The sequence below is a fragment of the Micromonospora sp. FIMYZ51 genome (genome assembly GCF_038246755.1).
Lineage (GTDB): Bacteria > Actinomycetota > Actinomycetes > Mycobacteriales > Micromonosporaceae > Micromonospora.
Map to the genome: position 1 here is coordinate 2323392 of NZ_CP134706.1, position 54764 is coordinate 2378155.

Sequence of the window (54764 nt, forward strand, 5' to 3'; positions counted from 1 at the left end):
CAAACGACCGGCAGACCGCCAGGGCGCGCGGCGACTGACCCGCCGTCGGCGACGGGCCCCTGATCCGAGCGTACGGCTCGGGCCAGGGGCCCACGTGGTGCCGGCCGGTGGCGTCGCGGCTCACCAGTGGCCGCCGCCGGGTGCCTCGATGTGCACCGCCTTCACGGCGGTGAACTCGTCAAGCAACTCCGGGCCGTAACCGAAACCCTGGCCACTGGCTCGGCGCGGATGGGCGGCACCGGCCGGGGCACCGCCGAAGACGGCGTTCACCTTGACCGTGCCCGCCGGAAGTTCCCGCCAGGCCCGCTGGGCGTGACTCATCGAACCGGTGAGCACCGTGGCTGCCAGCCCGTACGGCGAATCGGCCGCGCAGCGCAGCGCCTCGCTGAACGAGTCGACCACCACCACCGGCGCGACCGGACCGAAGGTCTCCTCCCGGACCAGTGCCATGTCGTGCCGGCAGTTGTCCACCACCGTGGCGGGATAGAAGGCACCGGGGCCGTCCGGCAGCGTGCCGCCGACGCGGATCCGGGCGCCCTCGGCCACCGCCGCGGTGACCTGCCCGTGCACCTGGTCGCGGTGGCGCCTGTCGACGAGCGGACCCAACTCGGTGCCCGGGTCCCGACCGGGTCCGACCCGCAGCGCGGCGGCCCGGTCGACAAGCGCCGCCACGAAGTCCTCGGCGAGGTCCCGGTGGACGTAGATCCGTTCCACCGCCACGCAGATCTGCCCCGCGTTGGCGAAGGCGCCCTGGGCCGCCTGGGTCGCCGCCCAGATCGGATCGACGTCGGCGTCGACGACAAGCGGGTCGCTGCCGCCGTTCTCCAGCAGCGCCTTCGCGCCGGTCGTGGCGGCGGCGGTGGCGATGGCCCGGCCGGTGGCGGTGGAGCCGACATGCGCCACCACGTCCACCTCGGCGGCGGCCAGCGCCGCGCCGGTCTGCGGGCCGCCGGTCAGCAGCGACAGCACTCCCGCCGGCAGCGCGGCGTCGAACGCCCGGGCCAGCAGCCAGCCGGTGGCGGGGGTTCGCTCGCTCGGCTTGTGCAACACCACGTTTCCGGTGACCAGAGCCGCGCCGAGCAGTCCGCAGGAAACGGCGACCGGGTCGTTCCAGGGGGTGATGGCGGCGACCACGCCGCGCGGTTGCGGTGTCATGAAGTCGAGCGCGGCGGGGGAGCCGTGCAGCGTACGCCCGCCCCGGGCCGGGGCGAGTTCGGCGTACTGCCGCAGGGTGGCGATGCCGGCCTCGACGCCGCCGCGGGCATCCGCGAGCGGCTTGCCCATCTCGGCGGTGGTGGCCTGGGCCAGTTCGTCGGCGGCAGCAGCGACCGCGTCGGCGGCCCGGTGCAACGCGGCGGCCCGCTCGGCCGGAGCCGTGTCCGCCCACTCCGCCGCCACCCCCCGGGCCGCCGCCACCGCCTTGCCCACCTCGTCGGCGGTGGCCATCGGCGCACTTGTCACCCGGCTGCCGTCGGCCGGGTCGTGCACCACCAGTTCACCGGCCTCGCCGCCGGCCCCCCACACGCCACCGATCAGCTGCGCAACCGTGTACATGGGCGCAGGATGCCCCGGCCCGGAGCGGACAAACGTTTCAGCCGGCCGGGTCTGGGGTAGCGCCGATGGATGATCTCGCGGGGTTTCTCCGGTGCCGAACCCGCCGACGCCGTGGTTATCGGTGCCGGCCACAACGGGCTGGTCGCGGCGAACCTGCTCGTCGACGCGGGCTGGGACGTGGTGGTGCTGGAGGCGACCGAGGTGCCGGGTGGCGCGGTCCGCTCGGCCGAGGTCACCGCGCCCGGCTACCTCAGCGATCTCTACAGCTCCTTCTACCCGCTCGGCTACATCTCGCCGGTGCTGCGCGGGCTGGGCCTCGACCGGTACGGGCTCGCCTGGCGGCACGCCCCGGACGTGCTGGCCCACCTCTTCCCCGACGACCGGGCGGCACTGCTCAATCTCGACCCGATGGTCACCGCAGCCTCGCTTGAGACGTTCGCGCCCGGCGACGGCGAGCGCTGGCTGGCCGCGTACGCGCAGTGGCGGCAGATCTCCGGGCCGCTGACGGAACTGATCACCACACCGTTCCCGCCGGTCCGTGGCGGCCTGCGGCTGCTGCGCCGGCTGCGGACCGGCGGCGCGTTGCGGCTGGCCCGGCGGATGGTGCTGCCGGTACGCCGGCTCGGCGCGGAGATGTTCGCCGGGGCGGGCGGTCCGGCGCTGCTGGCCGGTTCCGCCCTGCACACCGACCTGTCGCCAGAGGAGGCCGGCTCCGGCCTGTACGGGTGGCTGCTGGTGATGCTCGGCCAGCAGGTCGGCTGGCCGGTGCCGGCCGGCGGGGCGCAGCGGATCACCGACGCGCTGGTGGCCCGGCTGACCGAGCGGGGCGGTCGCATCCACTACGGCGCCCGGGTGGAGCGGGTGCTGCTCGCCCGGGGCCGGGCGATGGGCGTACGCACGGCCGGGGGAGAGCTGTGGCGGGCCCGCCGGGCGGTGCTGGCCGACGTGCCCGCGCCCGCGCTCTACCTGGATCTGGTGGGTGCGGCGGCGCTACCACCCCGGCTGGTGGCCGACCTGGAGCACTTCCGCTGGGACGGCTCGACGGTGAAGGTCGACTGGGCCCTCTCCGCGCCGGTGCCGTGGACCAACCGGCAACTGGCCACCGCCGGCACCGTGCACCTCGGCGCGGATCTCGACGGGCTCACCGACTACGCCGCCACACTGGCCCGCGGCGAGCGACCGCGCGATCCGTTCCTGCTGGTCGGACAGATGTCGGTGGCCGATCCGAGTCACTCCCCGCCGGGTACCGAGTCGCTCTGGTCGTACACCCATCTGCCGTTCCGCCGGCACTGGCGGGCCGAGGAGGTCGTCGAGCACGTCGAGCGGATGGAGGCGGTGCTGGAGGCCGCCGCCCCCGGGTTCCGGAGCCTGATCGTGGGCCGGCACGTGGCCGGCCCGGCCGACCTGGAGCAGGCCAATCCCAGCCTGGTCGGCGGTGCCCTCGGTGCTGGCACCGCCGCGCCCTACCAGCAGTTGTTCCTGCGCCCGATTCCCGGTCTGGGGCGTGCCGACACGCCTGTGGACCGACTCTTCCTGGCCAGCGCATCGGCGCACCCTGGCGGTGGGGTGCACGGCGCGCCGGGCGCGAACGCGGCCCGGGCCGCCCTGGCCCGGGACCGGGCGGTCACCGGCGAGGTCTACCACCGGGCGGTGGCCACCGCCCAGCACGCCATCTACCGCTGACGCCGGGCGGTCGGCTGATCGCGTCAGCCGTCGAGGTTGCGGTGGCGGGTCCGGAGCTTGAACGGCATCAACGCGCTTTCGATCTTGGTGGCGGTGGTCATCTTCGAGGCACCGTCGCGGCGCTCCTCGAACCGGATCGGCACCTCAAGGATGGTGTGCCCCAACTTGGTGGCGAGGTAGTGCATCTCGACCTGGAAGCTGTAGCCGTTGGACTGGACCCGCTCCAGCCCGATGTCGCGCAGCGCGTCGGCCCGCCAGATCTTGAAACCGGCGGTCAGGTCCCGGATCCGCACCCGCAGCAGCGTGTGCACGTAGAGGTTCGCCCAACCGCTGAGCGCCCGCCGGTACAGCGGCCAGTTCTCGTCCAGCTCGCCGCCCGGCACGTAACGCGAGCCGATGACCACCCCGGCCTGGGTGGAGAGCAGGGCGCCGAGCATGCCCGGCAGCGCCTCCGGCGGGTGGGACAGGTCGGCGTCCATCTGGGCCACGTACTCGGCCCCGCCGTCCAGCGCCCGGCCGATCCCGTCCACGTACGCCCGACCGAGGCCCTCCTTGCCCGGCCGGTGCACCACCTCGATCCGCTCGGGATGCTCGATCGCGAGCTTGTCGGCGACCTCGCCGGTGCCGTCCGGGGAGTTGTCGTCGGCGACCAGCACCTTCAGGCCGGGCAGCGGCAGGGCGAGCAGCCGCTCGACAAGCGTTGGCAGGTTGCCCGCCTCGTTGTAGGTCGGCACCACGACGGTCAGCCGTACGTCCCGCCACGGCGAGGGCAACTGGACGGGTTCGATCATGGGGGACATCCTCGGTCGGCGGACGGGGTCCCCCAGAGCGTAGCCAGTTGTCCCTTCCGGGGGGAAATACGCTCCCCGGCCTGCTCGTCGCGGCTGGTCAGTCCGGCGTTTTCTGCCGTCGGGCGATGTCGGAGAGCCGGCTCAGCGTCTCCTTGTTACGCAGGTGCAGCACCAGGTCGTTGAGCTTGGTGCGCACCCAGCGCAGGGGGCCGGCGGCGAAGTCCTCGCCCAACAGCACCCGGGTGGAGGTGGGGCCGACCGGTTCGAGGGTGAAGACCACGACCGCCTCGCCGGCCGGCCAGAGCTTGACCCGCAGCACGAGCCGACGCTCCGGTTCGCAGGCCAGCACGGTGGAGGAGTCCTCCAGGGAGAACGGCCACGGTCCGGCACGGTGGTGCAGCTGGGATCCGACCCGGGGCCAGTCCTCGTCCACGTCGCGCATGTGCGCCGTGCCAACCACCCAGTCGCTGTAGGTCCAGCCGTCCGCGAGGACTGCCCAGACCTGCTTGACGGGGGCCTCGATCACTCTCTCCACGATCGCCACCGCCTAGCCGTACCCAGCCGGTAACGCTGGCTAACCGGGCTGATGGGTTAGCTTCTCGGGGGCCGTGGGTAAGGCCACCGCGGGCGGCGAGCGAGCGCTGCCGACGCGCGTACCGTGCACCGCGCCGCGACCGACGTTTACTCCCCGGGGCGCCGGGAACCCGCCGCCCGTGCGACAGGACCATGGGGAGCCGGATCAGCGTAGGTCAGCCGGGGTGCTGGCCGCTGCCGGCCGGGCCGCGCCGGGGCCGGTCCTGTCCGATGCCGGGCCGGTGCTGTCCGATGGGCCGGTGCTGTTCGACGCGGTCCTGCTGGACCGGGACGGCACCCTGGTCGAGGACGTGCCGTACAACGGCGATCCGGACAAGGTACGCCCGATGCCGGGCGCCCGCGCCGCGCTGGACCGGTTGCGCGCGGCCGGGCTCAAGCTCGCCGTGGTGACAAACCAGTCCGGGCTCGCCCGGGGCCTGTTCACCGAGCGGCAACTGGACCGGGTGCACCGCCGGATCGAGACCCTGCTCGGCCCCTTCGACTCCTGGCTGGTGTGCCCGCACGACGACGGGGACGGCTGCGCCTGCCGCAAGCCGGCACCGGGTCTGGTGCACGCCGCCGCCGAAGCGCTGGGCACCGTGCCCGCCCGCTGCGTCCTGATCGGCGACATCGGTCGCGACGTCACGGCCGCGCTTGCCGCCGGTGCCACCGGCCTGCTGGTGCCGACGCCGGTGACCCGGACCGAGGAGATCGCCGCGGCACCCTGGGTGGCCAGCGACCTGCCCTCGGCGGTCGCGGAACTGCTGCGTCGCCAGGCGGCGCTGCGACCGACGCCGTCCGCCGCCGCACCGGCCGACCCCGCTGGGCCGGTCGGCACCACGCCGTGCGCCGCCGCGCCGGCCGACCCGGCTGTCGGTGGTACGTCGGTGCGTACCGCTGCCCGGCGCACGGTGCTGGTGGTGCGGTCGGACTCGGCGGGAGACGTCTTGGTGACCGGGCCGGGCATCCGGGCGGTCGCCGCCGGTGCGGACCGGGTGGTGCTGCTCTGCGGTCCCCGTGGCCGGGCCGCGGCCGAGTTGCTGCCCGGCGTCGACGAGGTGGTCGAGCACGCGCTGCCGTGGATCGACCCGGCGCCCGCGCCGGTCGATTCGGCTGCACTGGCCGCACTCGTCAACCGGCTGACCGCCGTCGCCGCCGACGAGGCGGTCATCTTCACCTCGTTCCACCAGTCGCCGCTGCCGCTGGCGCTGCTGCTGCGAATGGCCGGCGTCGGGCGGATCGCGGCGATCAGCGACGACTATCCGGGCAGCCTGCTGGACGTTCGGCACCGGGTGCCGGTCGGCGTGCCCGAGGCCGAGCGCGCCCTGTCGCTGGCCGCCGCGGCCGGCTACCCGCTGCCCGCCGGTGACCAGCCGTACCTTCGACTGCGTCCGGTGGCGCCGCCGCCGCCCGAGGCCGGTGCTCCGGGGTACGTGGTGCTGCATCCCGGGTCGGCCGCGCCGGCCGGGGCTGCCCGCCGGAGGTGGCCGAGCGGATCGCCCGGCGACTGGCCGCGGCCGGGCACCGCGTGGTGGTCACCGGCGGCCCGACGGAGCGCGAGCTCACCGCCCGGGTCGCCGGCCGGCACGCCGTGGACCTGGGCGGCGGCACCGGGCTGGCCGAGCTGTCCGCGGTGGTGGCCGCCGCCGGTGCGGTGGTGGTCGGCAACACCGGCCCGGCCCACCTGGCCGCCGCGCACGGCGTGCCGGTGGTCAGCCTCTTCGCCCCGACCGTCCCGTTCGGCCAGTGGGGCCCTGGCGGGTGCCGACGGTACGCCTCGGCGACGCCACCGCCGCCTGCCGCGACACCCGCGCCGCGCACTGCCCGGTGCCCGGGCACCCTGCCTCAGCGGTGTCGAGCCGGACACCGTGCTCGACGCCCTGCGGCTGCTTGGCGTGGCACCGCACCGCAGCGCGGCGAGCCCCCGGCGGCCCTGCTCAGCCCGGTGTCGCGGGCCGCGCCGCCGGTGCCCGCCGGCGGTGGGAGGACACGATGAACATCCTGCTCTGGCACGTGCACGGCTCCTGGACCACCTCGTTCGTGCACGGCAAGCACCGCTACCTGGTACCGGCCACCCCGGACCGGGGCCCGTACGGTCTCGGCCGGGCGCGCACCTACACCTGGCCGGAGAGCGCGGCCGAGGTGAGCCCCGAGCAGCTGCGCGACGCCGAGGTCGACGTGGTCATCCTGCAACGGCCGGAGGAGATCGACCTGGCGGCCGAGTGGCTCGGCCGCCGACCGGGTCGGGACCTGCCGGCGATCTACGTGGAGCACAACACCCCGAAGGACGGGCAGGTCCCGCAGAGCCGCCATCCCATGGCCGACCGGGACGACCTGCTCGTCGCGCACGTGACCGCGTTCAACGAACTCTTCTGGGACACCGGCTCGACCCGGACCACCGTCGTCGACCACGGCATCGTGCCGCCGACCGTGGAGTACACCGGCGAGCTGGACCGGCTGGCCGTGGTGATCAACGAGCCGGTGCGTCGCTGGCGGGTCACCGGCACGGACCTGCTGCCCCGCTTCGCCGAGATCGCCCCGCTGGACGTGTTCGGCCTGAAGGTGGCCGGGCTGGCGGAGCAGCTGGGTCTGCCCGCCGACCGGCTGACCAGCCACGACGACGTGCCGCAGCACCGGATGCACGCCGAGTTGGCCAGGCGGCGGGCGTACCTGCACCTGTGCCGATGGACCTCGCTCGGGTTGAGCCTGATCGAGGCGATGAGCATCGGCATGCCGGTGGTGGCGCTGGCCACCACCGAGGCGGTGATGGCGGTACCGCCGGGCGCCGGTGCCCTCGCCACCCGGGTCGACGCCCTGCTGGTGGCCGCCGAGCGGCTCGTCGCCGAACCGGACCGGGCGCGCCGGGCGGGAGCCGAGGCGCGGGCCGCCGCCCGCGAACGCTACGGCCTCGACCGTTTCCTCGCCGACTGGGACCGGCTCCTGGAGGAGGAAGTATGCGGATAGCGATGATCTCGGAGCACGCCAGCCCGCTCGCCATCCTCGGCGGCGAGGACGCCGGCGGCCAGAACACACACGTCGCGGAGCTCTCCGCCGCGCTCGTCGCCGCCGGGCACGACGTACGCGTCTACACCCGCCGCGACGCGGTGGACCTGCCGGTGACCGTACGCGCCCCGGACGGCTACGACGTGGTGCACGTACCGGCCGGTCCCGCCGAGCCGGTGGCGAAGGACGCGCTGCTGCCGCACATGCAGCCGTTCAGCGCCTGGCTGGTGGAACGCTGGCGGGGCGGGGACTGGGCACCCGAGGTGATCCACGCGCACTTCTGGATGAGCGGGCTGGCGGCGCTTCAGGCCAGCCGGCAGACCGGGATACCGGTGGTGCAGACGTACCACGCGCTCGGCACGGTCAAGCGCCGCCACCAGGGGGTTCAGGACACCAGCCCGGCGCGGCGGATCGGCTCCGAACTCCAGTTGGGCCGCACCGTCGACCGGGTGATCGCCCAGTGCCGCGACGAGGTCGGTGAGCTGGTCCGGATGGGGGTGCCCCGGTCCCGGATCACGGTCATCCCGTCCGGGGTCAACCTGGCCACCTTCGCCCCGCTGGGACCGGCCGCCGAGCAGGAGCCCGGCCGGGCCCGGATCCTCACCGTCGGCCGGCTTGTGGAACGCAAGGGCTTCCAGACCGTGGTGCGGGCGATGACCCACGTACCCGACGCGGAGTGCGTGGTGGTCGGCGGTCCGCCGGCCGGCCTGCTGGAGACCGACCCGTACGCGCGTCGACTGCGCGCCCTGGCCCGCAGCTGTGGCGTGGCCGACCGGGTCCGGCTGGTCGGCGCGGTGCCCCGCGAGGAGATGGGCCGCTGGTACCGGTCGGCGGACATCCTGGTCGCCGCGCCCTGGTACGAGCCGTTCGGCCTGACCCCGCTGGAGGCGATGGCGTGCGGGGTGCCCGTGGTGGCCACCGCAGTCGGTGGGCTGCGGGACACGGTGGTCGACGGGGTGACCGGCGATCTGGTGCCGGCCCGGGACCCGAGGGCGTTGGGCCAGGCGTTGCGGCGGCTGCTCGACGACCGGATCCGCCGGTTCGCCTACGCGGGCGCGGCGCGTGCCCGGGCCCGGCAGCACTACTCCTGGTCGGTCACTGCCGAGCGGCTCGCCGAGGTCTACGCCGAGGTGGCCGCCGTGCACCGGCCGAGTCGGGTGGTGGCCTGATGCCGACGGGGAACCCACTGGAGGAGCACCTGACGCAGCTGGCGGCGGCGCTGGCCCCGTACCGGCGGTGCGAGCCGCTGCTCGCCCGTTGGGGTGCCACGCTGGCGCGCCGGCTCACCGCGGGCGGCCGGCTGTTGGTGGCCGGCAACGGCGGCAGCGCCGCCGAGGCGCAGCACCTCACCGCCGAACTGGTCGGCAAGCTGCGCGAGGACCGTCAGCCGCTGTCGGCGATCGCGCTGCACGCCGAGACCTCGGCGCTTACCGCGATCGGCAACGACTACGGCTACGACGAGGTCTTCGCCCGCCAGGTCCGCGCCCACGGCCGCCCCGACGACGTGCTGCTGCTGCTGTCCACAAGCGGCGGCAGCGGCAACCTGCTCGCCGCCGCGCGGGCCGGGCGGGACGCCGGACTGCGCTGCTGGGCCTTGACCGGCCCGGCGCCGAACCCGCTCGCCGACGCCTGTCACGAGGTGCTGGCCGTGGACTCGCCGGACAGTCAGGTGGTCCAGGAGCTGCATCTGGTCTCCAGTCACCTGCTCTGCGAGTACGTCGAACGGGCGATGCGGGAGTACCTGGCACCGTCCGTTCCCGCCGCGCCGGCCGCCGGCCCGGTGCGGGCCGGGGTCGAGGTGGTGTTGGACGGCGGTGTCGGACGGGCGGTCGAGGCGTGAGGAGACAATCGTGACGGGACCCGTGGTGGTGGTCGGCGACACCCTGCTCGACCGGGACGTCGAGGGCATCGTCAACCGGCTCTGCCCGGACTCGCCGGCACCGGTGCTCGACGAGATGGTGCACGTCGACCGGCCGGGGGGCGCGGGGCTCGCCGCCCTCTTCGCCGCGCTGCACCACACCGAGGTGGTGCTGGTCACCGCGCTTGCCGATGATGCGGGCGGGGCCCGGCTCGGTGTGCTGTTGGCCGCTGCCGGGGTGCAGGTGTTCCCGCTGCCGCTGGCCGGTGCCACTCCGGAGAAGATCCGGCTGCGCGCCGGGGGACGGGTGCTGCTGCGGCACGACCGGGGTGGCGGCACCGGGGAGCCGGGTGAGCCCGCCGAGGCGGTGCTGCGCGCGATCGAGCGGGCCTCGGTGGTGTTGGTGAGCGACTACGGCCGGGGGGTGGCCCGGCAGCCGGCGCTGCGGGCGGCGCTGGCGGCGACCCGGGCCCCGCTGGTCTGGGATCCGCATCCGCGCGGGCCGGCGGCGGTGCCGGGGGTGCACCTGGTCACCCCGAACGAGACGGAGGTACGGGAACTGGTGGAGGTGCCGGCCGCCGCCACCCGGCTGGCCAGTGCCGCCGAGGGGCCGACCGGCTGCGGCAGCGGTGGCGGGCGGGGGCGGTCGCGGTCACGCTTGGCGCCGACGGCGCGCTGCTCAGCCACGCCGGCTCGACGCCGTTGATGGTGCCCGCGCCGCTCGCCGCCGAGGGGACACCTGCGGCGCCGGGGACCGCTTCGCCGCCACCGCCGGGCTCGCCCTGGCCCGTGGCGCGGTGGTGTCCGAGGCGGTGCAGGAGGCGGTGGCCGAGGCCTCCGCGTACGTGGCGGGCGGTGGCGTGGCCACCGCGTTGCCGGCACCGGTACGCCGGGCGCCGCAGGCGGTGCACGCGGCGGTCGCCGGTGACCGGGTCGGGGTGGCCGCCGCCGCCGCCGTGGTGTCCCGGGTCCGGGCCGCCGGTGGGACGGTGGTCGCCACCGGCGGCTGCTTCGACCTGCTGCACGCCGGTCACGTGGCGACCCTCCAGGCGGCGCGGCAGCTCGGCGACTGCCTGGTGGTGTGTCTCAACTCCGACGCCAGCGTCAGCGGGCTGAAGGGGCCGGACCGTCCGGTGATGCGGCAGGACGACCGCAGCCGGCTGCTGGCCGCGTTGAGCTGCGTCGACGCGGTCATGATCTTTGACGAGTCGACCCCGGCGGCGGCGCTGTCCTGGCTGCGGCCGGACATCTGGGTCAAGGGTGGGGACTACGCCACCGGCGACGACGACGCGCTGCCCGAGGCGGAGATCCTGCACCGCTGGGGCGGGCACACCGTCGTGGTGCCCTATCTGGACGGGCGGTCGACCAGCCAGATGATCGCCGCCGCCCGCGCCGCCGGAGTGCCGGCATGAGCGAGCGTCAGCGAGCGAATCATCGGCTCAGTGCGTTGGTGCCTCATGGCGGCGCGGAGCGAAGCGGAGTGCCGGCATGAGCGGTGTCGGAAAAACGGTGCTGGTCACCGGTGGGTCCAGCGGGCTGGGTGCGGCGGTGGTCGCGGCGGTGGCCGGTGCCGGCGGCCGGCCGCTGGTGCTGGACCGGCGGGCTCCCGCCGACGGGGTGCCGTGGATCGAGTGCGACCTGGCCGACACCCGGGGTGCGGAGGAGGCCACCCGGCGGCTCGTCGAGCGGGTGGGTGGGCTGGACGCGGTGGTCACCGCGGCCGGCATCGACGTGCCCGGCCGGCTCGCCGACGTACCGGGCGAGACGTGGGACCGGATCGTCGCGGTGGACCTGCTCGCCACCGCGGCGGTGATCCGGGCCGCCCTGCCGTTCCTGGAGGCGTCCCGGGGCAGCGTCGTCACGGTCGCGTCCACGCTCGGGCTGAAGGCGGTAAGTGACGCGACGGCGTACTGCGCGGCCAAGTTCGGGGTGGTCGGGTTCACCCGGGCACTCGCCGCCGAGTTGGCCGGCCGGGTCGGCGTCACCCTGCTGGTGCCGGGCGGCATGCGTACCGCGTTCTTCGACGAGCGGGATCCGCAGTACCGCCCGGGGCCGGACGCGAAGCTCAACGAGCCGGCGGACACCGCCGCCGCGGTGCTGTTCGCGCTCTCCCAGCCTGCCGGCTGCGCGGTTCGTGAGCTGGTGGTCTGTGCCGAGCAGGAGACGTCGTACCCGTGATTCTGGCGTTGCGTGCCCTGGGCGTCGGTGACCTCGCCACCGGGGTCCCGGCGTTGCGGGCGCTGCGCGCGGCCCATCCCGACCGGGAGTTGGTGCTCGCCGCGCCGGCCTGGCTGGGGCCGCTTGTCGAGTTGGTCGGCGGCGTCGACCGGCTGCTGCCGACCGGCGGTCTGGACCGGCTGGACCGCCCCGCCGGTACGGTCGAGGTCGCGGTCAACCTGCACGGCCGGGGACCGGACTCGCACCGGCTGCTGGCCACCACCCGGCCCGAGCGCCTGCTCGCCTTCGCCAACCCCGACGCGGGGCACGTCGACGGGCCGGCGTGGGACGACGACGAGCACGAGGTGGCGCGCTGGTGCCGGCTGCTGGCGGCGTACGGCATCCCGGCCGACCCGGGCGACCTGGAGCTGCGCCGTCCGGCGCGGCCCGGCGTGCCCACCGGCCGTACCGTGCTGCATCCCGGGTCCAAGATCGCCGCCAAGCGCTGGCCGGCGGGCCGGTACGCGGCCCTGGCCCGGGAGCTGACCCGCCGGGGGCATCGGGTGGTGCTCACCGGCAGCGCGGGGAGCGGACGGCCGCTGCCCGGGTGGCGGCCGACGCCGGGCTGCCGCCGGACGCGGTGCTGGCCGGCCGGACCGACCTCGGTGAGTTGGCGGCCCTGGTCGCCGGTGCCCGCCTGGTGGTCAGCGGGGACACCGGGGTGGCGCACCTGGCCACCGGCTACCGGGTCGCCTCGGTGGTGCTCTTCGGCCCGGTCCCGCCGAGCCGGTGGGGGCCACCACCGGGGCGTCGGCGGCACCGGGCGCTCTGGGCCGGTCCGGCGGCATGGCCGGGCTGGAACGGGGTAGGAAGCCATCCCGCGATGGCCGCACTCGGCGTGGACGAGGTGCTGGCCGCGGTGGACGAGGTGGAACGGGTGGTGCGTGCCGACCGTGCGGTTGCGGCGTAGCGATCCGGGCCGGCCGGGGTACGCGCGGCGTCGGCGGGGTGCGGGCTGGTCGTTTCTGGACCCGCGCGGTGTGCCGGTGCGCGACCCGGACCAGCTGGCCCGGTTGCGGGCGCTGGTGATTCCGCCCGCGTGGCGGGAGGTCTGGATCTCGCCGTACCCGAACGGGCACATCCAGGCCACCGGGATCGACGCCGCCGGCCGCAAGCAGTACCTCTACCACCCGGTCTGGCGGCAGCGGCAGGACGAGGCGAAGTTCGACCACGTGCTGGAGGTGGCGCGCCGGCTGCCGGTGCTGCGCGAGCGGGTCGGTCACCACCTGGCCGGGCGGGGGCTGCGCCGGGAGCGGGTGCTGGCGACGGTGACCCGGCTGCTGGACACCGGCATCTTCCGGGTCGGCAGTGACCAGTACGCAGCCGGCGACGACCCGACGTTCGGGGTGGCCACCCTGCGCCCCGAACACGCCCGGGCCCGGAGCGGCTGCGTGCTCTTCGAGTTCCCGGCCAAGGGCGGCATCGAGCAGGTACGGCTGGTCGAGGATCCGCAGCTGTGCCGGGTGCTGCTCGACCTGCGCCGCCGACGCCGGGCGGCCGAGCGGCTCTTCGGTTACTGGGACGGCACCACCTGGCGGGACGTCCGCGCCGACGAGATCAACGATTATCTGCGTACCGCAAGCGGTGGCGAGATGACCGCGAAGGACTTCCGCACCTGGCACGCCACGGTGCGGGCCGCCACCGAACTGGCCGGGTGGACCTCGGCCCGGTCGGCGACCGCGCGGCGGCGGGCGGTGGCGGGGGTGATGCGGGAGGTGGCGGAGCTGCTGGGCAACACCCCGACGGTGGCCCGTACGTCATACGTCGATCCCCGGGTGGTGGACCTGTTCCACGACGGCGTGGTCGCGCCGGTCACCCGGGACACCCCACGCGAGCAGGCCGAACAGGCGGTGCTGACCCTGCTTGAGCGGTCCTGAGCCGGGAGCCGGCGGGTCCTATCTGAGATACCGCTCCACTTCGGCGATCCACTCCGGCATACCCTTGTAGACCTTCCGGTATAAATCAAGAATCTCTTTCTTGGTCAGATGCTCCAGTTCGTCCTTGGGGATCTTCCTGGCCAGTGCGGTAGAAATCGGCGAATGCTGGCCGGCGGTCAGAATGATCGACGGGGCCTTTTGGACGTCGTGCCCAAGATGCTTGAGCACGGACTGTTCAATGATGTGATGGGCCTGGTACGCGCCGCCGTGGCCTCTGGTGAACACCGAGAAGGAATCAAAAGGCCCGATGATGCCGCGTTTGTTCAATTCTGACGCGACGATAGGCGCGCCCTTGTCGAATTTCTTCGTGAGAGACTCGGCCGCCTCGACGGACAATGTGCGGCTGACCCGTTGCCCGGATCGTACCGCCTGAATGAAAGCCTTTCCTTCCGCGTTGGGTGAAATCGCTTTCTTGGCGACCGCCTTGGCGACACTCCGCATTTTCAGGATGACACCCAACGTCACCTTGCCGCCGGTGGCTGTGCCCTTCTTCAGCGCGCCCTTGACAAGCAGCTTCGCGGCGACGCCAGCGGCGCCCTTGCCGACTCCGGACGGCGTCGGAACGTAGTCCAGCGGACCGAGTCCTTCGGATTCGACGCCGATCGCAACCCCGGCATCGACGACAAAATTTCCCTCGCGATCGACGAGCCGGGAGATTCCGTCAGCATGAAACGTCCGGTAACCGATGATCTCTCTGGTTTCCGGGTCCAGCACCACACCGCTGATGCGGTTACGGTTCTCGGGCAGGTCTTCTTCGAAGTCGCTGATGCCTTGCGGGCCGGACTCGTCGTCCACGACGATGCCGCCGTCGCCAGCGTGCGCCGGCTCGCCCGGGAGTCGGACGCTGGCCGGTGGCGCGATTATCGGCTCCATCTCCAAATCCGTGTTCACGAGCGCGATGCTCGTGCCGACGCTCGGCCCCCACAGGAAGTTGACAATGTCCGCGATCTGATCCCGGGGAAGTGTCTCGACCCGATTTTTCTCGCGGAGCAGAAATTCCAGATCCCGCTGCATTTTGGCGCGCACGGTCTGCATGGCGAGCACGAGCCTCGGTCCGCCGACCAACCCGCCGGCCTCCTCGTCCCTGAGAACCTGCTCGCCGAGCCTGGCCAATCGCGGCAACAGGTCGTACATCGGCAGACCCTGGATCTCCGCGAGCGGGGCGTTGTTCTCCTCTCTGCGCTGCACCACGAACCCGGTGCCCGGTGCCTTTGTCGCACCCGTCAGCAGAGCATCGACGGCACGATTTCCCGCGAGACGCTGGAGTCCGAGCAGGGCCACTGGCGCCGCGGCGGTTCGCTGCGGCAACCTGTCCGCCGCGCACGCTGTTTCGCGACGCTCGCGTCTGCTACCCACTCACAGAGCAAGCCCGTCGGACGTAGTCGGGCGCAAGCGAACCGTGTGCATCCCACAGGGCAGAGATCGTTGCCCGAGAGGGCTCATGTCCAGAAGTGGGCTGGCGCCGCCCGCCGGCACGCCCGGCCGGATGCACCTCCGTGAACCGGCGTGATTTTCCCGGTGAGTTGTTGATTCCACCGGGATGTCGCCGTCCTGACGACCATCGCCCCCCGGCCGCCGAGCCTGAGGGGCGACCTCACGGCTGCGTCCGGCCGGCCGCGCGGGCCTTGATCAGGGTCTCGACGCCGTCGAGCACCCGGTCGAGCCCGAACCGCCACTCGGCCTCGTTCTCCTCCTCGTCCGCGCCTGCCTCGGCGATCAGCTCGTGGATGGCCGGGTACGGGCCGGGGGCGGTGACCATGGCCAGGTGCTGCCAGTACCGCCGGCCCACCTCCTCCGGCGTCTGCCCGCTGCGGGCGGCTGCCTCGGCAAGGTCGGCGCTGGTCACGGCCCAGCTGCGGGCGTACCCGCTGACCAGCAGGATGGTGGAGATCCGCTCGGCGGCCCGTAGCCCGGTGCCACGGAGGGCGACGAGCCCGTACTCCATCCAGCGCACCGAGTTCGGGTGGATCGGCGGACCGCTGATCGGCACGTGCCGGATCCACGGCTGGCGACGGAGCGCGGCGAGGTTCCCCTCGCCCCAGCGGGCCAGCGCCGGCCGCCAGCCCTCGCCCGGGGCACGCGGTGGCGGCGGCGGCCCGTACGCGGTGTCGGCCATGAGATCGAGCAGATCGTGCTTGGTCGGTACGTACCGGTAGAGCGACATGGTGCCCACGCCCAGTTCGCTGGCGACCCGGCTCATCGAGACGGCGGAGAGCCCTTCGGCCTGCGCCACCCGGATCCCGGTGGCGACCACCTGCGCCAGGCTGAGGCTGCGCTTCGGGCCTCGGGCGGGGCGGTCGCGCAGCCCCCAGGCGAGCGCCATGTTCTCGGGCAGGACGTCGTCGTTCTCAGACCGGACGTCGTCGGGATCGCCCACTCCACCTCCCAGGCCGGGGTCTTGACGATCATCCTAACTTCTGCGTACGGTCTACGCATTAAAGCGTATGCCATACGCAGATTATGGAGAGTGACCATGCCTGAACCCCCCGCGGTCGAACTGGTCGACCTGCGTAAATCCTTCGCCGGTCTGGTCGTGCTCGACGGGCTCTCGATGCGGGTGCCGAGGGGCGGGGTGCACGCCCTGCTCGGTGCCAACGGCGCCGGCAAGACCACCACCGTGCGGATCCTGGCCACCCTGACCCGACCGGACTCGGGCACGGTCCGGGTCGCCGGCCACGACGTGCTGCGCGAGCGGCGGCGGGTACGGCGGACGATCAGCCTCGCCGGCCAGCACGCCGCCCTCGACGACGGGCAGACCGGTCAGGAGAACCTCACCATGCTGGCCCGGCTCGCCGGGCTGTCCCGGCCGGCGGCCCGCCAACGCGCCACCGCGCTGCTGGAGCGCTTCGACCTGACCGCCGCCGCCGGTCGCCGGGTGCTGACGTACTCCGGTGGCATGCGACGTCGCCTCGACCTGGCGGCCAGCCTGGTCGGCACGCCCTCGGTGATCTTCCTCGACGAGCCCACCACCGGCCTTGACCCGCGCAGCCGGATCGGGCTGTGGGAGCTGATCGGTGAGCTGGCCGGGGCCGGGGTCACGGTGCTGCTCACCACGCAGTACCTGGAGGAGGCCGACCGCCTCGCCGACCGGATCGCGGTGCTGCACGGCGGGCGGCTCGCCGCCGAGGGGACGGCGGCCGACCTCAAGCGCCGGTTCGGTGCCCAGCGGCTGGAGCTGACCTGGCGGGACACGGCCGGCTACGCCGACGCGCAGCAGCGGCTGGGCGACCGGGTCAGCCACCGCGACCCGGCCCGCCGGCAGTTGGCCGTGGCCACCGACGGCAGCGCGCCGCAGGTGCGCCGCCTGCTCGACGAGGTCGACCCGGACCGGCACGGGGTGGTCCGGTTCACCGTCCGGGAGGCGACCCTGGACGACGTCTTCTTCACCCTGACCGGCCCCGAGGTACGCACCGAACGGGAGGTGGCCGGTGTCTGAGCTGAGTCTGCGACCGGGGCACGCCGCCGTGCTGATCGGCCGCTGCGTACGGCTGTCCCGGCGCAACGTCGACGCGCTGCTCACCTCGCTGCTGTTGCCGGTGCTGATGATGCTGCTCTTCGTCTACCTCTTCGGCGGGGCGATCCAGACCGGTTCGGCGTACGTGACCTATGTGGTCCCCGGCGTACTGCTGCTCTGCGCCGGCTACGGTGCCGCGGGCACCGCGATCAGCGTGACCACGGACCTGACCACCGGCATGGTCGAACGGCTGCGCACGATGGACGTGGGGGCCACGTCGATCCTCGGCGGGCACGTGATGGCGAGCGTGGTGCGCAACAGCGTCTCCACCGTGCTGGTGTTGGGGGTGGCGGTCGCCATCGGCTTCCGCCCGGCCGTCGCACCGCTGCGCTGGCTGGCCGCCGCCGGGGTGCTGCTGCTGTTCCTGCTGGCGGTCTCCTGGCTCTCGGCGGCGTTCGGGTTGCTCGCCCGTACCCCCGAGGCGGCCAGCGGCTACACCTTCCTGGTGATGTTCCTGCCCTACCCCAGCAGCGCCTTCGTGCCGGTGGAGACGATGCCGAGCTGGCTGCGCGGTTTCGCCCAGCACCAGCCCGTCACGCCGGTCATCGAGTCGCTGCGCGGGCTGTTGCTGGACACCCCGGTCGGCTCCGCGCCGGCCCGGGCGGCGGCCTGGTGCCTCGGCTTCCTGGCCCTGGCCGTCCTGCTCGCCACCCTCCTCTTCCACCGCCGCACCACCTAACCCCCACCCCACCCCACCCCACCCTCCACCCCCACCCCATCCCCACCCCCACCCCCACCCCACCCTCACCCGTGTTGATCATGAGGTTGGCGGCACTTTGAAGATCGACCAGTGCCGCCAACCTCATGATCAACGGGGAGAAAAGGGGGAGGGGGAGGGGGAGGGGGAGGGGAGGAGGGTAAGGGGGTTAGTCGTTGAGGATTTCGGCTAGGCGGTCGCGGAAGCGGCGTTCGGAGGCGGTGACCGTGCTGCCGCCCAGGCCGAGGATGCCGCCGGTGCTGGCCGCGCCGACCACGTGCTCGGCGATCTCCACCAGCCAGTGCCGGTACGCGCCGGCCTCACCCTCGTCCACCTTGGCCGCCAGCAGCGCCGCGGCCTGCTTGGCCCGGCCCAGCACCTCCTCGGCGTAGCCGCGAGGGTCGTCGGGGGCGATGACCGGCAGTTCCTCGCCGGCCTCCGGGTCGCCCACCCGGGTGACGATCTCGCCGGCCACGGCCGCCACCAGTGGGCTGGCCGACTCCCGGCCGGCCGAGATGCTCTCCAGGCCGGCGGCGCCCTCGGCCATCGTCGCCCGGGTGCCGTCGGACTCGGCGGCGCTCGCCGCAGTGAGTACCGACTGCGGCAGGCCGACCAGCAGCCCCCATTCCTCGTCCGAGAAACCAAAACCGGTGTACGCCGGTTCTTCGATCACGGCTGTGTCCCTCCCGCTCGTCGTCCACCTTCTCGCCGGTCCGTGCCGATGCGATGCGTCGGCGGCCGGCTGGTTGAGCCGCCGCAGGCGGCCGGCTCAGGTTAGTTCAGCGTCAGTAGTCCTTGTTCGGACACCACGCTTACCGACAGGGTCTTGTACCCGACCTCGTCGAAGAGGACCGTCATCCGGCCCTCCTCGTAGCTGAGCACCAGACCCGAACCCCACTCCGGATGGCGGACCTGGCTGTGCACCGGGAACGGTCCGACCGCGCCGTTGTCGGCGACGCTGGTGCCGGCGTGGCAGTTGTCGCAGTGCCCGCAGATCTGGGTCATCTGCTCGCCGAAGTAGGCAAGCAGCGTCTGTCCCCGGCAGGTGTTGGTCTCGGCGAAGGCGCGCATCATGTCGGTGCGCGACCGGGTCAGGCTCTGCTGGCGCTCGGCCTCGGCCACGGCGGCTGCGGCGGCGTCGACCGGAGCGGGCGAGTAGCGCGGTGCGCCGACCCGCTGTCGGGCGCGGGGCTCGGCGGCGCCGACCTGTTCCAGCAGGGCGAGGTACTGGCCGAGCTTGCGCGGCCCGAGTCCGGTCAGCTCGCGCAGCTTCTTGCGGGTGACCGGGGCGCGGCGCAGCAGCGCGGCCAGGTCCCGCAGCTCGGTGGCGTCCGGCAGCCCGCCGCTGAAGTAGCGTTGCAGGCCGACATCCTCGGCCTGCCAGAGCAGCAGTACGCGGGCCGGCTGGCCGTCGCGTCCGGCGCGGCCGATCTCCTGGAAGTAGCTGTCCGGCGAGTCGGGCAGCGCCATGTGCACCACCCAGGCGATGTTCGGCTTGTCGATGCCCATGCCGAAGGCCGAGGTCGCCACCATGATCGGCACCTGGTCGGCGAGGAACTCCTCGTGCAGCCGGACGCGGGCGCCGCTGGACATCCCACCGTGGTAGTGCTGGGCGGGGAAGCCGGCCTCGGTGAGCCGGACGGCCAACTCCTCGGCCGCCCGACGGGTGGGCACGTAGATGATTCCCGGCCGCTCGTCGTCGCGCAGCAACGCGACCAGCCGCCGCCACCGGTAGTCCTCGGTGGGGCAGTGCGCCACCTCCAGGAAGAGGTTGGGCCGGTCCAGCCCGGACACCACGATCTCCGGCTGGCGCAGGCGCAGCCGGGCGACGATGTCGTCGCGTACCGGCGGGGAGGCGGTGGCGGTCAGCGCGACCACCGGCGGGCGGCCGATGCCGTCGATGAGCTGACCGAGGGCCAGGTAGTCCGGGCGGAAGTCGTGTCCCCAGGCGGAGATGCAGTGCGCCTCGTCGATCGCGACCAGGGCCGGTTTGAGGGCGCGTACCTCGGCCAGCCGGTCCGGATTGGCCAGTTGCTCCGGGGTGATGAAGAGGAACTCGGCCCGGCCGTCGCGGATCTCGGCGATCGCCTCGGCCTGCTGGGTCGGGCTCTCGTCCGAGGAGATCCGGACCGCCCGCAGCTCCGGTCGCTGCCGTTCGTTGAGCGCGGCGATCTGGTCCTGCTGAAGGGCGAGCAGCGGCGAGATCACCACGGTCGGGCCGGGGATCAGGCTGGCCGGGATCTGGTAGATCGCCGACTTGCCGGCACCGGTGGGAAGCACCACCAGGGCGTCGCGCCGCTTCATCACCGCCCGCATGGCGGCCAGTTGGTTGGGGCGCAGGGCGGTCCAGCCGAACAGGCTGCGTGCCGCGCGGCGCAACGACATCGAGTGCGTGGTCAGCTTCATCGAGGGCCGCAGGTACCCGGGTGCTCCGACGGCGAAACCCGTCGGCCGGGCGAGCGTGCGTCCCTGGTGAGATTCAACGCAGCCGGGGCAGCACCTCGCGCTGGTACAGGTCGAGCAGCCCCTGCCAGTTCGGCCCGGTGTTGGCCACGTAGACCTCGTCGAAGCCGGCTTTCGCGTACGTGTCGATCTTCGCCAGGTGCGCGTCGGCGTCGTTGCCGCAGACGAACGTTTCGCGCATCGCCGCCGGGTCGACAAGTTGGGCGGCCTGCTCGAAGTGGCGTGGCGAGGGCAACACCTGCAACAGCTCACCCGGGATCGCCTCGGTCGGCCAACGCTCGTACGCCAGCCGTACGCCCTCCTCCTCGGTCGGCGCGTAGGCGGCTTTGAAGCCGGCCTGGCACGGCTTGTCGCCCCCGCCCTCCTCCCGGAACCGGCGGACCAGGTCGGCGTCGGGCATGGTGTTGATGAAGCCGTCGCCGATGCGGGCGGCGAGCCGTACCGCCTTGGGGCCGAACGCCGAGACGTAGACCGGCGGGGGCGTCTCCGGCCGGGTGTAGATCCGCGCGTGCTCCACCCGGTAGTGGCGGCCGTAGTGGTTGACGAAACCGCCGTCCCACAGTTTCCGCATCACCTCGACCGCCTCCTCCAGCATCTCCAACCGGACGCCGGCCTGCGGCCACGGGTCACCCAGAATGTGCTCGTTGAGCGCCTCGCCGGAACCCACCCCGAGGACGAACCGGCCGCCGTGCAGCACCGCGCTGGTGGCCGCCGCCTGGGCCAGCACCGCCGGGTGGATCCGGGTGGTCGGGCAGGTCACCGCAGTGGTGACGGGCAGCGTGACGGCCTGGCTCAACGCGCCGATCATCGACCAGACGAAGGGGCTCTGCCCTTGCGCGTCGATCCACGGATGGTAGTGATCCGAGATCCACAGCGCCTCGAACCCGGCCCGCTCGGCGGCGCGTGCCTGCGCCAGCAACTCGGCGGGCGCGTACTCCTCTGTGGACAGGAAATAGCCGATCCTCATCTCTTCCCCCTCACCGTGGTGGTGCCTGCGGCGGTACCCAGGCGGGGGCCGGTCACACCCCGGTCGCGGTCAGCGCCGGAACATCGCCCGGATCGCGATGAGCAGCAGCAGGCCGCCCACGACCAGGCCGAGCAGGCGTACGCCGGGGATGTCGGCCGGGCTCGTCGCGTCGGCAAGTAGCAGCGGATCCATAGCCGCACTTTCCCGGCGGAGCGCTCCCAAGACAACTGTAAGGTTTATTGACTAATTGGGTGGCGCAATGTGACCATGTCTGCACCGCCGGGTGGCGGAGAGAATCCACGGCGCAGAAGGCGGGGGGCGACGCTCGCATGGGCGAGAGCAATCTGGCGGGGCTGGCCGCCGCGGTCCTGCAACCGGGCTTCGTCGGCACCGCCCCGCCGCCCTGGATCTGTCGCTGGCTCGGCGCGGGCCTCGGCTCGGTCGTGTTGTTCAGCCGCAACGTCGTCGACCCGGCACAGGTGGCCGCGCTCACCGCCGCGCTGCGCGCCGAGCGGCCCGACGTGATCGTCGCGATCGACGAGGAGGCCGGGGACGTCACCCGCATCGAGTCGGGCCGGGGCAGTTCCCGGCCGGGCAACCTGGCCCTCGGCGCGGTGGACGATCCGGTGCTGACCGAGGAGGTCGCCCGTGATCTCGGCGGTGAACTCGCCGCCGCCGGCATCACGCTGAACTACGCGCCCGACGTCGACGTCAACTCGAACCCGGACAACCCGGTGATCGGCGTCCGCTCGTTCGGCGCCGACCCCGCGCTGGTCGCCCGGCACACCACCGCATGGGTACGCGGCCTTCAGGCGGCCGGCGTCGCGGCCTGCGCGAAACACTTCCCCGGCCACGGCGACACCCGGGTCGACTCGCACCACGACCTGCCTCGGATCACTGCGGACCGGCAGCGGCTGCACGCCGTCGAACTGGGCCCGTTCCGGGCCGCCGTGGCGGCCGGCGTACAGGCGGTGATGACCGGGCACCTGCTGGTGCCGGCGCTGGATCCCGGGCTGCCGGCCACGCTCAGCGAACGGATCCTGGGCGGCCTGCTCCGCGAGGAGATGGGCTTCAACGGCGTGGTGGTGACCGACGCGGTGGAGATGCGCGCGGTCGCGGGCCGGTACGGCCTGGCCGGCGCGGCGGTGCGGGCCCTGGCCGCCGGGGCGGACGCGATCTGCGTCGGCGGTGAGCACGCCGACGAGCAGACGGCGCGGCACCTGCGCGACGCGATCGTGGCGGCGGTGATCGCCGGGCAGTTGCCTGAGGAACGGCTGGCCGAGGCGGCGAAGCGGGTCGGCCAACTGGCGGCGTGGACGGTGGCCGCCCGCGCGGAGCGGGCCGGTCCCGATGTGCTCAAGGCCGGTCCCGATGTGCTCAAGGCCGGTCCCGATGTGCTCAAGGCCGGTCCGGGTGCTGCCCAGGGCGGTCCGGGTGCTGCCCAGGCCGACGGCTCGGCGGTCGGGTTGCTGGCCGCCCGACGCGCCGTCCGGATCACCACCGGCGCGGCGGCCACCCCGCTGCCGCTGGCCGCCGCGCCGCACGTGGTGGAGTTCGAGCCGCCGCCAAACATCGCGATCGGGACCGCGACCCCCTGGGGGGTGGCGGCTCCGCTTGCCGAACTGGTGCCGGGCACCACCAGCGCCCGTTGGAGCGAGGCCACGGTCCCCACCGACCCGACCGCCGGTGCCGCCGGCCGCCCGCTGGTCCTGGTCGTCCGCGACCTGCACCGGCACGGCTGGATGCGCGCCGCCGTCGACCGGGCGCTTACCGGCCGGCCCGATGCGGTGGTGGTGGAGCTGGGGGTGCCGGCGCTTGTCGTCGGCAGCGTGCACGTGGCCACCCACGGCGCCACCCGGGCGGCCGGCCGGGCCGTGGCCGAGTTGCTCGGCGGCGGCGCACTCAGCCCAGGCTGGTGACCAGGTCCGCGTACTCGGGATGACGTTCGATGAAGGCCGTCATGAACGGGCAGCGCGGCACCACCCGCTGCCCCCGCTCGCGCACCTGATCCAGCGTGCCGCGGATCAGCGCCGAGCCGACGCCCTTGTGCTGGAAGCCCGGATCCACCTCGGTGTGCGTGAAGACGAGCACCCCGTCTCGCGGCAGGTACGCGGTGAAGCCGGCCAGCGCGTCGTCGACCAGGATCTCGTAGCGGCGTTTTGCGGGATCGTCCTCGATCAGCATGCTCACCTGCCCATTGTCACCGGCCGGCAGCGGCGCGGTAACTTTTCGCGGGTGCGACGTACCCTTGGCGGCGTGACGATGAAGCCCCTCGCCGGCAATCCCCTCCGTATCCCCCTCCGCAAGACCGCCGGGCTGCTGGCCGGCCTCGCGCTCGGCGCGGCCGTGCTGGCCGGGTGCAGCAGCGAGGGCGCCCGCACCGACTGCCGCCTGGATGCCTGCACGGTCACCTTCGACCGGGGCGTGGACGCCCGGGCCAGCATCTTCGGGGTGGAGGCCCGACTGGTCGAGGCGCAGGACGACGTGGTCACCATCGAGGTGGCCGGCCAGCAGCTGTCGCTGACGGTCGGCCAGCAGGCCACCGAGGTCGGTGGGCTCGCGGTCACCCTGGACAGCGTCACCGACTCCGAGGTGAAGGTGGATATCTCGCGCAACCCGGGCTGACCTCGACCGGGCGGCGGTGGCGCACGTTTGGAAATCTTCGCCATCGGAGATTGAGGGCCCATGTCTCTCACCCGGAACGCCGAAGCCACCGCTGCCCGTACGGCCGACAGCCGGTGGCTGGAACTCCTCGCCCGGGCCGGCTTCATCGGCTACGGGATCGTGCACCTGCTGTTCGGCTGGCTGGCGCTACAGATCGCCTTCGGCAACTCCGCCGACGACGGCGACCAGTCCGGCGCGCTGCGTACCCTCGCCGCGCAACCCATGGGCAAGTTCCTGGTCATCGCCATCGCGGTCGGTATGGTCGCGATGGCCATCTGGCAGGCCCTCGAAGCGGCCGTCGGGCACCGCACCGAACGAGGCAACGACCGCCTCAAGGAGCGGATCATCTCGGCCGCCCGGACGGTCATCTACCTCTGGCTGGCCTGGACCGCCTGGAAGGTCTTCTCCAACGCCAACTCCGACAGCGCCTCCCAGCAGGAGGAGCTGACCGCTCGGATGATGGAGTCCACCGGCGGTCGGTGGCTGGTCGGGCTCGCCGGCCTGGCGCTGATCGGGCTCGGCATCGGCATGAGCATCTACGGTTTCCAGAAGAAGTTCATGAAGCGCCTGAAGACCGGCGAGATGAACGCCCGGACCAGCCAGCTCGCGCGTCGGCTCGGCATGGCCGGCTACATCTCCCGGGGCAGCGCGTTCGCCGTGACCGGCCTGCTGGTCGTGCTGGCCGCGGTCAACTACGACCCGGAGCGGGCCCGGGGCCTGGACGCCGCGCTGCGGACGCTGCGTGACCAGCCGTTCGGTACCATCCTGCTGGTGCTCATCGGCCTGGGCATCGCCGCCTTCGGTGTCTACTGCTTCCTCCAGTCCCGCTACCGCAAGGTCTGACTTCTCCACCACCCCCCACGGTGGCCGGTGGCGAGGATCCGAGGCAACATTGCCCCTTTGTGCGGATCTTGCCGTCGGGTCAGAAGGAGAAGGACACGTGCACAGCTACCTCGTGACGATCGTCGCCGCGTTCGCCGCGGCGGCGATCGCCCTTGCCGTGGTCGAGGTGGTCCACCGCCTCATCAGGCGATGGGGTCGTCGGTCGCTGCTGTTGACCGAGCTGGCGGAGCACGCGCACCGCTCCTTCCAGGTCGCCGCCACCGTGCTCGCCGTACAGTTCGCCATCCGGTTCAGCACCGGGTACGCGGTCGGCACCGGCTGGCGACAGGCCCTGCTGCACATGTTGGTGCTCGCGGTCATCGCGGCCACCGCCTGGCTGGTCGCCTCGCTGCTGGTGGTGGTGGAGGACACCGCGCTGGCCCGGTTCCGGGTGGACGTGCCGGACAACCGGCACGCCCGCCGGGTCCGCACCCAGGTCGTGATGCTGCGCCGGGTGACCATCGTGGTGATCGTCGTGCTCACCGTCGGCGTGATGCTGATGACCTTCCCCGCGGTGCGCGGCATCGGTGCCGGCGTACTGACCAGTGCCGGTGTGGTCGGTATCGTCGCCGCGCTGGCCGCGCAGAGCCTGCTGGGCAACGTCTTCGCCGGCCTGCAACTCGCCTTCAGCGACGCGGTCCGCCTCGACGACGTGGTCGTGGTCGAGGGGGAGTGGGGCCGGATCGAGGAGTTGACGCTCAGCTACGTGGTGGTGCAGATCTGGGACGACCGGCGGCTGATCCTGCCCACCTCCTACTTCACCAGCACCCCGTTCCAGAACTGGACGCGCACCGAGGCGAAGGTGCTCGGCACGGCCGAGTTCGAGGTCGACTGGTCGGTCCCGGTGCAGGCCATGCGGGAGGAGTTGCGTCGGCTGGTGGAGAGCACCGAGCTGTGGGACGGCCGGGTCTGCGTACTCCAGGTCACCGACGCGACCGGCGGCATGATCAAGGTTCGGGCGCTGGTCAGCGCCGGCAGCGCCGGGGCTCTGTGGGACCTGCGCTGCCTGGTCCGCGAGCATCTGGTGGCCTGGGTACGCGACCAGCGGCCCACCGCGATGCCCCGGCTGCGGACCGAGGTCGGCGACGGTGCCGGCAACCTGCCCTGGCAGTGGGTGAAGCCCCGGGCCTCGGCCGTCCGCCGCCCCGCCGAGGGCGAGGTCCCGGACGACGCGCGTCTCTTCGGCGGCAGTGACGACGGCGAGGCCCGCAGCGAAGCCTTCGTCGGCCCCGACGAGACCGCCGAGGCCCGCCGCTGACCGTTGGCGCGTCGGTCCGTCTGTCGCACGCTCTCCGGTCGCTCGTCGCACGCTCTCCGGTCCGCGGAACTCACGCTCTCCGGTCCGCGGAATCAGCGCTCTCCGGTTAGCCGGATTCCTGCGGTTACGCCCGAACGGCGACGGTCGAGGACGTTTGGCGGCGCGTTTGATGGGGACCTGCTGCGACGACGCTTCTGCTCCTTTCCGCTGGACAGGATTGACGGGCAGCGACTTCGGGCATACAGCGCGGGAACGATGAGAGGGGGACAGCATGGCTGATGTGGCGAACGTCCGCGTCTCCCAGAACGGGAGCGAACCGTCCACCGCCGAGCTGGTCCAGCGGGCGGCCGAGCAGGTGTCCCGCCTGGTGCGCGACGAACTCGCGCTGGCCCGCGCGGAGCTGACCGCGAAGGGCAAACACGCCGGCATCGGTGCCGGTCTGCTCGCGGGCGGGGGTGCGCTCGCCTTCTTCGGTCTCGGCGCGCTGATCACCGCCGCGATCCTGCTGTTGGCCCTGGTGCTGCCCGCCTGGGCGGCGGCCCTGATCGTGGCGGCGGCCCTGTTCCTGGTTGCCGGCGTGCTCGCCCTGATCGGCAAGCGGCAGGTGAACCGGGCGGTTCCGCCGGTGCCGCAGGCGACCGTACGCAGCCTGCGCGCCGACGTCGACGTGCTCAGCGCCGCGGTCAAGGACAGGGGACGGGCATGACACGCAACGGAACCGGCGACACCGAGGCGCTGCGGGAGGAGATCCGGCGTACCCGGGTCGAGTTGGGCGAGACGATGGAGGCGTTGGCCGCCAAGGCCGACGTCAAGAAGCGACTGAAGTCTTCGGCGGACCAGGCCCGCGAACGGGTGCGGGAGCAGGCCGCGCAGACCGTGGCGCGGGTCCGCGCGCAGGCCGGGCTCCGCCATGAGCAGGAGGGGTCCGGCGAGGTCGCGATGCGGTCGGGTCCGGCGCCGTTCGTGGCTCTCGCGGCCGGCGCGGTGGTTGCCGCAGTGGTGTTGCTGATCATCAGAGGGAGGCGAGGGTGAGCAAGGGAATCGGCAAGGCCGCCTACCGGCCGGTCGGCATCCTGGCCGGCTTCGCCGCTGGTGCACTCGCGGGCGCGATCTTCCGCCAGGTGTGGAAGATGACCGCCGGCGACGGCGATGCCCCGAACCCGACCGACGAGGACCGTCGATGGGGCGAGATCCTCGCGGCGGCAGCCCTACAGGGAGCCATTTTTTCGGTGGTCCGGGCCGCTGTGGACCGGGGCGGAGCGGTCGGGGTGCGCCGACTGACCGGCCGCTGGCCGGACTAGTCACAACGGAAAAACGCGTGGTCAGGCCGCGCTCGCCGGTTCGCTGGTGAGGGGGCCTTTCGCCGTACCGGACAGCGCCGCCCGGCGGACCTGACGCATCCTTCAGGTCACATGTCGGAGAATTTCGTCGGGTAGGCTGTGCGAAGTTTTTGCGTACGTGGTTTGCTGTTCCACGCTGTTGCGAGATGGCGTGGGTTGAGAGAAGTTCCCTTCACTGGGGGCCGCCTCAGGCACCGCTGCTCGAAAACGGCCAACCGGCCGCACGGCGTGCTCGGCCGCCAGTTTTAGAAGGAGATACACATGGCGCAGGGAACCGTGAAGTGGTTCAACGCTGACAAGGGCTTCGGCTTCATCACCGTCGACGGCGGGGGTGCTGACGTGTTCGTCCACTTCTCGGCCATCCAGACCAGCGGCTACCGCACGCTGGAGGAGAACCAGCGGGTGGAGTTCGAGATCGCCCAGGGCCAGAAGGGTCCGCAGGCCGAGCAGGTCCGCCCCCTCTGAGTGGTGCCGGCCGGTGACCGCCGGCAATGGGTGATCCGACCACTCGGATCGAGCGAAGCCCCGCATCCCGTCCGGGACGCGGGGCTTTCCGCGTCTGTGACTCCCGTCCGCTGTGCCTCGGTGTCACCGCCGCACCGGTGGGAAACGCCAGGCATCGGGCCTTCCCACCGGTCGCTCAGCGGCGACCGCGGGCCCGGGCACCGAGCCAGAGCAGGACCGCGCCGGCCAGCATCAGCACCGCGCCGACCATCGCCCAGACCCGCTTGTCGGTGAGCACACTGCCCTCGACGTAGCCGAGACCCTGCACGGTCCAGAGTGCACCCACGACCACGGCCAGCAGACCGAGGGTGAGGCGGAACCAGCCACTCATCGCGACCTCCCTCTGCCGGGACCCGTCGGCGGTCACTGCACCCGGCGCGTCGGTCACCATCGGTGGTGCACCTGCGGACGGATCAGGTCGTCGTATACCGCGCTCACCTGCGCCAGTTCCGTCGTGGACAGTGCCGGCTGGTCGGCCACGGCGGCGTTGGCGCGGGCCTGTGCCGCGTCGCGGGCACCGGGGATGACCACGGTGACCCCCGCCTGGTCCAGCACCCAGCGCAGCGCGAACTGGGCAGTCGTGCGGTCGTCGCCGACCAGGGGGGCGAGCCGGCGGACGGCGGCCAGCCCGGTGGCGAAGTCGACGCCGGAGAAGGTCTCGCCCACGTCGAACGCCTCGCCGTGCCGGTTGAACGAGCGGTGGTCGTCGGCGGGGAAGGTGGTCTGCTCGTCGTAGCGGCCGGAGAGCAACCCGCTGGCCAGCGGTACGCGGGCGATGATGCCGACCCCGGCGGCGGCAGCGGCCGGCAGCACCCGCTCCAGCGGCTTGTGCCGCAGCGCGTTCAGGATGATCTGGACGCTGGCCACCCCGGGGCGGGCGATCGCGGTGAGCGCCTCGTCGCAGGTCTCCACGCTGACGCCGTACGCGGCGATCCGCTTCTCGGCGACCAGGGTGTCGAGGGCGTCGAAGACCGCGTCGTCGGCGAAGACCACCGTCGGCGGGCAGTGCAACTGCACCAGGTCCAGGGTGTCCACCCCGAGGTTGCGCCGGGACCGGTCGGTCCACTGCCGGAAATTGTCCACGGTGTACGCCTCGGGGGTCTGCGGCACGCGGCGGCCCATCTTGGTCGCCACCGTCAGCCCGGCGTCGGGGTGCGCCGCGAGGAACCGGCCGATCAGCTGTTCGCTGCGTCCGTCGCCGTACACGTCGGCGGTGTCCAGGAAGGTGACGCCGGCCTCGACCGCGGCAGTCAGCACCGCCATCGCGTCGTCCTCGGTGACCGTGCCCCAGTCGGCGCCGAGCTGCCAGGCGCCGAGGCCGACCACGCCTACCTGCCGACCCAGCCGGGGGAAGCTGCGTTGTTCCATACGGGTGAGCCTAGTGATCCGCCTTGCCCCGCCCGTGGCCGGGCCGTACGCTTAACAAGACGGACGTACGGTTTGTAAGAGTTGACGCGGAGGCATGATGTGGGATCCGACCGCCTACCAGCGCTACGGCGACGAGCGGTCCCGACCGTTTCACGACCTGCTCGCCCGGGTCGGTGCCGAGCATCCCCGAACGGTCGTCGACCTCGGGTGCGGCCCCGGCACCCTGACCGCCACCCTCGCCGAGCGCTGGCCCGGTAGCCGGATCGTCGGGCTGGACTCCTCGGCGCAGATGATCGCGCGGGCCAGCGAGCTGACCGCTCCGGTCACCTTCGAGCTGGCCGACGTACGCCACTGGCACCCCGATGAGCGTACCGACGTGGTGGTCAGCAACGCAGCCTTGCAATGGGTACCCGGTCACCGCGAGTTGCTCACCCGCTGGGCCGGCGAGCTGCCCGCCGGTGCCTGGCTGGCGGTGCAGGTGCCCGGCAACTTCGACGCAGCCTCGCACCGGCTGCTGCGCGAGGTGGCCGCGCACGCCACGTGGCGGGCGGCGCTGGCCGGGCTGCTGCGCGCCACGCCGGTCGCCGAACCGGTCGAGTACGCCTCGACGCTTGCCGATGCCGGCTGCGCGGTGGACGCCTGGGAGACTACCTACGTGCACCTGCTGCCGGCCCGCCCCGACGCCGAACACCCGGTGCTGACCTGGCTGGAGGGCACCGCGCTACGCCCGGTCCGGGCCGCGCTCGACGCCGCCGGCTGGGCCGCCTTCCGGGCCGCCCTTGAGGTACGTCTGGCCGAGGCGTACCCGGTGCGGCGCGGGCGGGTGTACTTTCCGTTCCGCCGGATCTTCGTCGTCGCCCGAACCGGCGCGTTGCCCGGGTGAGCCGCCGGACCCGCGCCAACCGACCCTGCGTACAGGAGCACCAGTGACCGAGCTGCGTACCTTCATCGCCGGACTGCCCAAGGTGGAGCTGCACGTGCACCACGTCGGCTCCGCCTCGCCCCGGATCGTGGCCGAGTTGGCCGCCCGGCACGAGGGGCAGAGCCCGGTTCCCGCCGACCCGCAGCTGCTGGCCGACTACTTCGTCTTCCGCGACTTCGCACACTTCATCGAGCTGTACCTCAGCGTCGTGGACCTGATCCGGGACCAGGAGGACGTCTGGCTCCTCACCCACGAGGTGGCCCGGGAGCTGGCCCGCCAGCAGGTCCGCTACGCCGAGCTGACGGTCACGCCGTACTCGCACGTCAAGCGCGGCATCCCCGCACCGGCGTTCTGTGAGGCGATCGAGGACGCCCGCAAGCGGGCCGCCGCGGACTTCGGCATCGAGCTGCGGTGGTGTTTCGACATCCCGGGCGAGGCCGGCCTACCGGCGGCCGAGGAGACGCTGCGAATCTGCCTGGACGAACGCCCGGACGGGCTGATCAGCTTCGGTCTGGGTGGCCCCGAGATCGGGGTACCGAGGCCGCAGTTCAAGCCGTACTTCGACCGGGCCCGGGCGGCCGGGCTGCACTCCGTGCCGCACGCCGGGGAGACCACCGGCCCGCAGACCGTCTGGGACGCGCTGCGCGAGCTGGGCGCCGAGCGGATCGGCCACGGCATCTTCGCCGCCGAGGACCCGCAACTGCTCGCGTACCTCGCCGAGCGTCAGATCCCGTTGGAGGTCTGCCCGACCTCCAACGTGCGGACCCGCGCGGTGCCCCGGATCGAGGAGCACCCGCTGCCCCGGCTGGTCGAGGCCGGGGTGCTGGTCACCATCAACTCGGACGATCCGCCGATGTTCGGCACCACCCTCGACGACGAGTACGCGGTGGCCGCCGGCCTGCTCGACGCCGGCCCGGGGCAGGTGGCGCAGCTGGCCCGTAACGCGGTGGACGCCTCGTTCCTCGACGAGGCCGGCAAGCGGCGGATCGGCGCGGAGATCGACACCTACCTGCGCACCCACGGCTGAGGAGTCCAGCGCCTCGGCGGGCGGGCGGTGGGCCCGGTCGTGCCGGGCGGTGTCGACGAAGGACCGAAGTGGCGCGCGGCGGGAGGGTGTGGTGTGGGGGGACCGTTTCTCCCGCCGCGCGCACGGCCCCACCGGCCGATTGCGCTGGGAGCGAAGGGCCGGTGGAACTACTGGGTTCGCCGACTGATCCTGGCAGCCCGATGCGGCAGGTGGTGTGGCGTTAAGTCGGATCTAAGGAAGACTTGTGCCCCCACACAGCCCACGCCCTCCGGCCCGGCACCGCCCGCGCGGTTGAACCCGCACCGCCCGCGTCGTCGGGCCCGACACCGGTGGCCGGCGCGGGGCCGGTTCAGCCGTCCGAGGGCCGCTGCCGGGGCCACCGACGCCCGGTGCTCTTCGCCTCTCGACCCTCCCGGGCCATCCGGCCCACCAGGCCGAACCGACTGACCTGGCGCGGTGTCGCCTCCGGGTCGGCGAGCAGCATCACCACGCTGGCCCCGCCCAGCCGGGCCCGGTCGATGCTTACCGAACCGTTGGCCTGCAACGCCACCCGCTTGGCGATGTCCAACCCCAGCCCGGTGGAACCCTGGTCGCTGGCCCCCCGGCGCAGCGCCCGGTCCGGATTGGCGATGCCCGGCCCCGCGTCGTCGATGCGGATGGCCACGTACCCGTCCCGGCGGGAGACCGCCACCTCGAACGCGGTGCCCTGCGGGGTGTAGCGGAAGACGTTGCCGATCACCGCGTCCAGCGCGGCGGCCAACTCGGCCCGCGGCACCGGCGCGGGGATCCGCAGCTGGGCGCCGCTGACCCGGTGCGGGCGGTTCTGGTCACCGGCCAGCGCCGCCCAGAAGACCATCCGCTCCCGGACCACCTCGCTCACGTCACAGATCGCCGGGCCCGCCTCGGTGGCCACCGCCTTGCGGGTGGTCTTGATCAGCGTGTCGATCTCGCCCTCCAGGGTGACGATCGCCTGCCGGATCCGCCGGATGCCGCGCCGGTAGTCCAGCTCCGCCTGACTGAACGCGCCCACGCTCGTGTCGTCGGACTCCAGCGCCTCCGCGTCCAGCCGCAGCACGGTAAGCGGGGTCCGCAGCCGGTGCGACAGGTCCGCCACCAGTTCCCGCTCCTCGGTGCGGGCCGCGACCAACCGTTCCGCCATCCGGTTGAAGGCGTGCCCGGCCTCAGCCAGCTCACGCGGGCCGCTCGGCTCGACGTGTACGCCCAACTCGCCGTCGCCCACCGCGAGCGCGGCCTGCACCAGCGAGCGGGCGGCGTCCACCGTCCGGGCCGCGACCCGGTCCACCACAAGCACCGCCGCACCCACCAGGGCGAGCGCGACCCCGCCCAGCAGCAGCCAGCTGTTCCAGCCATCGCCGAGCGCGGAGTCCGGGACGAATACCTCCACCACCGCGATCTGCTCGCCGAGCACCACCGGATCGAGCCGTAGCGCGCCACCGTCGACGTCGACGACCAGCGAATGTCCCTCGGCGCGAGCCCGCGCCAACTGCGCGTCGTCGGCCCGCCCGGCGGCGCCGTCCACCGTCAGGCCGTGCACGACCGGCCGGGTCGCCGGGTCGTTGCCGGTGGCCTCGATCGCGCGGGCCACCACCTCCGGGTCGGTGCTCACCGCGAGCGCCCCGGTGACCAGGGCGCTGCGGCGGGCCGCGTCCGCGATCGCCTCCTCGCGGGCCTGACCGTTCAGGGTCAGCCCGAGCGGAACCAGGAAGGCCAGCGCCAGTAGCGCGCCCACGCCCGCCGTGAGCAGGGCCAGGGTGCGCCTCAGTCCGGCGCCACCAGCCGAAAGCCCACCCCCCGCACGGTGCGCAGGTAACGTGGCTTCGCCGCGGACTCGCCCATTTTGCGGCGGAGCCAGTACAGGTGAACGTCGATGGTCTGGTCCTCGCCGACCGATGGCTGCCGCCATACCTCCTCCAAGAGTTCCCGCCGGGACACTACCCGGCCAGGACGGGCGGCGAGATACGCCAGCAGGTCGAATTCCTTGCGGGTCAGCGCCAGCGCCGTCCCGTCGAGGTGGGCGCTGCGTTCACCGACGTCGACCCGCAGCCCGCCGACGCTGTGCACGGCCGGCTGCACCGCCCGGCTGGCCCGGCCCACCCGGCGCAGCACGGTGGTGATCCGGGCGTCCAGATGGGCGCCGGTGAACGGTTTGACCATGTAATCGTCGGCACCGGCCCGCAGCAGCCGGACCACGGACTGCTCGTCGTCGCGGGCGGTGGCGATGATGATCGGCACGTCGGTGATGCCGCGCAGCATCCGCAGGGCGTCGGAGCCGTCCAGGTCCGGCAGGCCGAGGTCGAGCACGACCAGGTCGGGGGTTTCCGCAGCGACCCGGCGCAGCGCGTCCAACGCGGTGCCGACCGCGTGCACGGCATGACCCCGGTCGGTGAGTGACCGAAGCATCGCGCCGCGTACGACGTGATCGTCTTCGACCAGGAGGACGGTGGCCACCCAAGCACGGTACTCGCCGCCGCGAGCGGCGTCATTGCGGCCCACCCGACGTTCCGCCCAAGATGGCATGACCATGTCCTTCACCCTCTATCCGGACACCCGCCTGGCGCTGGCCCGCGACGCGCTCGCCGGCCTGTCGGTCGGCGACGCCCTCGGATCCCAGTTCTTCGTGCCCGGCCACCAGCCGGCCGACCTGGCCGCCGGCCGGCTACCACCCGCGCCCTGGCAGTGGACCGACGACACCGAGATGGCCTGCTCGGTGCTGGCGGCGCTCGCCGAGGACGGCCGGATCGACCGGGACACGCTGGCCCTGGCCTTCGCCGAGCGCTGCGAGCCCTACCGTGGGTACGGCCCCGGCGCCGTACGCATTCTGCGCCTGATCCGCACCGGCACGCCGTGGCCGGTCGCCGCGGCGTCCGCCTTCGACGGGCAGGGCTCCTGCGGCAACGGCGCGGCGATGCGGGTGGCGCCGTTGGGGGCGTACTTCGCCGACTCGACCAGCCGGGCCGTCGCGCAGGCCCGGGCATCGGCCGAGGTGACCCATGCCCACCCGGAGGGGATCGCCGGGGCGGAGGCGGTGGCGGTGGCCGCCGCGCTGGCCGCCCGCGCCCGCCTGGACGGGGACCGGCCCGAACCGGCCCGCCTGCTGGCGGGGGTGGCGGCGGCGCTGGACCCGACGACCGAGGTGTGTCGGGGCATCCGGCGGGTCGCCGGCCTGCTCGGTCGACCACTGTCGGAGATCGTGGCGGCGGTCGGCAACGGCTCCCAGGTCACCGCCCAGGACACCGTCGCGTTCACCTGCTGGGTGGCGGCCACCCAACTGCACGACTACCCGGCGGCGGTGCGGGCCTGCGTGGCGGCCGGCGGAGACGTGGACACCACGGCCGCGATCGTCGGCGGGGTGGTCGCCGCGTACGCCGGAGTGGGCACCCCGGGCGGGGTGCCCGGCGACTGGCTGACGGCCCGGGAGCCGCTGCCCGACTGGGCCGGCTGACGCCGACCGGCCGCGCCCCGGTTGGGCGGAACGCGACCGGCCGGGTTCGGTCTCAGCGGGGCGCGCCGGCCTCGACCACCTCGCCGGCCGGCGTCGCGGCGTCGTCGGTGGCGACCGCCGAGTCGAGCACCGAGCGGTCGACCTCGTCGGCACTGGACCGGCGTCGCCGGCTGATCAGCCAACCCACCACCGCGCCGCCGCCGAGACCGGCGACCAGGCCCGCGGCGAGCAGACTGTTGGGGTTCGGGCCGCCGTCGGAGGCGGCGGTGGCCGGCGGGGCGTCGGCCGGCGTACCGGCACCGGGCGGCGCACCATGCCCGCCGTGGCCGCCGCCGGGGTAGGCCGGGTCGCCCGGGGTCAGGACCAGCGCGGGCAGCGGGCGCTGACCTGGGCCGCCGCCCCAGTGCACCGCCAGGCCGTCGGCGTACGTCTGGGTCAGCTCGAAGGTCAGCCGGTCGGTCTGCGGCAGCGGGGCCATCGAGAAGACCAGCCGGGCCGGGCCCTGATCCGCCTGGCCGGGGGCCCGGGTCCAGGTGAGCGCGGCGGTCACCACATCGGTGGCGGGACCGTGCAGGCCCGTCACCGGCGCGTCCAGCTTCCGGGTGGTGATCTTCGGCGCCCAGCCCGGCACCGACAGCGGCCACACCTCGGCGACCGGGGTGTCGGTAGGCATCCGGATCTCGATCCGCTCGGTACGGACCCCGGGCCGTTCGTCGGGCACCACGAATTCGAGCTTCACCGAGTTGCCCTGCTGGGCCTCGGTCGGTGTGAAGGTCACGCCGTCGGCCCACGCCGTAGCGGGCCAGAGCAGCACCCCGGCCGTGGCCAGGGCAGCCACCAGAGCGCCCCGGCGTCGACGGCTCCCGCCGCGCGTCATCGCCATCCTGGGTCCCCATCCGTGTCGAACCGGCCGGAACCGGATCCGGCCGCACCTGGTAGTTCGGATGCCGGGCCGAAAAGGTTCAACGGTCGGCCCGATCTCGTGCGGCCGATATCGGGCGGCAGCGCCCGACGGGGGACCGATAGCATCGCAGGAGAGCCGACCTCGGCACCTACCGTCACATCTGCCCAGAGGAGTCACCCGTGTCCGCACCCCGTACCCCCGCCGTGGCCGACCCCGTCGTCGTTGCCGCCGGGACGACGGCGGCCGACGCGGTGGCCGCGGCCGGGCTGCCCAACGCGGGCCCCAAGGCGATCGTGGTGGTCCGCGACCCACAGGGCATGCTGCGCGACCTGGACTGGCGTCCGGCCGAGGAGACCGTCGTCGAGCCGGTCGCCCTGGACTCGCCGGACGGGCTCAACGTGCTGCGCCACTCGACGGCACACGTGCTCGCCCAGGCCGTGCAGGAGGTCTTTCCCGAGGCGAAGCTCGGCATCGGCCCGCCGATCGACAACGGCTTCTACTACGACTTCTCGGTGGACAAGCCGTTCCAGCCGGACGACCTGGCAAAGCTCGAAAAGCGGATGCAGGAGATCATCAAGTCCGGGCAGCGGTTCCGCCGCCGTCGCTTCGACAGCCTGGACGAGGCCAAGGCCGAGCTGGCCGCCGAGCCGTTCAAGCTGGAACTCATCGACGTCAAGGGTGAGGGGCTGGATTCCTCCGAGGTGATGGAGGTCGGCGGTGGCGAGCTGACCATCTACGACAACCTCGCCGCCGACTCCGACAAGGTCTGCTGGTCGGACCTGTGCCGAGGGCCGCACCTGCCGAACACCCGGCTGATCGGTGCGTTCAAGCTGATGCGCTCGGCCGCCGCGTACTGGCGCGGCTCGGAGCGCAACCCGCAGCTGCAACGGGTCTACGGGACCGCCTGGCCGACCCGGGACGCGCTCAAGGCGTACCTGAAGCTGTTGGAGGAGGCCGCCCGGCGCGACCACCGCAAGCTCGGCGCGGACCTCGACCTGTTCAGCTTCCCCGACGAGCTGGGCTCCGGCCTCGCGGTCTTCCACCCCAAGGGCGGCATCATCCGCCGCGAGATGGAGAACTACTCGCGGCTCAAGCACGAGCAGGCCGGGTACGAGTTCGTCAACACCCCGCACATCACCAAGGGCCACCTGTACGAGGTCTCCGGGCACCTCGACTGGTACGCCGACGGGATGTTCCCGCCCATGGAGGTGGAGGGGGCGAACTACTACCTCAAGCCGATGAACTGCCCGATGCACGACCTGATCTTCCGCTCGCGCGGTCGTTCCTACCGGGAACTGCCGCTGCGGATGTTCGAGTTCGGCACCGTCTACCGGTACGAGAAGTCCGGTGTGGTGCACGGGCTGACCCGGGTACGCGGCATGACCCAGGACGACGCGCACATCTTCTGCACCGAGGAGCAGATGGCGGGGGAGCTGAAGTCTCTGCTCGCCTTCGTGCTCGAACTGCTGCGCGACTACGGGCTGGACGACTTCTACCTGGAGCTGTCCACCCGCAACCCGGAGAAGTCGGTGGGCACCGACGAGAACTGGGAACGGGCCACCGAGGCGCTGCGCTCCGCCGCCGAGGAGTCCGGCCTGCACCTGGTGCCCGACCCGGGCGGCGCGGCCTTCTACGGCCCGAAGATCTCGGTGCAGGTCAAGGACGCCATCGGCCGGACCTGGCAGATGTCCACCATCCAGGTCGACTTCAACCTGCCGGAGCGGTTCGGCCTGGAGTACCAGGCCGCCGACGGCACCCGGCAGCGGCCGGTCATGATCCACCGGGCGCTGTTCGGCTCGATCGAGCGGTTCTTCGGCGTGCTCACCGAGCACTACGCGGGCGCGTTCCCGGCCTGGCTGGCTCCGGTGCAGGTGATCGGCATCCCGATCCGCGACGAGCACGTCGACTACCTGCACGGCTTCGTCGCGGCGCTGCGGGCCGAGGGCGTCCGCGCCCAGGTCGACGCCGGTGACGACCGGATGCAGAAGAAGATCCGCACCGCGCAGCAGCAGAAGATCCCGTTCATGGTGATCGCCGGTGACGACGACGTGGCCGCCGGCACGGTGTCGTTCCGCTACCGCGACGGCTCCCAGCGCAACGGGGTACCGCTCGCCGACGCGGTCACCCACGTCCTCGACGTGATCCGCTCCCGCGCCAACTCCGGCCCCTCCGCACAGCTGGAGGGGTCGTAGGATCGCCGGTGTGACTGGGGCGGAGGAGCACATCGACAGGGACATGGCCGACGGGCTGGACCGGCTCTGGACGCCCCACCGGATGACCTACATTTCCGGTGGCGACCGGCCCGAGGGCGGCTACGACAAGCCGGCCGGGTGCCCGTTCTGCCTGGCCCCGCGCCGACCACCAGAGGAGAATCTGGTGGTCGCGCGGGGCGAGCACGTTTTCGTGGTGCTCAACCTCTACCCGTACAACCCGGGGCACCTGCTGGTCTGTCCCTACCGGCACGTGGCCGACTACACCGACCTGGACGGGCCGGAGACGACCGAGCTGGCGTCGTTCACCCAGACCGCCATGCGGGTGATCCGCAAGGTCAGCAGCGCGCACGGCTTCAACCTGGGCATGAACCAGGGTGGGGTGGCCGGCGCCGGCATCGCCGCCCACCTGCACCAGCACGTGGTGCCCCGGTGGGGCGGCGACGCCAACTTCATGCCCGTGATCGGGCGCACCAAGGTCCTGCCGCAGCTGCTCGGCGACACCCGCGACCTGCTCGTCCGCGCCTGGCCCGGCTGACCGACCCGGCTCCTACGCTGACCGCCGGCGCCGTTTCTCCGGCCCGCCGGCTCTACTTCCGACCTGCCGGGGTCTACCTCCGGTCCGCTGGCTCTACTTCCGGCTCGCTGGCGCCACCCGGCGACCCCTGCTGCGTCCCTAATGACTTCTGCTTCAACCCACGCAACCGCTTGCTGCCGGAACCGTTGCGTCCGCTGAAGCAGAGCAAAGGAGCGAGACGGGATGGGTGACGCTGGCGGGTACGCTCCGTCAGCGCCGAGCGTAAAACGTGGCCGGGCATTCCCGGCCGTGAGCTGCGGCGCTGGATCCGGTGGTGGGTGGGGCCCAAAACCGGGGCGGGTTCGGGATGATCCGTCGGACCGGGCGACCCGTACGGATGATCGTGATGGACCTCTGCCAAATTCCGCCCGCAGGATGGCACGATGCGCCGATGGCGCAGTCGACACGGACCCTGGGCCGCAGCGGCATCGAGGTGAGTGCCCTCGGCATGGGCTGCTGGGCGATCGCCGGCCCCTGGGCCGAGGGACACACCCCGCTGGGCTGGGGTGCGGTCGACGACGAGGAGTCCATCCGTACCGTCCGCCGGGCGCTCGACCTCGGCGTCACCCTGTTCGACACCGCCGACACGTACGGTGCCGGACACGGCGAACGGGTCCTCGGGCGGGCGTTGGCGGGGCGGCGTGACGAAGCGGTCATCGCCACCAAGTGGGGGTACACGTTCGACGAGCGGACCCGGCAGGCCACCGGGGCGGACGCCTCACCGGCGTACCTGCACCGGGCGGTGCGCGACTCGCTGCGTCGGCTCGGCACCGACCGGATCGACCTCTATCAGCTGCACCTGCCCGACCTGCCGGTGCACCGGGCGCAGGCGCTCGTCGGCGCGCTGGAGGATCTGGTGGCCGACGGCCTGATCCGAGCGTACGGCTGGAGCACCGACCGGGCCGACCGGGCCATCGCCTTCGGCCAGGACGCCCTGCACGCCGCCGCCGTGCAGCACAGCCTCTCGGTGCTGCGGGACGCCCCCGACCTGCTCGACCTCTGCGAGAAGTACGACCTGGCCAGCATCAGCTGCGGCCCGCTCGGCATGGGACTGCTCACCGGGAAGTACCACGCCGCCTCGACCCTGCCCTATGACGACGTCCGGGGTATCACCTCGGGCTGGTTGGAGTGGTTCCGGGGCGGCCGGCCCGCCCCGGAGTGGCTGCGCCGGGTGCAGGCCGTGCGGGCGGCGCTGACCGCCGACGGACGCACCCTGGCCCAGGGCGCGCTGGGCTGGATCTGGGCCCGCAGCCCGCGCGCGATCCCGATTCCCGGCTGCCGCACCGTCGAGCAGGTGGCGGAGAACGCCGCAGCGCTGGCCCTCGGTCCGCTGCGTCCCGATCACTTCGCCGAGGTGGAGCGGCAACTCGCCGCGCTGCGTGCCGCCGCCCTCCGCGAGGTGGACCGCCCCTACTGGCCCAGCCCCATGCTCCCCACCGCCCGCCCCTAACCCCCCACGAGCCCCTCCCCACCCCACCCCACCCCCACCCCACCCCCACCCCACCCCGTTGATCATGGGGTTAGCGGCAGTATTTGATCTTCAAACTGCCGCCAACCTCATGATCAACCGCGTTTGTGGGTGGTGGTGGTGAGGTGGGTGGGGAGGGGCTCGTGGCGGGTGAAGCGGCGGCGGAAGGTGCCCGCACCGGCGGTCATCGCGCGCAGCTCGACGGCGTAGCGCAGCAGCTCCAGGGCGGGCACCTCGGCGCGGACCAGCGTGCGGCCCTCGGCGTCCGGGTCCGGCTCGGTGCCGAGCACCCGGCCCCGCCGGCCGGACAGGTCGCCCATCACCGCGCCCACGTTGCCGTCGGGCACCCGGACGGTCACCTCGTCGATCGGTTCCAGCAGCGTCGGCTGGCCCCGCTCGGCGGCGTCGCGCAGGGCCAGCGCCCCGGCGGTCTGGAACGCCGCGTCGGAGGAGTCCACGCTGTGCGCCTTGCCGTCGACCAGGGTCACCCGCAGGTCCACCACCGGGTGGCCGGCGACCAGACCGCGCTCCATCTGGGCGCGTACCCCCTTCTCGACCGACGGGATGTAGTTGTGCGGCACCGCACCGCCGACGACCCGGTCGACGAACTCGAAGCCGGCGCCGCGCGGCAGCGGCTCCACCTCGATGTCGCAGACGGCGTACTGGCCGTGCCCGCCGGACTGCTTGACGTGCCGGCCGTGTCCCCGCGCCGGGGCGGTAAGCGTCTCCCGCAGCGCCACCTGGACCGGCTCGGTGTCCAACTCGACGCCCCCGGCGCGCAGCCGGTCGAGGACCACGTCGGCGTGGGCCTCGCCCATGCACCAGAGCACCAGCTGATGGGTCTCCGGGTTGCGCTCCAGCCGCATTGTCGGGTCGCCGGCCACCAGCCGGGCCAGGTTGCGGGCCAGGGCGTCCTCGTCCGAGCGGGACTTCGCCACGATCGCCACCGGCAGCAACGGCTCCGGCATCTCCCACGGGGCGACAAGCAACGGGTCGTCCTTGGCGGAGATGGTGTCGCCGGTCTCCGCGCTGCCGGACTTGGTGATCGCGCAGATGTCACCGGCCACCGCGACACCGACCTCCCGCAGGGTGGCCCCCAGCGGGCTGTAGAGATGGGCGATCCGCTCGTCGGCGTCGTGGTCGGGGTGGCCACGGTCGGCCAGGCCGTGCCCGCAGATGTGCACCGTCTGCTCGGGGCGCAGCGTGCCGGAGAAGACGCGGACCACGCAGACCCGCCCGACGTGCCGGTCGATGGTGGTCTTGACCACCTCGGCGACCAGCGGACCGTCCGGGTCGCAGGTCAGCGGTGGGCGGGGCGTGCCGTCGATCCCGGTGACCGCGGGCAGCGCGTGCTCCGGCGGCGACGGGAAGCCGGCGGTGAGCACCTCCAGCAGCGCGTCCAGCCCGACCCCGGTCGCCGCGCAGACCGGCACCACCGGGTAGAAGTGGCCCCGGGCCACTGCCTTCTCCAGGTCCTCGATGAGCAGGTCGGTGCCGATCTCCTCGCCACCGAGGTAGCGGTCCATCAGGGTCTCGTCCTCGCTCTCCGCGATGATCCCCTCGATCAGCTCGTTGCGGGACTCGACGATGGCCGGCAGGTGCTCCGGATCGGGCTCGCGCACCTGCGGCGGCAGGCCGTCGGTGTAGTCGAACACCCGCCGGGTGATCAGCCCGAGCAGGCCGACGGTGGATACGCCGTCGTCGCCGAGCATGGGCAGATAGAGCGGCAGCACGTTGTCGCCGAAGACCCGCTGGCACAGCGCCACCGCCTCGTCGAAGTCGGCGCGCGGATGGTCCAGCCGGGCGACGGCGACCGCCCGGGGCATGTCGACAGCCGCGCACTCCTCCCAGAGGGCGGCGGTGGCCGCGTCCATCCCGTCGACGGCGGAGACCACGAACAACGCGGCGTCCGCCGCGCGCAGGCCGGCCCGCAGCTCACCGACGAAATCGGCGTAGCCAGGCGTGTCCAGCAGGTTGACCTTGAATCCGTCGTGCGTCAGCGGTGCGCAGGCCAGCGAGACCGAACGCTGCTGGCGGACGGCGGCCGGGTCGTGGTCGCAGACGGTGGTGCCGTCGGTGACCGAGCCGGCCCGCGCGATCGTGCCGGTGGCGGCGAGCAGGGCCTCGACCAGGCTGGTCTTGCCCGCTCCCGAGTGCCCGACCAGCACCACGTTGCGGATCTTCGCGGGATCGGTCGCCACTGGCGCACCGGTGACCCCTTTGTCCTGATTCCTCTGCGCCATCGGGCGCACCTCCCTCAGCCGTGGTGGTGGGTGGTGACCGCCGCGCGCGACGGGGATGCGGCCCGGGCGGAATACTGCGGCGATATCTTCCGGTGGATCGCGTCGAGCCGGACGATCAACGGGCGGTCAGGTGAGCCGGGTCACCCTCCCGGCTCGATCTCACACCCGATGAGAGGCCGGCACAACCCTCCGTGCACGGACGGTGCTGTCGATGGCCAGCAGCCGACCGTTATCGTGGGACCGCCATGGCGAAGATCTTCCAAGTGTCGGCCCGCGCGGGGATGACCCGCGTCGTCGAGCCGATTGCCCGCCGCCTGCTGCGCGCGGGCGTGTCCCCCAACGCGGTCACCGTGACGGGCACCCTCGGGGTGCTCGTCGGTGCCCTCGGCTTCGGTGCCCGCGGTCACCTGGTCGCCGGAGCGGTGATCGTGACGGTCTTCGCGCTGACCGACCTGCTCGACGGCACGATGGCCCGGATGAGCGGCGGCTCCACCCGGTTCGGTGCCTTCCTCGACTCCAGCATGGACCGGGTCGCCGACAGCGCGGTGTTCGGCGCGGTCGCCTTCTACCTGGCCACCGAGGGCGATCGTGCCGGGCTGGCCGCCGCGCTGATCTGTCTGGCCGCGGGCGGGCTCGTCTCGTACGTCAAGGCCCGGGCCGAAGGGCTCGGCATGAGCTGCAACGTCGGCATCGCCGAACGCACCGAGCGGCTGCTGATCGTCGGCGTCGGCGGCCTGCTCACCGGCCTCGGCGTCGAAGCGGCGCTGCCGGTCGCGCTCTGGCTGCTGGCGGCGGTGTCGCTGTTCACCGTCGGGCAGCGGATGCGGCACGTCTACCAGCAGGCCCGGCAGATCGACGTGCCGGGCGGCGGCCGGTGAGCGGTAGCTGCCCGTGAACCTCACCGAACTCGGCTTCGCCGCCGGTTGGCGGCTGGTCCGTGCACTGCCCCGGCCGGTCGCCGCCGCCGGCTTCAACGCGGTGGCGGACCGGGCCTACCGCCGGCGCGGTGCCGGCGCCAACCGGCTGCGCGCCAACCTGCGCCGGGTGGTCGGCCCGGAACTGCCCGAGGCCGAACTCGACGATCTGGTCCGCCAGGGCCTGCGGTCGTACGCCCGGTACTGGATGGAGGCGTTCCGGCTGCCGTCGCTGAGCCGGGAGCAGATTCGCACCGGGTTCCGGCTGGACGGCGCCGAACTGCTCGCCGCCGACGTGGCGGCCGGCCGGGGCGCGGTGGTGGCGCTGCCGCACGCGGGCAACTGGGACCTGGCCGGCGCGTGGGTGGTGGCCAACGAGTGGCCGTTGTCCACGGTCATGGAACGGCTCAAGCCGGAGGGCGTCTACGAGCGGTTCGTGGCGTTCCGCAAGAGCCTGGGGATGGAGATCCTGCCCGCCACCGGGGGCGAACGACCGCCGCTGGAGGTGCTCACCGAACGGCTGACCGCCGGGGCGGTGGTGCCGCTGCTCGCCGACCGGGACCTCTCCGCCCGGGGCGTGGAGGTCAAGTTCTTCGGTGGCCGGAGCCGGATGCCGGCCGGCCCGGCGCTGCTCGCGCTGCGCACCGGCGCGCCGCTCTACGTGGCCTCGATGTGGTACGAACCGGACGCGGCGTGCGCCTCGATCGAGGGCCCGCTGCCGCTGCCGGGACCACAGGAGGGCACGCTTGACGTACGGGTGCGGTCGCTGACCCAGCGGATCGCCGACGGTCTCGCGGCGGGCATCGCCCGGCATCCGCAAGACTGGCACATGTTGCAGCGGATGTGGCTGGACTGAGGGGACGGGCGCAATGCGGATCGGCATCGTCTGCCCGTACTCCTTCGACGTCCCGGGCGGGGTACAGAACCACGTCATGGACCTCGCCGAGGCGCTGATCGGGCTCGGGCACGAGGTGAGCGTGCTCGCCCCGGCGGACGAGGACTCGCCGCTGCCGCCGTACGTGGTGCCGGCTGGGCGGGCGGTGCCGCTGCCGTACAACGGCTCGGTGGCCCGGATCGCGTTCGGTCCGGTCTCCACTGCCCGGGTCCGCCGGTGGATCATCCGGGGCGACTTCGACGTGCTGCACGTGCACGAGCCGCTGGCGCTGAGCCTGTCCATGCTCGCGGTGCTCTCCGCCCGGGGCCCGGTGGTCGCCACCTTCCACACCGCGATGACCCGGTCCCGGGTGCTCGCCGCCGCCCAGGGCGTACTCCAGATCGTGCTGGAGCGGATCACCGCCCGGATCGCGGTGAGCGCGCTGGCCCGCAAGGTGCAGGTCGAGCACCTGGACGGCGGCGCGGTGGAGATCCCCAACGGGGTCGCGGTGGCCAAGTTCGCCGGTGTCGAGCCGCTGCCCGGCTGGCCCGGCGAGGTGACGGCGGGCGGCGGCGGCACCCTCGGCTTCCTGGGCCGGTTCACCGAACCCCGCAAGGGTTTCCCGATCCTGCGCGACGCCTTCGTCGACCTGGCCCGCCAGCGCGCCGGGCTGCGCCTGCTGGTGGCCGGCCCCGGCGACCCGGACGACCTGTTCGGGCAGTTTCCGCCCGATCTGCGGGATCAGGTCACTTTTCTCGGCTTGGTGCCGGAGCAGGAGAAGGCGCGCATGCTGCGCAGCGTGCACCTGTACGTGGCGCCGAACACCGGCGGCGAGTCGTTCGGCATGATTCTCACCGAGGCGCTGGCCGCCGGCACCACCGTCGTCGCCAGCGACCTCGACGCCTTCCGCCGGGTGCTCGACGGTGGCCGGGCGGGGCGGCTGTTTCCCACCGGTGACGCGGTGGCGCTGCGGCGGACGATCGGCGAACTGCTTGACGATCCGGACCAACGGGCGGAGTTGACCGCGTGCGGTAACCAGGTGGTGGCGAATTTCGACTGGCCCGTGGTTGCCCGCCGGGTTCTGGAGGTATACGCAGCGGCGATCGAGGCGACCGATGGGCGGGTGATCGACCAGGAGTGGGTGGGGCCGGACTGACCGGGAGGGACGTGAGCAGCACTACGATGCCGGGCATGTGGTGGGTGGTGGGCGCGACAGTGGTCGTCGCCCTGGTGGCGGCGTACCTGATCTGGACCGCCGGCCGGGTCGAACGGCTCCAGTCCCGTGCCCAGCTCGCCGCCCGCGCCCTGGACGCCCACCTGCTGCGCCGGGCCGCTGCGGCGGCGGTGCTGGCCGAGCGTCGCTACGGCGTCGAGCTGTACGCGGCGGCGCGGATCGCTCTCGATGCGCAGCCGGAGGAGCGGGAGGCGGCCGAGAACGACCTGACCCGCCAGCTGCGGGCGGTCGAGCTGGACCCCACCGACCCGGACTGCGAGGCGGTGATCGCCGCCAGCCGGCGGCTCGCCCTGGCCCGGCAGGTGCACACCGACCTGGTCCGGGACGCGCGTACGGCGCGCGGCCGGCCGCTGGTCCGCCTGCTGCGGATGGGGCGCGGACACTCCTGGCCGCGCTACTTCGACATCGACGACCCGACCCTCGCCGTGCCGCCCGTGGACGTCACCACCAGATGAGCTCCGCCCGCCGCAGCGACGGCACGATCCCCGCCCGCCGGGCCGTCGGCACGATCCCCGCCCGCCGGGCCGTCGGCACGATCCCCGCCCGCCGGGCCAGGATCTCCGCCCGCCGGGCCAGGATGCCCGCCCCCGCGTCGTCGCGGTGACGGCGACCACAGAGCAGGCCACCACGGGTTCGATTGGCTGTCGGAAGGCCGGCCGGCCGGACGTAGCATTTCGCCGTCCCGCCCTGAGCTGCCCGAGGAGCGATGATCCCGTGTCCGAGACGACTTCCCCGAACCTCGACGCCACCCCCGTCGTCGGCACCGCCCGCGTCAAGCGCGGCATGGCCGAGATGCTCAAGGGCGGCGTGATCATGGACGTGGTCACCGCCGAGCAGGCCCGCATCGCCGAGGACGCGGGTGCGGTCGCGGTGATGGCGCTGGAGCGGGTGCCTGCCGACATCCGCGCCCAGGGCGGGGTGTCCCGGATGAGCGACCCCGACATGATCGACGGCATCATCAACGCCGTCTCCATCCCGGTGATGGCCAAGGCCCGCATCGGCCACTTCGTCGAGGCGCAGATCCTCCAGTCGCTCGGCGTCGACTACATCGACGAGTCCGAGGTGCTCACCCCGGCCGACTACGCCAACCACATCGACAAGTGGGCGTTCACCGTCCCGTTCGTCTGCGGTGCGACCAACCTGGGTGAGGCGCTGCGCCGGATCACCGAGGGTGCGGCCATGATCCGCTCCAAGGGCGAGGCCGGCACCGGCGACGTCTCCAACGCCACCACCCACATGCGGAAGATCCGCCAGGAGATCCGCCGGCTGTCCTCGCTGCCGACCGACGAGCTGTTCGTCGCGGCCAAGGAGCTTCAGGCACCGTACGAGCTGGTCAAGGAGGTCGCCGAGACCGGCAAGCTGCCCGTGGTGCTGTTCACCGCCGGTGGCATCGCCACCCCGGCCGACGCGGCGATGATGATGCAGCTCGGTGCGGAGGGGGTCTTCGTCGGCTCCGGCATCTTCAAGTCCGGCAACCCGGCCCAGCGGGCCGCCGCCATCGTCAAGGCGACCACCTTCCACGACGACCCGGACGTGCTGGCCAAGGTCTCCCGGGGCCTCGGCGAGGCGATGGTTGGCATCAACGTCGACGACATCCCCGTCCCGCACCGCCTCGCCGACCGCGGCTGGTGACGTGCGTGACCGCGCCCGTGATCGGTGTGCTCGCCCTCCAGGGTGACGTACGCGAACATCTCGCCGCCCTGACCGGTGCGGGCGCGCAGGCCCGCCCGGTACGCCGGCCGGCCGAACTGGACGCGGTCGACGGCCTGGTCATCCCGGGCGGCGAATCCACCACGATCAGCAAACTTGTCGATATCTTCGAGCTACGCGAACCGATCGACAAGCGGATCGCCGCCGGCCTGCCGGTCTACGGCTCCTGCGCCGGCCTGATCATGCTGGCCTCGGAGGTTCTCGACGGCCGGCCGGACCAGCGTGGCTTCGACGGCATCGAGATGACCGTGCGGCGCAACGCGTTCGGCCGGCAGGTCGACTCGTTCGAGGCGTCGGTGGAGGTCACCGGGATCGACGGTGGGCCACTGCACGCGGTCTTCATCCGCGCACCCTGGGTCGAGCACGTCGGCGCGGACGTCGAGGTGCTGGGCAGGGTCACCGAAGGCCCGGCCGCCGGCCGGATCGTCGCCGTACGCCAGGGCAACCTGCTGGCCACCTCCTTCCACCCGGAACTCACCCACGACCTGCGCCTGCACCGCTACTTCACCCAGCTGGTCCGTACCGCCAGCTGATCCCGCCAGCGCCGTCGCGCATGACGTTGCGGTCACCCGCCCCGGCGGGGCACGGCGACCACGTCATGATCAACGAGGGGGATGCCAGTCAGGAGGGCGCGGGGGTGCGGAGCCAGCAGGCGGGTCAGGGCAGCGGCGGTGGCGGGGTCGGCCGGGAGATGGACCACCAGGCGCTGTTGGTCGTCGGCCAGCTCCAACGTCTCGTACGCCAGGGACAGCGGACCGACCTGCGGATGCCGCAACCGGCGCACGGCGCTGGACCGGGTCGCGACCGGGCGGCGCTGCCACCGCGAGGTGAAGGGTGTCCCGACGGTACGGCCGAGCCGTTCGGCGAATGCGTCCGTGGCGGGATCGCCCTGGCGTAGCCGGTGCAGCTCGGCGACCTGCTGGTCGGCCAGCTCCGCCCAGTCGGGGAAGTGCTCCCGGGCGCGTTCGTCGGCGAAGACGAACCACAGCAGATTGGGCCGGTCGCCGTCGAGCAACCCCAGCGGGCGGGTCAGCCGCTCGAACGCATCGTTCCAGGCAAGCACGTCGCTGACCCGGTTGAGCAGGTACGCGGGCCGGTCCCGCAGCGCGTCGAGCAGCCCGCGAACCTGCGGGCGGACCGTACGCGAGACCGACGGGCGTCGTCCCGCGCACAACTGCCGGTGGTGTTCGACCGACGCCAGCTGTTGCAGGTGTCGCCGGTCGGCGTGATCGAGGCGCAGGGCGTCGGCCAGCGCGGCGAGGATCTCCGGCGAGGGGCGACTGTCGCGGCCCTGTTCGAGCCGGGTCAGGTACTCCACGCTGACCTGGGCCAGTGTCGCGACCTCGGCGCGACGCAGTCCCGGCGTACGCCGTCGGGGGCCGGCGGGCAGCCCCACCTGCTCGGGCCGCAGCGCCTCGCGCCGGCTGCGCAGGAACGCGCCCAACTCCCCGTCCATCATGTACTCCAGTCTGCCCGCACCGCCGCCGATCAGGGTGGCCCCACCGGGGCCAGCCTCCCGCCGGTCTCCCCGGGATGCCGAACCGCCGGTGAGGTGGAGTCATGAGACAGCAACAACCTTTCGTCATCGGCGTGATCGTGGGCAGCAGCCGTCCGGGCCGACGGGGGCCGACGGTGGCTGGCTGGGTGACCGAGGTGGCGGCTGGCGAGGGTCGGGCGGCAGCGCTGCTGGCAATGATCACCGCCGTCCTCGACGGGGCCCGCGACGTCGCCCCGGTGGCATGAGCATGGCGACGATCCTGATCAGGTACCGGGTCCGGCCGGACCGCCTGGCCGAGCACCTCACCCTGCTCGACGCGGTCTACGCGGAACTGGCCAAGCTCGGGCCGCCCGGGTTCCGCTACCTGACGCTGCGGCTCGATGACGGGCACAGCTTCATCGACGTCGCGATGGGGCCGGAACTGCCGGGGCCGTTGGCGGTACTGGCGTCCTTCCGCAGCTACCGGGCCGATCTGGAGGAGCGCTGCGAGCAGCGGGATGTTGCGGAGTTCACCGTGCGTGGTTCGTACGGCATGGGGGAGTAGCCGCCGTCCGCTATGCGCCCATCTGCGGCGATCGACATGACTGTCGGCGTGCGGCGGGTGACGTCCACCCGTCGCACGTCGGTAGGATTGTCGAGATTCGGCAGGGCCATCTGGCCGTCACGGCTTCTCACCAGAGCTGACCGGCACCACCGTGTGCGCCGGTGGGGAGCGGGGGCGTGCGCGGTGCGGTCGATGCAGCCGGCGGGTAGCAACGGAGGTAACAGATGTCCGGCCACTCAAAGTGGGCGACGACCAAGCACAAGAAGGCGGTCATCGACGCCAAGCGCGGCAAGATGTTCGCCAAGCTGATCAAGAACGTCGAGGTCGCGGCGCGGACCGGCGGCGGCGACCCCGCCGGCAACCCGACGCTCTACGACGCGATCCAGAAGGCCAAGAAGAACTCGGTCCCCAACGACAACATCGACCGCGCGGTCAAGCGCGGCTCCGGTCTGGAAGCCGGCGGTGCCGACTACCAGACGATCATGTATGAGGGGTACGGCCCGAACGGCGTCGCGCTGTTGATCGAGTGCCTGACCGACAACCGCAACCGCGCCGCCACCGAGGTACGCACCGCGCTGACCCGCAACGGCGGCTCGTTCGCCGACGCCGGTTCGGTGTCGTACATGTTCTCCCGCAAGGGCGTGGTGATCGTGCCGAAGACGGGCACCACCGAGGACGACGTGATGCTGGCGGTCCTCGACGCGGGTGCCGAGGAGGTCAACGACCTGGGTGAGGCGTTCGAGGTGGTCTCCGAGCCGGGTGACCTGCTGGCCGTACGCACCGCCTTGCAGGACGCCGGCATCGAGTACGAGTCGGCCGAGTCCTCGCTCATCCCCAGCGTCACCGTGCCGCTTGACGAGGAGGGCGCGCGCAAGATCTTCAAGCTGATCGACGTCCTGGAGGACAGCGACGACGTGCAGAACGTCTACGCCAACTTCGACGTCTCCGACGAGGTGATGGCCGCCGTCGGCTGACGACCGACTCTCGTTCGTTGGATATACGCACCTCCCGGATATATTCTTGTCCGGGAGGTGTATCTCATGGCCAAAACCCTGTTGGATCTCGATGAGGATCTTCTGGCGGAGGCGACTGCCGCGCTCGGCACCGCGACCAAGAAGGAGACGGTGACAGCGGCGCTCCGGCAAGCGGTGGAGTCCAGCCGGGAGCGGCGACAGCGGGCCCTGGCTGACCTCCAAGACGTCGCTGACGCGGGCGGCTTCGATTTCGATCAGCTCGACGAACTCGACCGTTGAAGTACCTCATCGACACCAGCGCCCTGGTCCGCATGGTTCGTCGTCAAGTCGACCCGCAGTGGTCCGACCTTGCTGCTCGCGGCCTGATCGCCATCTGCGACCCGGTGCTCGTGGAAACACTGACCATCGCGGATGCCAAGGCATACGACCGGGTCGAGCGAGGGCTGCGCGACGTGTATCCCTGGGTGCCCGTGCCAGACGATGCCTGGCAGGTCGTGCGAGCGGTGCGACAGGAACTCGCCAGCCACAGCGCCCACCAAGGGCTCTCCGTGGCGGATCATCTCGTGGTGGCCACCGCGATTCGGCTGAAGCTGGTGGTGCTTCACCGGGACGCCGACTTCGAGACCGCAGCCCGGCTCGTGCCGCAGCTGAGCCAAGAGCGGATCACCTGACCGCCGCCGAGACACCGACTCGCGTACGCGCTCCGGAAGCTTTTGGCACTTGCTAGAGATGTCTTTCTAAAGCATTCTCTACTATATGGCTGACGATCTGCCCCGGCGTTCCATCAAGGTCGATGACCCCCGCGCCCTGCGCGCGTACGCGCACCCGCTGCGGATGCGTCTGATCGGGCTGCTGCGCGGTGAAGGGCCGATGACCGCGACGCAGGCGGCAGCCCGGCTCGACGACAACGTGCCGAACTGCTCGTTCCACCTGCGCCAACTCGCGAAGTACGGTTTCGCCGAACGGGTGCCCGGGGCGGACGGTCGGGAACGACCCTGGCGGGCCACCACCCAGTACACCTCCTGGGACGACGACTCCGACGATCCGGCGATGCGGGCCGCCACGGACCAGATCAACAACGTGATGGTCGCCCTCTACCTGCAACGCGCGCAGGACTACCTGGCAATCCGCGCCGACGAGCCCGCCGAGTGGCGCGCCGCCGCCGGCTTCGGCGACGCGCTGCTGTACGTCACCGCGGCCGAACTGCGCGAGGTCACCGAGCAGATCGACGCGCTGCTGGCCCGGTACGACGAACGGCTCGCCGATCCGGCGAAACGCCCGCCCGGCTCCCGGCCGGTGACGGTCGTCCAGATGGCGCTGCCCCGAAAGACCGCGCCCACCGAGGAGCAGCCGGCGGGGTCCGGCCATGAGTGAACCACTCGTCCTCACCGAGCCGGCCGATCCGGCACCGCCGCGCCGGTCGCGAGTGCCGACGCTGTTGCGGCAGCCGGACTTCCGCCGCTACTGGTCCGCGCAGACCGTCTCGCTCTTCGGCGACCAGGTCACCATGCTCGCCGTACCGCTGCTGGCCCTGCTCGCGGTCGGTGCCGGACCCGCCGAGATGGGCTACCTGACCGCCGCCTCGCTGCTGCCCAACCTGTTCTTCTCCCTGCCGGCCGGGGCCTGGGTTGACCGACACCCGCGTCGGCGTCAGGTCATGATCGTCACCGACCTCGGGCGGGCGGGGCTGCTGCTGGCGGTGCCGCTGCTCTGGTGGATCGACGCCCTGAGCCTGCCGCTGCTCTGCGCGGTGGCCTTCCTGATCGGGACCCTCTCGGTCTTCTTCGAGGTGGCGCACAGCAGCCTCTTCGCCGCGCTCGTCAAGCGACCGGACTACGTGCAGGCCAACAGCTTGGTCAACGGCAGCAGGGCGATGGCACACGTGGCCGGCCCGAGTATCGGTGGCGTGCTGGTGCAGGTGCTCACCGCCCCGGTCGCGCTCCTGTCCGGGGTGTTCACCTACCTGGGCTCGGCGGCCTTCCTGGCCCGGACGAGGGTCATCGAGCACGCCGCGTCGAGCGGCTCCGGCCTGGGCATGGCCGCTGGTGTGCGGTACGTGGCCCACTCCACGATCCTGCGCGCCACGCTGCTGGGCACCACCACGCTCAACCTGTTCAACTACATGTTCGCCGCGCTCTTCGTGCTGTACGTGACCACCGAACTGGGCGTCTCCCCGGGCATGCTGGGCCTGATCATCGGGGCCGGCGCGGTCGGTGGACTGCTCGGCGCGACGATCACCGGCGCGGTCAGCCGGCGGATCGGCATCGGCCCCGCCGTACTCCTCGGATTCGTCGCCTTTCCGGCCCCGCTGATCCTCGTGCCGCTGGCCACCGGACCGCAGCCGCTGGTGCTCGCGGCGCTGTTCGCCGCCGAGTTCATCTCCGCCCTGGGCGTCATGGTCCTCGACATCGCGGTCGGTTCGGTCCAGATCGCCGCCACGCCGGTGGCGATGCTCGCCGTGGTCGCCGGCTTTCGACGCACCGTCAACTACGGCATCCGACCGATCGGCGCCGTGATCGGCGGAACCCTCGGGGCGACGATCGGGGTACGTCCCGCCCTCTGGATCGCCAGCCTCGGCGCCCTGCTCGGGGTGCTCTGGGTCGCCTTCTCCCCGCTACGCGCCATGCGCGTCCTGCCCGAGGGCGATGAGGAGACAGGCCGAGATCCGGGAAAGTAGCGGCCCGGAGAGCCGTGGCCCGGTCAGGGGAAGAGGGTGGCGGGCGGCAGGAGACGGCCCTCCCGGGCGTGGGAGTAGTCGCGGGACCCGGTCACCAGGCCGGCGTCGTCGAAGCGCAGCAGGGTGCAGCCGGAGATGGTGAGCGGGCGGTCCGACGGGTAGGTGACCGCCCAGTACTCGACCGTTGCCAGGTCGCCGTCGACCTGTGGTTCGCCGAACCAGACCTCGGCCGGGCGGGTCTCCTCCGCGAAGCACTCCGCCACGTACGCCCGCAGCCCGGCCCGCCCCCGGCACGGGCGGAACATGGACGCCCAGTGGTCGGCCTGCTCCGCGTGCAGGTTGACGATGCGCTCCACGTCCCTGGTGGGCCAGCCCTGGGACCAGGCGTCCGCCCAGCGCCGGGCCGCTTCCCGTACGTCCATGATCATGCTCCTCGTCTCGATGGTGCCCGGACTTCTACCAACCGCCTGTGACATCTGAGCGCTTCGCTGGCGACCGGGGCGCCCTCGGTGTGGTCCAGGCCAGGAAACGCTCGAACAGCTCGGCCGGAGTGGGCGGGGGAGTCTCGTGCATCAGATCCCCGGTGGCGTCGAAGAGAAGTCCGGCCAGGTAGACCGAGAGACCGACCCGGTCGGGGCCGTACTCGACCCGGAGCAGCATCCGGGCCACCGGGCACGGCCAGGCCCCGCCGCACGCCCGACACCGCCAGCTGGGCCGCTCCGGCAGATGCCGATGCACCTGATGCAATCGGCTCAGTGGCTGGTCCCGGGCGGGCGGCAGGGCGGGTGAAGTCATGCCTCCATGCTGACGAAGGCCGTTGTCTGTGTCAACAGGCTGCGTAGTTGTCGGAGTCGAATGATGTTGACGCTGTCATTGTCAACCTATGGAGTTGGTGGGCGTGTCGGAGATCAGAGCGATGCTGGGGAACGTCTCCCGGCAGCGTGCATCCGTCATCGCCAACCAGCGGAACTTCCCGGAGCCCATTGCCGTACTGGCGATGGGCAAGGTGTGGCGGAAGTCGGATGTGGAGGCATGGATCAGGGAGCACCGGCCCGAGTTGGCGGGGGAGTGAGGGCTGAGCGCTTCGCCCCGGGCGAGGTGGTCGTACGGCGGGAGGTCCTGCGCGGCGAGGTGTGGTTCGGCTGCCCGACGATCTGCGTCGAGGACTCACCCGACCTGCTCGCGCTCTACCTGCCGCCGGGAGCCGAGTTCGGCTTCCCCGACGAGGGCACCTACCCCTGCGGCCGGCACCCCTGGCAGCTCGCCGGGCACACCGTCTGGACCGGGCACGGCAAGCTGATGTTGCAGCGCCCGGGGGAGGCGCACTCGGTCGACGTGTTCTGGTCCGGCCCGGCGCGCTCCTTCGCCGGCTGGTACTTCAACCTCCAGGATCCGTTCCGGCGTACGCCAATCGGGGTGGACACCCTCGATCATGAGCTTGACCTGTGGTGGGCGGCGGACGCCGACCGGTACGTCTTCAAGGACGTGGAGTTGTTCGCCCAGCGGCTGGTGGAGGGGCGCTACCCGGGGATGGCTGCGGCGATCCGCGCCGAGGGCGACCGGATCGCCGCGTTGCTGGACGCGGGTGACCGCTGGTGGGACGAGTCCTGGGCGGCCTGGCGGCCCGACCCGGCCTGGCCCGTCCCGCGCCTGCCTGCCGGCTGGTCGGCGGTCCGGGCCTGACCTGGGTCGGGCGCGCAGGCGTTCAGCTCACCGTCTCGCGCTCGCGCCAGGCGGTACGCAGCGAGGTGCGGCCGTTGGTACGCAGCAGCGACCCCTCGTAGACCCGGGCCCCGGCGAGCAGGAACCCGACCGCCGCCACCAGCAGCAGGACCAGCGACACCGGCAGTTCCCAGCCGGCCGCGTCCCCGCTGAACAGCCGCAGCGGCATCGCCGTCGGCGAGGAGAACGGCAGGTAGGACAGCACCTGCATGGCGGTGGGGTTGTCGTTGAGGAAGACCACCGCGAAGAACGGCAGCATCACCGCGAGCTGCACCGGCGTGGACACCCCGCCGATGTCCTCAAGCCGGTTGACCAGCGCGCCGGCCGCCGCCCACATGGCCGCGATCAGCACGAAGCCGAGCAGGAAGAACGGGATGAACCAGCCGATCGCCGGGGCGAGCAGCGAGAGCAGCCCGGTGTCGCCGCCCCAGGCCACGCCGGCCACCGCGACCAGGGCCACAAGCGCGATCTGCCCGAGCGCCAGGAGTGTGCCGGCGAGCATCTTGCCGGCCAGCAGCGCCCGGACGGAC

The 54764-nt window shown here is 72.5% G+C and carries 59 protein-coding genes and 3 pseudogenes (2 of these 62 cut by a window edge); 42 read left to right on the plus strand and 20 right to left on the minus strand.

The window, feature by feature from the left end; translation table 11 throughout:
* Positions 1 to 38, plus strand: partial view of a ChaB family protein gene (locus QQG74_RS11305; RefSeq protein WP_341720253.1) — the final stretch only. It extends 364 nt beyond the left edge of the window; the window shows 38 of its 402 coding nt (coding positions 365-402); the start codon falls outside the window, past its left edge; it ends in the stop codon at positions 36 to 38.
* Positions 39 to 120: 82 nt separating this feature from the next.
* Here QQG74_RS11305 and QQG74_RS11310 read toward each other — a convergent pair whose 3' ends face one another.
* The gene (locus QQG74_RS11310; protein WP_341720254.1) at positions 121 to 1554 is read right to left on the minus strand and encodes an aldehyde dehydrogenase family protein; all 1434 of its coding nucleotides are present in this window, start codon (positions 1552 to 1554) and stop codon (positions 121 to 123) included.
* Between the two features lie 69 nt (positions 1555 to 1623).
* Here QQG74_RS11310 and QQG74_RS11315 point away from each other — a divergent pair, with 69 nt between their 5' ends.
* Complete coding sequence (locus tag QQG74_RS11315) at positions 1624 to 3237, plus strand: NAD(P)/FAD-dependent oxidoreductase (protein WP_341720255.1); 1614 nt, start codon at positions 1624 to 1626, stop codon at positions 3235 to 3237.
* Between the two features lie 23 nt (positions 3238 to 3260).
* Here the strand turns inward: QQG74_RS11315 and QQG74_RS11320 are convergent, their stop codons facing one another.
* Together QQG74_RS11320 and QQG74_RS11325 are read right to left on the minus strand one after the other, a co-directional pair.
* Entirely contained in the window at positions 3261 to 4028 is a 768-nt protein-coding gene (locus tag QQG74_RS11320) for a polyprenol monophosphomannose synthase (protein WP_341720256.1), read from the minus strand.
* A gap of 97 nt (positions 4029 to 4125) precedes the next feature.
* Positions 4126 to 4554 carry an SRPBCC family protein gene (locus QQG74_RS11325; RefSeq protein WP_341720257.1) on the minus strand — a complete coding sequence of 143 codons (429 nt, stop codon included), beginning with the start codon at positions 4552 to 4554 and terminating at the stop codon, positions 4126 to 4128.
* 289 nt (positions 4555 to 4843) lie between these two features.
* Here QQG74_RS11325 and QQG74_RS11330 point away from each other — a divergent pair.
* The 8 genes and pseudogenes from QQG74_RS11330 to QQG74_RS11365 all read left to right on the plus strand — a co-directional run.
* Positions 4844 to 6499 (plus strand): annotated as a pseudogene (locus QQG74_RS11330) (HAD-IIIA family hydrolase); the annotation flags it as partial.
* Positions 6500 to 6593: 94 nt separating this feature from the next.
* Positions 6594 to 7565, plus strand: a complete 972-nt coding sequence (locus QQG74_RS11335; RefSeq protein WP_341721198.1) for a glycosyltransferase — start codon at positions 6594 to 6596, stop codon at positions 7563 to 7565.
* Positions 7556 to 8773, plus strand: coding sequence for a glycosyltransferase (locus tag QQG74_RS11340; protein WP_341721199.1), 1218 nt, complete (start codon positions 7556 to 7558; stop codon positions 8771 to 8773). Before QQG74_RS11335 ends, QQG74_RS11340 begins: the two co-directional genes overlap by 10 nt.
* The gene (locus tag QQG74_RS11345) at positions 8770 to 9444 is read left to right on the plus strand and encodes an SIS domain-containing protein (protein WP_341721200.1); all 675 of its coding nucleotides are present in this window, start codon (positions 8770 to 8772) and stop codon (positions 9442 to 9444) included. The genes QQG74_RS11340 and QQG74_RS11345 overlap by 4 nt, the downstream gene beginning before the upstream one ends.
* A 10-nt stretch (positions 9445 to 9454) precedes the next feature.
* Positions 9455 to 10874 (plus strand): annotated as a pseudogene (locus QQG74_RS11350) (PfkB family carbohydrate kinase).
* A 76-nt stretch (positions 10875 to 10950) separates the two neighbouring features.
* On the plus strand, positions 10951 to 11640 hold the full coding sequence (locus QQG74_RS11355) for an SDR family oxidoreductase (protein ID WP_341720258.1): 690 nt from the start codon (positions 10951 to 10953) through the stop codon (positions 11638 to 11640).
* Positions 11637 to 12589, plus strand: a pseudogene (locus QQG74_RS11360) (glycosyltransferase family 9 protein). Before QQG74_RS11355 ends, QQG74_RS11360 begins: the two are co-directional and overlap by 4 nt.
* Positions 12573 to 13556 (plus strand): DNA topoisomerase IB, encoded by a 984-nt coding sequence (locus QQG74_RS11365; protein ID WP_341721201.1) that lies wholly within the window; start codon positions 12573 to 12575, stop codon positions 13554 to 13556. The pseudogene QQG74_RS11360 and the gene QQG74_RS11365 overlap by 17 nt, the downstream one beginning before the upstream one ends.
* An 18-nt stretch (positions 13557 to 13574) precedes the next feature.
* On the opposite strand, the gene QQG74_RS11370 is transcribed toward QQG74_RS11365, so the two are convergent.
* Both QQG74_RS11370 and QQG74_RS11375 read right to left on the minus strand, forming a co-directional pair.
* Positions 13575 to 14924 carry a hypothetical protein gene (locus QQG74_RS11370; protein WP_341720259.1) on the minus strand — a complete coding sequence of 450 codons (1350 nt, stop codon included), beginning with the start codon at positions 14922 to 14924 and terminating at the stop codon, positions 13575 to 13577.
* A gap of 286 nt (positions 14925 to 15210) precedes the next feature.
* On the minus strand, positions 15211 to 15993 hold the full coding sequence (locus tag QQG74_RS11375) for a TetR/AcrR family transcriptional regulator (RefSeq protein ID WP_341720260.1): 783 nt from the start codon (positions 15991 to 15993) through the stop codon (positions 15211 to 15213).
* Positions 15994 to 16089: 96 nt separating this feature from the next.
* Here QQG74_RS11375 and QQG74_RS11380 point away from each other — a divergent pair, with 96 nt between their 5' ends.
* Together QQG74_RS11380 and QQG74_RS11385 are read left to right on the plus strand one after the other, a co-directional pair.
* A complete protein-coding gene (locus QQG74_RS11380) occupies positions 16090 to 17052 on the plus strand; it encodes an ATP-binding cassette domain-containing protein (RefSeq protein WP_341720261.1) in 963 nt (320 codons plus the stop codon).
* Complete coding sequence (locus tag QQG74_RS11385) at positions 17045 to 17809, plus strand: ABC transporter permease (RefSeq protein ID WP_341720262.1); 765 nt, start codon at positions 17045 to 17047, stop codon at positions 17807 to 17809. The genes QQG74_RS11380 and QQG74_RS11385 overlap by 8 nt, the downstream gene beginning before the upstream one ends.
* A gap of 187 nt (positions 17810 to 17996) precedes the next feature.
* On the opposite strand, the gene QQG74_RS11390 is transcribed toward QQG74_RS11385, so the two are convergent.
* The 4 genes from QQG74_RS11390 to QQG74_RS11405 all read right to left on the minus strand — a co-directional run bounded on the left by QQG74_RS11390 (position 17997) and on the right by QQG74_RS11405 (position 21449).
* On the minus strand, positions 17997 to 18500 hold the full coding sequence (locus QQG74_RS11390) for a hypothetical protein (RefSeq protein WP_341720263.1): 504 nt from the start codon (positions 18498 to 18500) through the stop codon (positions 17997 to 17999).
* 101 nt (positions 18501 to 18601) lie between these two features.
* Positions 18602 to 20233, minus strand: a complete 1632-nt coding sequence (locus QQG74_RS11395; RefSeq protein WP_341720264.1) for a RecQ family ATP-dependent DNA helicase — start codon at positions 20231 to 20233, stop codon at positions 18602 to 18604.
* A gap of 73 nt (positions 20234 to 20306) precedes the next feature.
* Positions 20307 to 21257, minus strand: a complete 951-nt coding sequence (locus tag QQG74_RS11400) for a TIGR03557 family F420-dependent LLM class oxidoreductase (RefSeq protein ID WP_341720265.1) — start codon at positions 21255 to 21257, stop codon at positions 20307 to 20309.
* A 69-nt stretch (positions 21258 to 21326) separates the two neighbouring features.
* Positions 21327 to 21449, minus strand: coding sequence for a hypothetical protein (locus QQG74_RS11405; protein WP_275408815.1), 123 nt, complete (start codon positions 21447 to 21449; stop codon positions 21327 to 21329).
* A gap of 137 nt (positions 21450 to 21586) precedes the next feature.
* Between QQG74_RS11405 and QQG74_RS11410 the strand changes: the two genes are divergently transcribed.
* On the plus strand, positions 21587 to 23176 hold the full coding sequence (locus QQG74_RS11410; protein WP_341720266.1) for a glycoside hydrolase family 3 N-terminal domain-containing protein: 1590 nt from the start codon (positions 21587 to 21589) through the stop codon (positions 23174 to 23176).
* Here QQG74_RS11410 and QQG74_RS11415 read toward each other — a convergent pair.
* Positions 23160 to 23441, minus strand: a complete 282-nt coding sequence (locus tag QQG74_RS11415) for a GNAT family N-acetyltransferase (protein WP_341721202.1) — start codon at positions 23439 to 23441, stop codon at positions 23160 to 23162. The two genes, QQG74_RS11410 and QQG74_RS11415, sit on opposite strands and share 17 nt — an antisense overlap.
* A 78-nt stretch (positions 23442 to 23519) precedes the next feature.
* On the opposite strand from QQG74_RS11415, the gene QQG74_RS11420 reads away from it, so the two are divergent.
* The 7 genes from QQG74_RS11420 (at position 23520) to QQG74_RS11450 (ending at position 27866) form a co-directional block, all read left to right on the plus strand.
* The gene (locus QQG74_RS11420) at positions 23520 to 23882 is read left to right on the plus strand and encodes a hypothetical protein (protein WP_341721203.1); all 363 of its coding nucleotides are present in this window, start codon (positions 23520 to 23522) and stop codon (positions 23880 to 23882) included.
* Positions 23883 to 23942: 60 nt separating this feature from the next.
* Entirely contained in the window at positions 23943 to 24764 is an 822-nt protein-coding gene (locus QQG74_RS11425) for a DUF1206 domain-containing protein (RefSeq protein WP_341720267.1), read from the plus strand.
* Between the two features lie 97 nt (positions 24765 to 24861).
* Positions 24862 to 26061 (plus strand): mechanosensitive ion channel domain-containing protein, encoded by a 1200-nt coding sequence (locus QQG74_RS11430; protein ID WP_341720268.1) that lies wholly within the window; start codon positions 24862 to 24864, stop codon positions 26059 to 26061.
* Between the two features lie 271 nt (positions 26062 to 26332).
* Complete coding sequence (locus QQG74_RS11435; RefSeq protein ID WP_341720269.1) at positions 26333 to 26767, plus strand: phage holin family protein; 435 nt, start codon at positions 26333 to 26335, stop codon at positions 26765 to 26767.
* Positions 26764 to 27093, plus strand: coding sequence for a DUF3618 domain-containing protein (locus tag QQG74_RS11440; protein WP_341720270.1), 330 nt, complete (start codon positions 26764 to 26766; stop codon positions 27091 to 27093). Before QQG74_RS11435 ends, QQG74_RS11440 begins: the two co-directional genes overlap by 4 nt.
* Positions 27090 to 27362: a DUF4235 domain-containing protein gene (locus QQG74_RS11445; protein WP_341720271.1), complete on the plus strand. Its 273-nt coding sequence runs from the start codon at positions 27090 to 27092 to the stop codon at positions 27360 to 27362. The genes QQG74_RS11440 and QQG74_RS11445 overlap by 4 nt, the downstream gene beginning before the upstream one ends.
* Before the next feature lie 300 nt (positions 27363 to 27662).
* On the plus strand, positions 27663 to 27866 hold the full coding sequence (locus QQG74_RS11450) for a cold-shock protein (protein WP_011905669.1): 204 nt from the start codon (positions 27663 to 27665) through the stop codon (positions 27864 to 27866).
* A gap of 175 nt (positions 27867 to 28041) precedes the next feature.
* Here the strand turns inward: QQG74_RS11450 and QQG74_RS11455 are convergent, their stop codons facing one another.
* Complete coding sequence (locus QQG74_RS11455; RefSeq protein WP_341720272.1) at positions 28042 to 28236, minus strand: hypothetical protein; 195 nt, start codon at positions 28234 to 28236, stop codon at positions 28042 to 28044.
* Positions 28237 to 28289: 53 nt separating this feature from the next.
* Positions 28290 to 29273, minus strand: a complete 984-nt coding sequence (locus tag QQG74_RS11460; protein WP_341720273.1) for an aldo/keto reductase — start codon at positions 29271 to 29273, stop codon at positions 28290 to 28292.
* Between the two features lie 97 nt (positions 29274 to 29370).
* On the opposite strand from QQG74_RS11460, the gene QQG74_RS11465 reads away from it, so the two are divergent.
* A complete protein-coding gene (locus QQG74_RS11465; protein ID WP_341721204.1) occupies positions 29371 to 30156 on the plus strand; it encodes a trans-aconitate 2-methyltransferase in 786 nt (261 codons plus the stop codon).
* 43 nt (positions 30157 to 30199) lie between these two features.
* A complete protein-coding gene (locus QQG74_RS11470; RefSeq protein WP_341720274.1) occupies positions 30200 to 31222 on the plus strand; it encodes an adenosine deaminase in 1023 nt (340 codons plus the stop codon).
* 349 nt (positions 31223 to 31571) lie between these two features.
* Here QQG74_RS11470 and QQG74_RS11475 read toward each other — a convergent pair whose 3' ends face one another.
* Both QQG74_RS11475 and QQG74_RS11480 read right to left on the minus strand, forming a co-directional pair.
* Complete coding sequence (locus tag QQG74_RS11475; protein ID WP_341720275.1) at positions 31572 to 32972, minus strand: HAMP domain-containing sensor histidine kinase; 1401 nt, start codon at positions 32970 to 32972, stop codon at positions 31572 to 31574.
* 29 nt (positions 32973 to 33001) lie between these two features.
* Positions 33002 to 33691 (minus strand): response regulator transcription factor, encoded by a 690-nt coding sequence (locus QQG74_RS11480; RefSeq protein WP_189044135.1) that lies wholly within the window; start codon positions 33689 to 33691, stop codon positions 33002 to 33004.
* 73 nt (positions 33692 to 33764) lie between these two features.
* Here QQG74_RS11480 and QQG74_RS11485 point away from each other — a divergent pair, with 73 nt between their 5' ends.
* Complete coding sequence (locus tag QQG74_RS11485) at positions 33765 to 34685, plus strand: ADP-ribosylglycohydrolase family protein (protein ID WP_341721205.1); 921 nt, start codon at positions 33765 to 33767, stop codon at positions 34683 to 34685.
* Positions 34686 to 34737: 52 nt separating this feature from the next.
* Here QQG74_RS11485 and QQG74_RS11490 read toward each other — a convergent pair whose 3' ends face one another.
* Positions 34738 to 35568, minus strand: coding sequence for a DUF1775 domain-containing protein (locus QQG74_RS11490; protein WP_341720276.1), 831 nt, complete (start codon positions 35566 to 35568; stop codon positions 34738 to 34740).
* A 200-nt stretch (positions 35569 to 35768) separates the two neighbouring features.
* On the opposite strand from QQG74_RS11490, the gene thrS reads away from it, so the two are divergent.
* The 3 genes from thrS (at position 35769) to QQG74_RS11505 (ending at position 39826) form a co-directional block, all read left to right on the plus strand.
* Positions 35769 to 37781, plus strand: a complete 2013-nt coding sequence (thrS, locus tag QQG74_RS11495; protein WP_341720277.1) for a threonine--tRNA ligase — start codon at positions 35769 to 35771, stop codon at positions 37779 to 37781.
* Between the two features lie 43 nt (positions 37782 to 37824).
* Positions 37825 to 38337, plus strand: coding sequence for an HIT domain-containing protein (locus QQG74_RS11500; RefSeq protein ID WP_341721206.1), 513 nt, complete (start codon positions 37825 to 37827; stop codon positions 38335 to 38337).
* 430 nt (positions 38338 to 38767) lie between these two features.
* Entirely contained in the window at positions 38768 to 39826 is a 1059-nt protein-coding gene (locus QQG74_RS11505; protein ID WP_341720278.1) for an aldo/keto reductase, read from the plus strand.
* Positions 39827 to 39939: 113 nt separating this feature from the next.
* Here QQG74_RS11505 and QQG74_RS11510 read toward each other — a convergent pair whose 3' ends face one another.
* On the minus strand, positions 39940 to 42087 hold the full coding sequence (locus QQG74_RS11510; RefSeq protein WP_341720279.1) for an elongation factor G-like protein EF-G2: 2148 nt from the start codon (positions 42085 to 42087) through the stop codon (positions 39940 to 39942).
* 245 nt (positions 42088 to 42332) lie between these two features.
* On the opposite strand from QQG74_RS11510, the gene pgsA reads away from it, so the two are divergent.
* The 7 genes from pgsA to pdxT all read left to right on the plus strand — a co-directional run bounded on the left by pgsA (position 42333) and on the right by pdxT (position 47352).
* Positions 42333 to 42965, plus strand: coding sequence for a phosphatidylinositol phosphate synthase (pgsA, locus tag QQG74_RS11515; RefSeq protein WP_341720280.1), 633 nt, complete (start codon positions 42333 to 42335; stop codon positions 42963 to 42965).
* 13 nt (positions 42966 to 42978) lie between these two features.
* Positions 42979 to 43857, plus strand: coding sequence for a phosphatidylinositol mannoside acyltransferase (locus QQG74_RS11520; RefSeq protein ID WP_341720281.1), 879 nt, complete (start codon positions 42979 to 42981; stop codon positions 43855 to 43857).
* A 13-nt stretch (positions 43858 to 43870) separates the two neighbouring features.
* The gene (locus QQG74_RS11525) at positions 43871 to 45031 is read left to right on the plus strand and encodes a glycosyltransferase family 4 protein (protein ID WP_341720282.1); all 1161 of its coding nucleotides are present in this window, start codon (positions 43871 to 43873) and stop codon (positions 45029 to 45031) included.
* Positions 45032 to 45057: 26 nt separating this feature from the next.
* The gene (locus QQG74_RS11530; protein WP_341721207.1) at positions 45058 to 45564 is read left to right on the plus strand and encodes a hypothetical protein; all 507 of its coding nucleotides are present in this window, start codon (positions 45058 to 45060) and stop codon (positions 45562 to 45564) included.
* Positions 45561 to 45713: a hypothetical protein gene (locus QQG74_RS11535; protein ID WP_341720283.1), complete on the plus strand. Its 153-nt coding sequence runs from the start codon at positions 45561 to 45563 to the stop codon at positions 45711 to 45713. The genes QQG74_RS11530 and QQG74_RS11535 overlap by 4 nt, the downstream gene beginning before the upstream one ends.
* 110 nt (positions 45714 to 45823) lie before the next feature.
* Entirely contained in the window at positions 45824 to 46741 is a 918-nt protein-coding gene (gene pdxS / locus QQG74_RS11540; protein ID WP_341720284.1) for a pyridoxal 5'-phosphate synthase lyase subunit PdxS, read from the plus strand.
* Positions 46742 to 46746: 5 nt separating this feature from the next.
* Complete coding sequence (gene pdxT, locus QQG74_RS11545; RefSeq protein WP_341720285.1) at positions 46747 to 47352, plus strand: pyridoxal 5'-phosphate synthase glutaminase subunit PdxT; 606 nt, start codon at positions 46747 to 46749, stop codon at positions 47350 to 47352.
* 32 nt (positions 47353 to 47384) lie between these two features.
* On the opposite strand, the gene QQG74_RS11550 is transcribed toward pdxT, so the two are convergent.
* Positions 47385 to 48278: a helix-turn-helix transcriptional regulator gene (locus QQG74_RS11550; protein WP_341720286.1), complete on the minus strand. Its 894-nt coding sequence runs from the start codon at positions 48276 to 48278 to the stop codon at positions 47385 to 47387.
* 101 nt (positions 48279 to 48379) lie between these two features.
* On the opposite strand from QQG74_RS11550, the gene QQG74_RS11555 reads away from it, so the two are divergent.
* The 7 genes from QQG74_RS11555 (at position 48380) to QQG74_RS11585 (ending at position 52512) form a co-directional block, all read left to right on the plus strand.
* Complete coding sequence (locus QQG74_RS11555; RefSeq protein ID WP_341720287.1) at positions 48380 to 48562, plus strand: hypothetical protein; 183 nt, start codon at positions 48380 to 48382, stop codon at positions 48560 to 48562.
* Entirely contained in the window at positions 48559 to 48861 is a 303-nt protein-coding gene (locus QQG74_RS11560; protein WP_341720288.1) for a hypothetical protein, read from the plus strand. Before QQG74_RS11555 ends, QQG74_RS11560 begins: the two co-directional genes overlap by 4 nt.
* Positions 48862 to 49085: 224 nt before the next feature.
* On the plus strand, positions 49086 to 49835 hold the full coding sequence (locus QQG74_RS11565) for a YebC/PmpR family DNA-binding transcriptional regulator (protein ID WP_341720289.1): 750 nt from the start codon (positions 49086 to 49088) through the stop codon (positions 49833 to 49835).
* 66 nt (positions 49836 to 49901) lie between these two features.
* Positions 49902 to 50114: a type II toxin-antitoxin system VapB family antitoxin gene (locus tag QQG74_RS11570; protein WP_341720290.1), complete on the plus strand. Its 213-nt coding sequence runs from the start codon at positions 49902 to 49904 to the stop codon at positions 50112 to 50114.
* Positions 50111 to 50506 (plus strand): PIN domain-containing protein, encoded by a 396-nt coding sequence (locus QQG74_RS11575; RefSeq protein ID WP_341720291.1) that lies wholly within the window; start codon positions 50111 to 50113, stop codon positions 50504 to 50506. Before QQG74_RS11570 ends, QQG74_RS11575 begins: the two co-directional genes overlap by 4 nt.
* A gap of 85 nt (positions 50507 to 50591) precedes the next feature.
* Entirely contained in the window at positions 50592 to 51209 is a 618-nt protein-coding gene (locus tag QQG74_RS11580) for a helix-turn-helix domain-containing protein (protein WP_341720292.1), read from the plus strand.
* A complete protein-coding gene (locus tag QQG74_RS11585; protein WP_341720293.1) occupies positions 51202 to 52512 on the plus strand; it encodes an MFS transporter in 1311 nt (436 codons plus the stop codon). The genes QQG74_RS11580 and QQG74_RS11585 overlap by 8 nt, the downstream gene beginning before the upstream one ends.
* A gap of 23 nt (positions 52513 to 52535) precedes the next feature.
* Here QQG74_RS11585 and QQG74_RS11590 read toward each other — a convergent pair whose 3' ends face one another.
* Together QQG74_RS11590 and QQG74_RS11595 are read right to left on the minus strand one after the other, a co-directional pair.
* A complete protein-coding gene (locus QQG74_RS11590) occupies positions 52536 to 52934 on the minus strand; it encodes a nuclear transport factor 2 family protein (RefSeq protein ID WP_341720294.1) in 399 nt (132 codons plus the stop codon).
* Positions 52935 to 52968: 34 nt separating this feature from the next.
* Positions 52969 to 53307 carry a hypothetical protein gene (locus tag QQG74_RS11595; RefSeq protein ID WP_341720295.1) on the minus strand — a complete coding sequence of 113 codons (339 nt, stop codon included), beginning with the start codon at positions 53305 to 53307 and terminating at the stop codon, positions 52969 to 52971.
* A gap of 88 nt (positions 53308 to 53395) precedes the next feature.
* Between QQG74_RS11595 and QQG74_RS11600 the strand changes: the two genes are divergently transcribed.
* Positions 53396 to 53584: a hypothetical protein gene (locus QQG74_RS11600; protein WP_341720296.1), complete on the plus strand. Its 189-nt coding sequence runs from the start codon at positions 53396 to 53398 to the stop codon at positions 53582 to 53584.
* A complete protein-coding gene (locus QQG74_RS11605) occupies positions 53581 to 54195 on the plus strand; it encodes a DUF402 domain-containing protein (RefSeq protein WP_341720297.1) in 615 nt (204 codons plus the stop codon). The genes QQG74_RS11600 and QQG74_RS11605 overlap by 4 nt, the downstream gene beginning before the upstream one ends.
* Positions 54196 to 54217: 22 nt before the next feature.
* Here the strand turns inward: QQG74_RS11605 and QQG74_RS11610 are convergent, their stop codons facing one another.
* On the minus strand, positions 54218 to 54764 hold the 3' portion of the coding sequence (locus tag QQG74_RS11610) for an ABC transporter permease (RefSeq protein WP_341720298.1). It continues 515 nt past the right edge of the window; the window shows 547 of its 1062 coding nt (coding positions 516-1062); its start codon lies off the right edge, out of view — the gene reads right to left on this strand; it ends in the stop codon at positions 54218 to 54220.

Coding starts and splice junctions, on each gene's coding strand:
- QQG74_RS11380 (WP_341720261.1), top strand. CDS start 16,090: ATGCCTGAACCCCCCGCGGTCGAACTGGTCGACCTGCGTAAATCCTTC.
- QQG74_RS11405 (WP_275408815.1), bottom strand. CDS start 21,449: ATGGATCCGCTGCTACTTGCCGACGCGACGAGCCCGGCCGACATCCCC.
- QQG74_RS11530 (WP_341721207.1), top strand. CDS start 45,058: ATGCCGGGCATGTGGTGGGTGGTGGGCGCGACAGTGGTCGTCGCCCTG.
- QQG74_RS11335 (WP_341721198.1), top strand. CDS start 6,594: ATGAACATCCTGCTCTGGCACGTGCACGGCTCCTGGACCACCTCGTTC.
- QQG74_RS11465 (WP_341721204.1), top strand. CDS start 29,371: ATGTGGGATCCGACCGCCTACCAGCGCTACGGCGACGAGCGGTCCCGA.
- QQG74_RS11580 (WP_341720292.1), top strand. CDS start 50,592: ATGGCTGACGATCTGCCCCGGCGTTCCATCAAGGTCGATGACCCCCGC.
- pgsA (WP_341720280.1), top strand. CDS start 42,333: ATGGCGAAGATCTTCCAAGTGTCGGCCCGCGCGGGGATGACCCGCGTC.
- QQG74_RS11435 (WP_341720269.1), top strand. CDS start 26,333: ATGGCTGATGTGGCGAACGTCCGCGTCTCCCAGAACGGGAGCGAACCG.
- QQG74_RS11340 (WP_341721199.1), top strand. CDS start 7,556: ATGCGGATAGCGATGATCTCGGAGCACGCCAGCCCGCTCGCCATCCTC.
- QQG74_RS11455 (WP_341720272.1), bottom strand. CDS start 28,236: ATGAGTGGCTGGTTCCGCCTCACCCTCGGTCTGCTGGCCGTGGTCGTG.
- QQG74_RS11485 (WP_341721205.1), top strand. CDS start 33,765: ATGTCCTTCACCCTCTATCCGGACACCCGCCTGGCGCTGGCCCGCGAC.
- QQG74_RS11590 (WP_341720294.1), bottom strand. CDS start 52,934: ATGGACGTACGGGAAGCGGCCCGGCGCTGGGCGGACGCCTGGTCCCAG.
- QQG74_RS11440 (WP_341720270.1), top strand. CDS start 26,764: ATGACACGCAACGGAACCGGCGACACCGAGGCGCTGCGGGAGGAGATC.
- QQG74_RS11425 (WP_341720267.1), top strand. CDS start 23,943: ATGTCTCTCACCCGGAACGCCGAAGCCACCGCTGCCCGTACGGCCGAC.
- QQG74_RS11415 (WP_341721202.1), bottom strand. CDS start 23,441: ATGCTGATCGAGGACGATCCCGCAAAACGCCGCTACGAGATCCTGGTC.
- QQG74_RS11315 (WP_341720255.1), top strand. CDS start 1,624: ATGATCTCGCGGGGTTTCTCCGGTGCCGAACCCGCCGACGCCGTGGTT.
- QQG74_RS11395 (WP_341720264.1), bottom strand. CDS start 20,233: ATGAAGCTGACCACGCACTCGATGTCGTTGCGCCGCGCGGCACGCAGC.
- QQG74_RS11535 (WP_341720283.1), top strand. CDS start 45,561: ATGAGCTCCGCCCGCCGCAGCGACGGCACGATCCCCGCCCGCCGGGCC.
- QQG74_RS11355 (WP_341720258.1), top strand. CDS start 10,951: ATGAGCGGTGTCGGAAAAACGGTGCTGGTCACCGGTGGGTCCAGCGGG.
- QQG74_RS11600 (WP_341720296.1), top strand. CDS start 53,396: ATGGAGTTGGTGGGCGTGTCGGAGATCAGAGCGATGCTGGGGAACGTC.
- QQG74_RS11550 (WP_341720286.1), bottom strand. CDS start 48,278: ATGATGGACGGGGAGTTGGGCGCGTTCCTGCGCAGCCGGCGCGAGGCG.
- QQG74_RS11505 (WP_341720278.1), top strand. CDS start 38,768: ATGGCGCAGTCGACACGGACCCTGGGCCGCAGCGGCATCGAGGTGAGT.
- QQG74_RS11400 (WP_341720265.1), bottom strand. CDS start 21,257: ATGAGGATCGGCTATTTCCTGTCCACAGAGGAGTACGCGCCCGCCGAG.
- QQG74_RS11595 (WP_341720295.1), bottom strand. CDS start 53,307: ATGACTTCACCCGCCCTGCCGCCCGCCCGGGACCAGCCACTGAGCCGA.
- QQG74_RS11500 (WP_341721206.1), top strand. CDS start 37,825: ATGGCCGACGGGCTGGACCGGCTCTGGACGCCCCACCGGATGACCTAC.
- QQG74_RS11460 (WP_341720273.1), bottom strand. CDS start 29,273: ATGGAACAACGCAGCTTCCCCCGGCTGGGTCGGCAGGTAGGCGTGGTC.
- QQG74_RS11450 (WP_011905669.1), top strand. CDS start 27,663: ATGGCGCAGGGAACCGTGAAGTGGTTCAACGCTGACAAGGGCTTCGGC.
- QQG74_RS11320 (WP_341720256.1), bottom strand. CDS start 4,028: ATGATCGAACCCGTCCAGTTGCCCTCGCCGTGGCGGGACGTACGGCTG.
- QQG74_RS11525 (WP_341720282.1), top strand. CDS start 43,871: ATGCGGATCGGCATCGTCTGCCCGTACTCCTTCGACGTCCCGGGCGGG.
- QQG74_RS11420 (WP_341721203.1), top strand. CDS start 23,520: ATGAAGCCCCTCGCCGGCAATCCCCTCCGTATCCCCCTCCGCAAGACC.
- QQG74_RS11410 (WP_341720266.1), top strand. CDS start 21,587: ATGGGCGAGAGCAATCTGGCGGGGCTGGCCGCCGCGGTCCTGCAACCG.
- QQG74_RS11565 (WP_341720289.1), top strand. CDS start 49,086: ATGTCCGGCCACTCAAAGTGGGCGACGACCAAGCACAAGAAGGCGGTC.
- QQG74_RS11570 (WP_341720290.1), top strand. CDS start 49,902: ATGGCCAAAACCCTGTTGGATCTCGATGAGGATCTTCTGGCGGAGGCG.
- QQG74_RS11560 (WP_341720288.1), top strand. CDS start 48,559: ATGAGCATGGCGACGATCCTGATCAGGTACCGGGTCCGGCCGGACCGC.
- QQG74_RS11510 (WP_341720279.1), bottom strand. CDS start 42,087: ATGGCGCAGAGGAATCAGGACAAAGGGGTCACCGGTGCGCCAGTGGCG.
- QQG74_RS11310 (WP_341720254.1), bottom strand. CDS start 1,554: ATGTACACGGTTGCGCAGCTGATCGGTGGCGTGTGGGGGGCCGGCGGC.
- QQG74_RS11490 (WP_341720276.1), bottom strand. CDS start 35,568: ATGGCGATGACGCGCGGCGGGAGCCGTCGACGCCGGGGCGCTCTGGTG.
- QQG74_RS11585 (WP_341720293.1), top strand. CDS start 51,202: ATGAGTGAACCACTCGTCCTCACCGAGCCGGCCGATCCGGCACCGCCG.
- QQG74_RS11555 (WP_341720287.1), top strand. CDS start 48,380: ATGAGACAGCAACAACCTTTCGTCATCGGCGTGATCGTGGGCAGCAGC.